Genomic DNA, 55,545 nt, shown 5'->3' with positions numbered 1-55,545 from the left:
CATTTCTCCCGCAGGGATGCCGGCACGGCAATCGCTGGGCGTGTGGCAGGCCGCGTGGAAGCGGCTGAAGGCCGACCGTGTCGGCATGGTGGCGATGGTGGTGGTGGCGGCGTTCGCGCTGCTGGTGCTGCTGGGCTCGGTCGGGCTGCTGGCGCGCGGCTGGCAGAAGGAAGTGGGCGTGCCCAATGCACCGCCGACCTTCCTCGGCCCGGCGCCGGCCGCCGAGCAGAGCGCGATCCCGGTGCCGAAGGGCCCGAACATCGACCTGTCGGCGGTGGACCCGCTGGCGCCGCGCTACAAGGAGTGGGACGAGCGCGCCGCGAAGTTCAAGACCGAGGACAGCATCAAGCGCGAGACGCTGCCGTTCGGCGGCGACCGCATCGGACGCGACGTGCTGACCAAGGCGCTGAAGGGCACGCAGACCTCGGTGTTCGTCGGCCTGCTGGCGGCCATCGCGGCCAGCGTGATCGGCACGCTGCTCGGCGCGCTGGCCGGCTTCTTCGGCGGCAAGGTCGGCGATTTCCTCGAGTGGTTGTACAGCGTGTTCACGTCGATCCCGGACATCCTGCTGATCCTGTCGTTCGCGGTGCTCTTCGGGCGCGGCATCAGCAGCGTCGCGATCATCCTCGCGCTGGTCGGCTGGACCGGCATGTACCGCCAGGTGCGCGCCGAGTTCCTGAAGCATTCGGTGCGGGAGTACGTGCGCTCGGCCGAGGCGATCGGCGCGTCGGCGGCGTCGCGCATGTTCCGCCACATCCTGCCGAACATCAGCCACGTGATCCTGGTGCGCATGTCGCTGCTGGTGGTCGGCTTCATCAAGTTCGAGGTGATCCTGTCGTACCTCGGGCTGGGCGTCGGTGTCGACGACGTGTCGTGGGGCACGATGCTGGCCGAGGCGCAGAGCGAGCTGATCCTCGGCTACTGGTGGCAGCTGGCGGCGGCGACCGCGTTCATGGCGGTGTTCGTGACGGCGTTCTCGCTGTTTGCCGATGCGTTGCGCGATGCGCTGGATCCGAAGCTGCGGGGATTGGAATGAGCTTGTTGAGCATCAAGGACCTGCGCGTGTCGTTCCGCGTGGGCAATGACGGCGGCGTGGTGCAGCGCACGCAGGCCGTGGGCCGCGACATCGGTGGGCAGCCGGTCGGCGTCAGCTTCGACGTGCCGGAGAACACCACGGTGGCGCTGGTCGGCGAATCGGGCTCGGGCAAGAGCGTGACCGCGATGTCGATCCTGAACCTGCTGCCGAGCAATGCCGAGCGGCAGGGCGCGATCGCATTCCAGGGCCGCGACCTGCTGGCCGCGACGCTGCCCGAGCTGCAGGCGCTGCGCGGCAAGGACATCGCCTGCGTGTTCCAGGACCCGATGAGCTCGCTGAACCCGGTGTTCACCGTCGGGCAGCAGCTGGTGGAACCGCTGATGCGCCACCTGGGCATGACGCGCAAGCAGGCGCTGTCACGCGCCGAGGCGCTACTGGCCGAGGTGGGGCTGCCGGAGCCGAAGCGGCGGCTGGCGGCCTATCCGCACGAGCTGTCGGGCGGACAGCAGCAGCGCGTGATGATCGCGATGGCGCTGTCGTGCGAGCCGAAACTGTTGATCGCCGACGAGCCGACGACCGCGCTCGACGTGACGATCCAGCGCCAGATCCTGGAGCTGCTCGCGAAGCTGAAGACGCAGCACCGCATGAGCATGCTGTTCATCACGCACGACCTGGGCGTGGTCGGCGAGATTGCCGACCAGGTGGTCGTGATGCGCCAGGGCACGGTGCGCGAGCATGGCCCGGTGGCGCAGATCTTCAGTGCGCCGCACGACGCGTACACGAAGGCGCTGCTGGCCTGCCGGCCGACGCTTGCGCAACGCGGCGCGCGGCTGATGGTGATCGACGACCACATCGCCGGGCGCGAGGCCGCCGCGGCACCGGCACCGAAAGACGCGCTGGCACCGATCGTGATCGATGCGAGCGACCTGACGAAGAGCTTCTGGCTGCGCAGCGGCGTGTTCGGCCGCAAGGAGTTCCGCGCGGTGAAGGGCGCGAGCTTCACGCTGCGGCGCGGTCACACGCTGGGCGTGGTCGGCGAGTCGGGCTCGGGCAAGACCACGATGGGGCTGACGCTGCTGCGCCTGCACGAGGTGAACGGCGGGCCGGTCGGCGGCAAGGTGATGTTCGACGGCCAGGACCTGCTGGCGCTGAGCCGGCGCGAGCTGCTGCCGATGCGCCGACGCATCCAGGTGGTGTTCCAGAACCCATATGCATCGCTGAACCCGCGCTTCACGATCGGGCAGACGCTGACCGAGCCGATGGCGATCCACGGCATCGGCGGCGACACCGCGGCGCGCGAGCAGCGGGCGCGCGCGCTGCTGACGAAGGTGGGGCTGGACGACAGCGCGATGCACAAGTACCCACACGAGTTCTCGGGCGGCCAGCGCCAGCGGGTCGCGATCGCGCGCTGCCTGACGCTGGACCCGGAGGTGCTGGTGCTCGACGAGGCGGTCAGCGCGCTCGACGTGTCGGTGCAGGCGCAGGTGCTGAACCTGCTGAAGGACCTGCAAGACGAACTGGGGCTGGCCTACATCTTCATCAGCCACGACCTGGCGGTGGTGCGCTTCATGGCGGACGAGGTGCTGGTGATGAAGGACGGCGAGGTCGTCGAGCAGGCGAGCGTCGCGCAGATATTGGAGCAGCCGCAGCAGGAGTACACGAAGCGGTTGCTGGGGGCGATTCCGCGGGGGTATCGCCACGAAGCGGCTGGACGCGAGAGGGCGTCATAGCGCGAGTGTCGTCACGCCGGCGGCCGACGTCCTGAAGAACCGATGGCCTAGAGGTCTTCCGGGTGCTCGAAGGCCGGCGCGAAGCTCGCGATGTCTGCGGCGCCCATTCCGAGCTCGCGCGCCAGGCCTCGCCAGCCGGCCACCGCCTCCTGCACCTGGGCAAGAATGGTCCGTGCAGATTGAGCGCTCAGGTTGAACTGCCCTGCCACACGCAGTGCCTCGGAGAGTGAAGACGCGTCTCCCGAGTCCTGCGAGATCCAGGTCTTGAGGGCGCGGGCCTTGTCCGGGAACGGGTTGACGTCGAACGCCGGCGCCAGGCGCCACTGCCCATGGGCAGCGTGCAGGAACCCGTGGTTGTTGAGGTGGTCATCGACGTTGTTGACGAGGATGTTGAAGATCATGCGCCGCCACAGCTCCTCGAGGTCCGAGGCGGCGTCCGCGCCGTGCTCCCGGATGGATTCGGCGATGTCGGTGTAGGCGTACTGCTGCGAGCTGCTGGCCTGCATCAGCGAACGCGCAGACAGGTACATGAGCCGCTTTCCGTCCACCCGGTCGAAACGGCGAACCACGGCAACCGCCATTCCATGAACGTCGACGACGCGGGCCGTGGCCGTGTTGATGCCGGCGGCGCGTGCCAAGGTCAGTGCAAGCACCTCGCCGTGGACCACCGAGCGCGTGTCGGTGACGCTGGCGAACTTGCCGATGGCCAGGGATCCGTCATCTTCCAGAATGGAGCACTTCGGACGCAGACCGCCGAGAGAGGTGCCATGGCCGCGCAGGAACGCGAGGTCTCGCGCAGTTTCCTGGTTCAGCTCGACAGCTCGGGTTGCACCGATGAGGTCCGGCAAGGCAATGAGGGCGGGCGTGTCGTGCGACGTACTCTTGCGCTGGAACTCGCCCGCCGGATCTCGCAGGCGCAGTGCGCCCATGCGGCCGAAGTCCGAGACCCAGTTCAGGTAGTCGAAATCGGTCATGACGGCGGGCACGGTCGGCTTGACGTGGGCGAGCTTTCGCTGGTTGGCATGGTCGCGCTTGATCACCATGCGGCCCCAGCCGTCGGGCTCGATGTCGCTGATGCAACCGAAGAAGACGGGCGCTCCGGCCTCTTTCGGGGAACGGAACTGCGGGCCGATGACCAGTGGCAAATCCGGCGACAGGGGGAAGGCGTCGGAACGACCGAGCCAGCTTGTTGCGTACTCGAACCGGGTGGAGCGGCGCGCGCCGCTTGTCTCGAAGCTGAGTTCGCCCACTTCGATGCCGGACTGGCCCAGGCACAGGGTCGCACTCTGTCGGGTCGTGAGCTTCGCTGCCGGCTTGTGGTTCGTTCTCGTTGTCATGATGGGCGGTGGTTGCGTGCTGCTCGGCCCGGGAGATGCTCATACGGCGCCGGGTTTGCGCGGTAGCCGGACGCGCTCAGGCAGGCGTTCCTGGTCCAGCAGCAAGCCGGTGTCATCCTTCGTGACGTCCAGCAGTTCGTCGAAAGGGGTCCCGCGGCCCAGTGCGAACAGCACCATTGCAATGGCGCTGGCGGAGGTGCCAGGCGCGCCGTGCACCATGCGGTTGTAAAGCGCCCGGGAGATTCCCGCGCGCGCGCACAGTGCCTCGACCGTGAGGCGGCGCTTCTTGCGGGCAATCTCGACGTCGCTGCCGAATTTCTGCAGCGAGCGAAGCACTCGCGAGGGTAGACCGGCGTCAGCGGCTATTGTCATAATGAAATGAATGCGTGCCGTAAACCAGGATAGTGTAACTTAAACGATTCGCTAAGTTCAGCCAACGCAAGCGCTGATTTTGCGCCCATCAGACCTCACCGTTCCTCCAGCACCGCCTGCCGCCGCTTCACCCGCGCCAGCGGCAAGCTCACCCGCACCCGCGTGCCGCGGCCGACTTCGCTCTCGAGGCTCATCGTCGCGCCCATGCGCTGCAGCAGCTGCCGCGTGATCACCAGGCCCAGCCCGCTGCCCGGCACCGGCGTGTTCTCCGCGCCCAATCGGTTGAACGGCTGGTAGAGCTGCGCGAGCTTGCCGGCATCGATGCCGATGCCGGTGTCGTGCACCGTCACCACTGCCAGCGCGCCGTCCTGCGCGCAATGCACCCAGGCCCGGCCGCCGGCGCGGTTGTACTTGACCGCGTTCGACAGCAGGTTCGAGAACACCTGCTCCAGCCGACGCGGATCGGCGTGCACCGACAGCGCCTGCACGCCGTCGACCGCCAACGTGACACCCATCGACAGCGCGAGCGGCTCCACCTGCCGCAGGCTCGCGCCCAGCACCGGCGCGAGCGGAATGTCGCGGCTCGACAGCGCCAGCGCGCCGTCCTCGATGCTCGTCAGGTCGAGCAGCTCGTTGATCAGCTCCAGCAGGTGCTGGCCGCTGTCGAGCACGTGTTGCAGCCGCGCGGCCTGCCCGCTCGTCAGCGGCTCGCGGCCATCGGTCTGCAGCAGCTGCGCGAAGCCCAGCACCGCGTTCAGCGGCGTGCGCAGCTCATGGCTCACGCGCGACAGGAACTGCGTCTTGGCCTGGTTCGCGCGCTCCGCGGCCTGCTTGTCCAGGCGCAGCTGCTCGGCCTCCACGTCATCGCTGACGTCCCACAGCAGGCCGACCACGCGCCGGCCGCTGCCTTGCTCGCGGCGCCGCGCATTCATCTCGAGGTGACGCACGCCGCCATCGGGCAACAGCACGCGGTAGCGCAACGCGACCAGCTCGTCGGCCTGCGCCGCCCGTGCCAGCACGGCGCGCAATGCGGGCACATCCTCGGGGTCGATCCGTTCGCCCGACAGCTGTGCACCGTCGCGCGGGCCCGACGCGTCATCGAGCCCGTGGTGCGCCGCCGCACGCGCATCGAGCTGCACCTGGTCGTGGTCGATATCCCAGTCGAAGACGCCGATGTGCGCGCCCTCGGCAGCCGTCGCGAGCCGCTCGTTGCTCTCGCGCAGCGCCTGCTCGGCGCGCCGCTGGGCCTGGTGCATGCGCATCGTCAGCCACACGCCGACACCGGCCAGCAAAGCGCCGAGCACCAGCGTCGCGGTGGTCACCAGCCGGCGCGTGATGCGCGACGCCTCGCCCAGCGAGTCCGAGAAGCGCATCCCCAGTTCGGTCAGCCGCTCGCTCAGCGGCGGGATCCGCCCGACCAGCAGGCGCAGCGCCGGCGAGCCGGTGTCGCCGGACTGGATGCGGGCATGCAGGTTGCGCCCCAGCGCGCTCAGCTCGTCGATCTGCGCATCGCCTTCGACCCAGGTGCGGATCGCGTCCGCCATGAAGCCGACGTGGCGGAAGCGGCGGTACAGGCGGGCCATCGCGTCGATGTCGTCCGGATGGTTGCCGCCCTGCAGGAAGCCCCGACGCACCACCGCCATGTCGGGCACCGGCTTGTCGAGTTCGAGCCGCGCGAGCCGGTCGCCCTGCGACACCGCGAGCGCCGCCAGGTGGCGCTGGTAGTCGGCCTCGGCATGCGATTCGGTGTAGCGGAACAGGTGGTAGATCGCGTCCTTCTGGCCCTTCGACCAGTGGCTCTCGCCGCCGACATAGGCGCGGGCGGCCGACAGCGTGTCGGCGCTGAAGGCGCTCAGTCCCGCCAGCACCGCGACCACGACCAGCCACAGGCCCACCACCAGCCAGCGAATGCGCGATCCGTCATCGGGCCGGGCCATCGATCGATTCCTCTCCCTCGGTCGGTGCCTCATCGCCTCCGCGTGCACCGCCACACGGTGTACCACGGCCTCGCAACACCTGTCGACGGGGACTTGACACTTCGCACGACCGTGCTAAATTTGCCGGATGGAAACCAAGACGGAGCGCAGCGGGCTGACCCTCGCCGCCATCCTCGACACCGCGCTCGGCATGGCCGCCTCCGACGGGCTCGACAGCCTGACGATCGGCGAGGTCGCGAAGCGCCTCGGGCTGTCGAAGAGCGGCGTGTTCTCGCGCGTCGGTTCGCGCGAGGCGCTGCAGATCGCGGTGATCGACGAATACGACCGCCGCTTCCTGCAGGACGTCTTCGTGCCGGCGATGCGCGAGCCGCGCGGCCTGCCGCGGCTCAACGCGATCATGCGGCTGTGGCTGCAGCGCGCCCGCGATGTCGAGATCCGCACCGGCTGCCTCTACTGCGCCGGCGCCTTCGAGTTCGACGACCGCCAGGGCCCGCTGCGCGACCTGCTGCTCGACCACGTGATGCGCTGGCGCAGTGCGCTCAAGCGCACCGTGATCCAGGCCATCGACGCCCACCACCTGCGCGCCGACACCGACGCTGACCAGCTCGTCTTCGAGATGGACGGGCTGTTCGTCGCGCTGATGCGCGAAGCCCGCTTCCTGCGCGATCCGCGCGCCGCCGACCGCTGCTGGTCGGCCTACGAACGAATCATCCGATCCCTCCAGCCCTGACATGACCACCACCGTTCCCGCTTCTCGTCGACACATTTCGCACGTGCGTGCGAAATCAAGGAGATTGCCATGCTGATGCTTGCCCTGTCCGCCCTGGTCGTCGCCGTGCTGCTGCGCGGCGCGCTGTCGTTGTGGCGCGTGGTCGCCGCGGTGCCGCGCAGCAACGCCGATTTCGGCTGCTTCTGATGAGCACGCCCAACCCAGCCATCGCCTTCTACGCTGCCAGCCGCAGCGCCCGCTGGCTCGGCGGCGCGCTGCGCGGCCTGCAGTCGCTGTCGCCCGGGCTCGGCACACGGCTCGCGCTGCGGCTGTTCTTCACGCCGCTGCCGTTGAAGCTCGTGGCGCGGCGGCGTGCCGTGCCGGCCGGCTGGCAGCTGTCGCACTGGCCGTTCGAGCACGGCACGATGGCGGTCTATCGCCGGGCCGACCTGCCCGACGGACGGCCCACCGTGCTGCTGGTGCACGGCTGGGCCGGCGACGCCTTGCAGATGCAGCCGCTCGGCGACGCGCTGGCGGCGGCCGGCTTCGCGCCGGTGCTGCTGGATTTCCCGGCGCACGGCCGCAGCGCCGCCTGGCGTTCGACGCTGCCGCAGTTCGCACGCGCGTTGTGGACGGCGTCGGCGCGGCTCGGCCCGCTGCACGCCGTGGTCGGGCATTCGCTCGGCGCGCTGGCGGCCAGCCACGCCGCCGCCAGCGGCCTGCCGGTGAAACGGCTGGCGCTGGTCGCGCCATCGCCGCCGCCGGGGCTCTTCCTGGACTGGTTCAGCGGCAGCTTCGGCCTGGGCGCCGGTCTGGCCGGGCGCATGCGCGCCGCGATCGAGCGCCGCGAGGGCGTGCCGTTGCAGCAGTTCGAGCCGGCCTGGCTGGGCGCGCGGCTGGCCCAGCCGACGCTGCTGTTGCACGACGAGGGCGACCGCGTCGCGCCACTGGCCGGCAGCCAGGCGCTGCAGCAAGCGCTGCCCGACGCCCGGCTGGCGACGACCCGCGGCCTGGGCCATCGACGGGTGCTGTCGGATGCCGAAAGCATTGCGGCCGTCGTCGAGCACGTGCGTGCCAAATAGATGAGTGGTGCGCCCGGCGCGCCGAGCGGTATCCGACCCCTTGCATCAAGTGCAGCGGATGGACGAATCCGGTCAAGTCTGTAACGGCGACCTTACCGTCTGGCCCAAATTCGGCCGGCGCCGTGCCGACCTCACGGCATTTTTCGTCCACGAAGGGCTGGCGCCCCGGCAAACCGGGCTGGCATGGAAGCTGCGCTTGAGTGCGCACAGACTGCCAGTCCGGTGACTCTCCCGCTACACGCCGGCAGCAGCTCCAACACAAGGACGTCGTTGCCATGTCGCTGTTCCATCGTCGTACCCCTTCATCCCGCCGGGCCCGCCCGGCGACCCCGAGCTGCCGCGGCGGCGCTTCCTCGCTGCTGCGCCTGGCGCAGCCCGCGGCCGGACAGGGCGGCGGCAGCGTGCGGCACTGGCTGGCGCGCGCCGCCAACGTGCTGTCGCCGGCTGCGGCCGAGATGGTCACCGTGCGCCCGAGCGAGTTCGCCCCCAGCCAGTGGCTGGTCGGTCACTGAAGGGGCTGGCCATGGCACCGCGCACCGAACACCTGATGGTCCGCCCGACGACGACGCCGAGCGTGACGCGCATCACACCGCAGGCCGGCAACAGCACCGACCGCTCGTTCAAGGTCCTGCAGTCCAGAAGCGCTCCGGCGCAGCTGTCGTTGTTTCCGCCGCCCGGCAGCGTCCGCGCCGCGCGTTGATTTCTCGACGTATGTGACGTCCAAGGGGGAACGGGCAAGCCGGGGTGGATGAGAGCGAGCCCCCGGCACCTGTCCCGTTTCCCCTCTTTTTTTCACATCCGTCCGTTCCCCACCGCCACCCGGGCGGCGCCGACCATCGGTGCCGGCCCGGGTGACTCGTTTCTGCCGCGCTCCTACACTGCGTCGCGCACCGCCCCGGGTGCGACCGATCAGAAGAACACAGGAGCCAAGCGATGTCCCTACCCACCTGGCGCGTTCGAAGCGCCCAACCCGGCGTGGTCGTCGCGCCCGACGAGCGGCTGCCGTGGCCGCAGACCTTCGCGATGGGCGTGCAGCACGTGATCGCGATGTTCGGCGCCACCGTGCTGGCGCCGCTGCTGATGGGGTTCGACCCGAACGTGGCGATCCTGATGAGCGGCATCGGCACGCTGATCTTCTTCGTGGTCGTCGGCGGCAAGGTGCCGAGCTACCTGGGCTCGAGCTTCGCGTTCATCGGCGTCGTGATCGCCGCCAGCGGCTACGGCGGCCACGGGCCGAATGCCAACCTGGGCGCGGCGCTCGGCGGCATCGTCGCCTGCGGCGCCGTGGTGCTGCTGATCGGGCTGGCGGTGACGGCCGCCGGCACCGCTTGGATCGAATCGCTGATGCCGCCGGTCGTCACCGGCGCGGTGGTCGCGGTGATCGGCCTGAACCTCGCCGGCGTGCCGATCAAGAACATGGCGCCGACGCCGTTCGACGCCTGGATGCAGGCCGTCACCTTCCTCAGCGTCGGCCTGGTCGCGGTGTACACGCGCGGCATGACGCAGCGCCTGCTGATCCTGGTCGGCCTGCTGGTCGCGAGCGTCGTCTACGCGCTGCTGGCCAACGGCCTCGGGCTGGGCAAGCCGCTCGACCTGTCGGGCGTCGCCGCGGCCGCCTGGTTCGGCCTGCCCGGCTTCGCGGCGCCGGTGTTCCGGGCCGACGCGATGCTGCTGATCGCGCCGGTCGCGGTGATCCTGGCGGCCGAGAACCTCGGCCACCTGAAGGCGGTCGGCGCGATGACCGGCAAGCCGCTCGACGCGCTGATGGGCCGCGCCTTCATCGGCGACGGCCTCGCGACGATGGTCAGCGGCGCGAGCGGCGGCACCGGCGTGACCACCTATGCCGAGAACATCGGCGTGATGGCGGCCACCAAGATCTATTCGACCGCGATGTTCGTGGTGGCCGCGCTGATCGCGATCGTGCTCGGCTTCAGCCCGAAGTTCGGCGCGCTGATCCAGGCGATCCCGCTGGCGGTGATGGGCGGCGTCAGCATCGTCGTGTTCGGGCTGATCGCGGTGGCCGGCGCCAAGATCTGGGTCGACAACCGGGTCGACTTCGGCGACAACACCAACCTGATCGTCGCCGCGGTCACGCTGATCCTCGGCACCGGCGACTACACGCTGAAGTTCGGCGGCCTCACGCTCGGCGGCATCGGCACCGCCACGTTCGGTGCGATCGCGCTGCACGCGTTGCTGCGGCGCCGGCCCGGCCGCTGAGCGGCAGCGCCCTCCGATGCACCCGGCAATGCTGCACGGCCGGCCGGCGTGAGATGCTGCCGCGTGCGGCCGGTGCCTCAGGTCCGCCACTTGCTGGTCGATATCCACCGATGCGTCCGACTTCGCGTGTTCCCGTGGCCTCCCCGCTGCGCCTCAGCTGCCTGCGCCTGAGCTGCGTGCTGCTGGCGGCGCTCGCGTGGGGCGGCGTGGGCGCCGCGCCGGCCGCGGGAGCGGCCTCCGCCGCATCGGCGGCCCCTGCATCGACGTCCGCCTCCGACATCGCGCTGGCCGCCGAACTGGCCGATGTCGAATCGACCGGCCGCGCCAACCCATCCGACAGCGCGGCCGCGCTGCGCACCCGCGTCGGCCAGCTCGCGATCGGCAGCGCCGGCTGGGTCGATGCACTGACGCTGCAGGGCCTGCTCCACACCGAGGCGTCGGAGTTCGAGGCCGCCACCGACTGCGCGCGCCGGCTGCAGGAGCAGTCGACGTCCGGCACCGACGCCGCCGCGCGCCTGATCCTGGCCAGCATGGCGCTGAAGAGCGGCAATGCGCACGAGGCCGACAAGCTGCTGAACGCGGCGGCGGCCGAGTTGCCGGCGGCGACGCCGGCCACCAGCCGGCTGCGCTTCCTGGCCGCGCATGCGAAGGCCCGGCAGCGCGCCGGCAAGCTCGACGACGCGGTGCGGCTGCACCTGCAGGAAATCGACCTCGCCGACCAGCTCGGCATCGCCTGGCGCCGGGCCGAGGCGCGCACGCGCGCCGCCTATTCGCTCTACAAGGCGCAGCAGCAGGAGCGCGCACGCAGCATCAACGCCGAAGCCCTGGCGATCGCGACGGCGGCCGGCGACAAGATCTCGCTGGCCCGGGTGCACAACATCCAGGGCATCCTGCTCGACGGGCCGGCCGAGGTCGCGGCCGAGCTGCATTCGATGCAGTCGGCGATCAACTACGCGCACGAGGCCGGTGCCAAGCTCGACGAGGCGCTGCTGCTGGCCAACATGTCGGACTTCTTCCTGCAGCGCGGCGACTACCGCACCGCGCTGCGCCGCGCGCAGGAGGCGCTGCCGCTGACGCGCGAGGTGCGCGACACCAGCAGCGAGATCATCGCGCTGTGGAACATGGGCCTGGCCCACATCGGGCTGGGCGAGGTGGCCGAAGGCAAGCGGCACGTCGGGCTCGCGCTGTCGATGGCCGAGCACCGCGGCGACGCGCCGCTGGTGTCCGACGTGCTGCTGGAGTTCGGCACCGCGCTCGAGAAGGCCGGCGACGCGGCCGGCGCGGTGCAGGCGCTGCACCGGCACCGCTCGATCGCCGACAAGCTGGTGCAGCGCGACCAGCAGAAGGCCATCCTCGAGCTGCAGGAGCAGTTCGACAGCGACCGCCGCACCCGCGCGCTCGCGCTGCTGAACAGCGACAACGCGATCAAGGGCTCGCAGCTGCAACGCCGCGACCTGCAGCAGCGGCTGTGGTGGCTGCTGGCGGCGACCTTCGTGCTGTCGTTCGCGGTGGTGCTGCTGATGATGCGCCGCGTGCGCCGCACCAACCAGGCCCTCGCGCACAGCAACGCGCAGCTGAAGGTGCAGAGCGAGCGCGATCCGCTCACCGGGCTGGCGAACCGGCGCTATTTCCAGGCGGCGATGAAGCAGATGTCGGTCGACGGCCAGCTGGCCGGCACGGTGTACCTGCTCGACATCGACCACTTCAAGCGCATCAACGACGAGCACGGCCATGCGGCCGGCGATGCGGTGCTGGTCGCGATGGCGCAGCGGCTGGCCGATGCGCTGCGCGAGCCCGACCTGGTGGTGCGCTGGGGGGGCGAGGAGTTCCTGGTGGTGGTGCAGTCGCTGTCGCGCGAGCAGGTCGACGCGCTGGCCCAGCGGCTGCTCGACGCGGTCGCCCAGGCGCCGGTCGCGTGGCAGGGCCGCGAGATCGCGGTGACCGGCTCGATCGGCTATGCGAGTTTCCCGATCGAGCCGACCGGGCTGGCGGTCGCGTGGGAACCGGCGATCAACCTGGTCGACACCGCCCTCTACCTGGCGAAGGCGCACGGCCGCAACCGGGCCTACGGCGTCGGGCTGATGCATGCGCAGACGGTGCAGGGGCTGCAGGCGATCGCCGCGTCGCTGGAGTCCGCCTGGCGCGACGGCCAGGTCACGCTGACGCTGCTGCGCGGGCCGGTGCGCGAGGGCCGCGCATGAGGGCGTTGCCGGAGCTTCGACGGGCCCGGGCCCTGCGCAGGGCGAGCGGATGGGTGCTGCTGCTCGCGGCAGCCTGCGCCGGCCCGGCCGCTGCCGGCGTCATCGAGCAATCGGACCACCTGGTGCGCCAGGGCTACGACCGCCCGGAGCCGGCGCTGCAGGCGCTGCTGCAGCTGCAGCGCGAACAGGAGGCGCTGACGCCGCGGCCGGCGCAGACGGTACGCCGGCTGCAGCTCGCGCGCGCGATCGTGCTGGCGCAGAACGGCCGCGTCGCCGAAGCCGGCATGCTGGCCGAAGAGTTGCGCACCGGCACGGCAGGCAGCGAACCCGACGAGGCCGACGGCACCGCGCGGGCGAACCTGGTGCGCGCGCTGGTCGCCGAGAACGACGGCCAGCTCGACGTGGCGGCCGCGCTGGCGCAGGCCGCGGTGCCGGTGCTGCAGCAAGGCTGCCCGGGGCCGGACGGCGCGCCGTCGACGACCTCGGCCGATTGCGACTACCGCGCCGCGTGGCGCGCGCTGCAGGTGATCGAGCGCCATGCGCAAAGCCGCGCGCTGTGGGCCGAGGGCGCCCGCCACCTGCGCGTCGCCGCGCAACTGGCCGAGGCGCAGCACGACGGCTACCGCCAGGCGCTGGTGCTGGGCCTGCTGGCGCTCGACACCGCGCGCCAGGGCGACATGCCCGGCGCGATGCGCACGCTGCAACAGGCACAGCGCGTCGCGGCCCCGCTCGACGAACCGGACGTCCAGGTGCGGTTGCGGCTGCATGAAGCCCGGCTGGCCGACATGCGCGGCGAGCACCAGCAGTCGCTGCGGCTGGCCGAAGACGCCTTGCCGATCGCCCGCAAGGCCGACTCGCCGCGCCTCGAATCGCTGGTGAACGCCAACCTCAGCGACCTGTACGCGCGGCAGAACCGCCCGGCCGACGCGCTGCGCGCCGCCGAGGCCGCGCTGCCGGTGGTGCGCCGCCACGGCGACCAGCGCGCCGAGCGGGTGCTGATCAACAACGCCGGTCTCGCGAAGATCGGCCTCGGCCGCATCGCCGAAGGCAAGCTCGACCTGGCCCGGCTGGCCGAGCTGTGGCAGCGCAGCGGGGCGCCGGGCAGCGAAGCGCAGTCGCTGCGCGAGTTCGGCGAGGCGCTGGCCGCGGCCGGCGATGCGCGCGGCGCGCTGGAGCTGTTCCACCGCGAACGCAAGCTCAGCGCCGAGGTGATGAAGGCCAACCGCGCCGCGGCGCTGAAGGACGTGCAGCAGCGCTACGACACCGAGAGCAAGCAGCGCGAGATCGAGCTGGTGAGCCGCGACAACGCGCTGAAGACCGCCGCGCTCGCGAACCGCGAGCTGCAGCAGCGGGTGTGGGCGCTGATGGCGGCGGTGATGGCGCTGTCGGTCGGCGTCGCGGCGCTGCTGTACCTGCGGGTGCGCGAGATCAACCGTCGGCTGCAGGCGAGCCACGCCAACCTGCGGCTGCAGAGCGAGCGCGATCCGCTGACCGGGCTGTCCAACCGCCGCCAGTTCCAGGCCGCGATGGCGCGCGGCGGCGAGCGGGGCGTCGAGGGCGCGCTGCTGCTGGTCGACATCGACCACTTCAAGCATGTGAACGACGGCCATGGGCATTCGGTGGGCGATGCGGTGCTGGTCGAGGTCGCGCGGCGGCTGGCCGGCTGCGTGCGCGAGAACGACCTGGTGGTGCGCTGGGGCGGCGAGGAATTCCTGATCCTCGCGCCCGCGGTGAGCGCCGAGCAGGCCGAGCAGCTGGCCGCGCGCGTGCTGGAGCAGATCGGCCGCGAGCCGATCGACAGCGGCACCGGCGGCGGCAGCGAAGACGTGTTGCGCGTCACCGCATCGATCGGCTATGCACGTTTCCCGCTGCCGCCCGACGACCTGCCGGTGCCATGGGAGCAGGCGGTCAACCTGGCCGACATGGCGCTCTACACCGCGAAGGGCCAGGGCCGCAACCGCGCGATCGGCGTGATCGGCGCGCAGCTGCGCTCGGCCGACGAACTGAAGGCGATCGAGAACGACTTCGACAGCGCCTGGCGCGACGGCCGCGTGCGCCTGCACGAGCAGCCGGGCCCGCAGCCCGACCTGTTCAGCTGACGCCGCCGCGCGCGGCGGCCGACTGCTGCTCGTCCAGGCAGCGCAGCAACTGCGCCACGTTGACCGGCTTCGTCAGGTAGCCGATGAAGCCGGCCGCGCGCGCCGCCTCGGCCTGTTCCGGCGTCGCATCGGCGGACAACGCGATGCGCGGGCAGGCGAGCGCCGCATCGAGCTGGCGCGACACCTCGACGCCGCTCATGTCGCCCAGGTGCATGTCGAGCAGCAGCAGGTCGGGCCGGTGCTGCAGCCCCATCTCGACCGCCTGGCGCCCGTTGGCGGCCACCAGCAGCCGGCACTCGGGCCGCATCTTCATCACCTGGCGCACCAGTTCGACGTTCATCGGGTTGTCTTCGGCATACAGCACCGTGTACGGCGCGGACGGGGTGGCGGCGTCGACCGGGTCGGCCGGCATGAAGCCGGGCCCGGCGCTGCCGTCCACCGTGGCCACCGGCACCCACGGCAGGCTCGCGGTGAAGACGCTGCCGACGCCGGGCTCGCTCTCGACCGACAGCCGGCCGTTCATCAGCTGCACCAGGCGCTGCGTGATCACCAGGCCGATGCCGGTGCCCTCGACCCCGCTGCGCTCGGCGCCGAGCCGGTTGAACGGCTCGAACAGGTGCGCCGCCTGCGCGGGGGTGAGTCCCACGCCGGTGTCGCGCACCTGCAGGTGCACCAGCCCGACGCCTTCGTCGGCCGGCCAGCGCAGCACCACCTGGCCACCGCGGCGGTTGTACTTGATCGCGTTGCTCAGCAGGTTGACCAGCACCTGGCGCAGCCGCAGGTGGTCGGCCAGCACGCAGGTGCGCGGGTCGGCCGAATGGGGCGCGGCGCGGTCGATCAGCAGCTGCACGCCGGCCTCGGCCGCGGCCGGCGCGACCATCGCGAGCGCCTCGTCGACGACCCGGCGCAGCACCACGCTGCCCGACAGCAGCGCGACGCCGCCGCTCTCGATGCGCGACAGGTCGAGCACGTCGTTGATCATCGCGAGCAGGTGCGTTCCGGCCTGCGTGATGTGCCGCACCCGCGCCTGCTGCGCGGCATTCAGCGGCTGCTGGGTGTCGAGCTCGAGCAGCTGCGCGAAGCCGAGCACCGCGTTCAGCGGCGTGCGCAGCTCGTGGCTCATGCGCGACAGGAACTCGGTCTTCGCCGCGTTCGCGCGCTGCGCCGATTCGGCCGCGAGCACCGCCTCCTCGACGCGCTTGCGCTCGGTGATGTCGATCATCAGCCCGCGCAGCAGCCGGTGGCCGCCCTCGGGGCGGAACACCGTGACCCAGCTGCTCATCCAGCGCACGCTGCGGTCGGCCGCGTAGAAGCGGTACTCGATCGCGCTGACCGAGCCGGTGAGCTGCGAGTCGGCCACCTCGCGCAGCGCGCGGTCGCGGTCATCGGGGTGCAGGTGCAGCGCCCAGAAGCGCGGCTGCATCCAGTCGGCCAGCGGGTAGCCCAGCAGCTGCTTGGCCTTGTCGCTGACGAAGGTGAAGCTCTCGGTGCGCGGGTCGCCCTCCCAGAAGATGCCGTCGACCGAGTTCAGCAGGTCGACGAAGCGCTGCCGGCTCGAGCGCAGCTCGGCCTCGGCCTGCTTGCGATCGGTGATGTCCTGCACCACGCCGATCAGGTAGTCGGGGTGGCCATCGGGCTTGCGCACCAGCGTGACGTTGATGGTGGCCCAGACCACGCGGCCATCGGCATGCAGGTAGCGCTTGTCGGCGCGGTAGCGCGGGATCTCGCCGGCCAGCAGCTGGCGGCGGCGGCGGCGCTCGCCGGCCAGGTCCTCGGGGTGCGTGACGTCTTCGGTGCTGAGCGCGAGCAGCTCGGCGCGGCTGCGCCCGAGCATGTCGCACAGCTGCTGGTTCAGGAACAGCGGGAAGCCGTCGAGCCCGATCTGCACGATGCCGGCGCCGGCCATCTCGAGCACCGCGCGCAGCTGGGTCTCGCTGGCGCGCAACGCGTTCTCGGCCTCGCGCCGCTCGCGGTCGTTGCAGACCGCGCCGAGGATCGCGCCGACGCTGGTGAACAGCGGCTGCAGCCGCTCGACCAGCGCCTGGTCGAAGCCGCCCGGCCGGTTCGCGAGGCCGACCATGCCGAGCATCTCGCCGCCGTGGAACAGCGGCACGCCGAGGAAGGAGCGCATCGCCGGGTGGCCGGGCGGCAGGCCGCCGCGCCGCGGGTCGGCGTCAGGGTCGTTGCTGATGACCGGCGCGCCGCTGAGGATCGCGGCCCCGAACAGCGTGCCCATGTTGTGGAACTCGATCGTGTGCTCCGGGCCGCCGTGCATGTGGCGCTGGTACAGCGCGCGCGTCGCGTCGTCCCACGAGATGTCGGTCAGCACGTAGAAGCGCAGGTAGGGCGCGCCGTCGCCGTCGTGCAGCACCTCGGCGATGAAGCCGTATTCGCAAGCGGTGCTCTCGAGCAGGTCGGTCAGCAGCGGCGACAGCATCTCGCGCGGCGGCGCGGCGCGGATGTAGCGGGACTGGACGCGGGCAATGATCGCGCCGAGGTCGTCGGCAGGCGGGAACGGAGGGGGCACGGTCGTCGGTTCCGGTGGGCACGAGAGCGTGCTGGCGCTGGTGGACGCAGCCGGATCGTGGCACAGCGCCCGGGTGGTGAGAAGTAGGGCGAGCGCGGGTACGGGGCGGCGCGGTGCTGCGACACACTCGGTGCAATGTTCGAGAACATCGGAGTTCCCATGACCTGTCTGACACGCCGCCAGGTGCTGACCGCGACGGCCGCCGCCGTCACCGCGAGCCTGGCGTCGCCGCTGCGCGCCCAGGGCGCCTGGCCGACCAAGCCGGTGCGCATCGTGGTGCCGTTCGCGCCGGGCGGCACCACCGACATCCTGGCGCGCGCGCTCGCGCCCGAGCTGAGCCGGGCGTTCGGCCAGCAGTTCATCGTCGACAACAAGCCGGGGGCCGGCGGCAACGTCGGGGCCGAGCAGGTGGCGAAGTCCGCGCCGGACGGCTACACGCTGCTGATGGGCACGGTCGGCACGCACGGCATCAACCAGTCGCTGTACCCGAAGCTGCCGTTCGACCCGATCAAGGATTTCGCGCCGGTCACGCTGGTGGCCGGCGTGCCGAACGTGCTGGTGATGAACCCGGCGAAGGCCGAGGCCGAGAAGATCAACAGCGTGGCCGACCTGATCCGCTATGCAAAGGCGCATCCGGGCAAGCTGAACATGGCCTCCAGCGGCAACGGCACGTCGATCCACCTGAGCGGCGAGCTGTTCAAGAGCATGACCGGCACCTTCATGCTGCACTTCCCGTACCGCGGCTCCGGGCCGGCGCTGCTCGACCTGATCGGCGGCACGATGGACCTGATGTTCGACAACCTGCCGTCGGCGATGCCGCAGATCAAGGCCGGCAAGCTGAAGGCGCTGGCCGTCACCAGCGCGCAGCGCAGCGCGGCCTTGCCTGACGTGCCGACGGTCGCCGAGGCCGGGCCGGTGAAGGGCTTCGACGCGAGCTCGTGGTTCGGGCTGCTGGCGCCGGCCGGCACGCCGGCGGAGATCGTCAACCGGCTGCAGCAGGAGAGCGCGAAGGCGCTGGGCACGCCGGTGCTGAAGGAGCGGCTGCTGGCGCAGGGCGCGATCCCGAGCGGCATGCCGCCGGCGGAGTTCGCGGCGTACATCGCGGCGGAGACGAAGAAGTGGGCGCAGGTCGTGAAGGTGTCGGGAGCCAAGGTGGACTGAGGTCGGTGCGGTCTAATGCGCGGCCATGGCCGCCTCGCTGACCGATCTGTTCGCCCGCTTCTTGCGCTACGGCCTCGTGGGCGTGCTCGCGACGGCGGCGCACTACGCGCTGCTGGCCGCGCTGGTGGAGTGGGCACAGGTGCCGGCGTGGATCGCGTCCGGCCTCGGTGCGGCGCTCGGCGCGCAGGTCGCGTTCTTCGGCAACCGGCGCTTCACGTTCGATCACCGCGGCGCGCTCGGGCCGGCCTGGCTCAAGTTCCAGGGCACCGCGCTGATCGGCGCGCTGGTCGGGATGGCGATCGTCGCGGGCGGCGTCGCGCTCGGGTGGCATTACCTGCTCGCGCAGATCGTCGCCACGCTGACGGGGCTGGTGCTGACCTTCCTGATCAACCGGCGCTGGACCTTCTCGTGACGCCACGCTGCCAGACCCGCCCCAGCTTGACGTTCGCCGCCGCCAGGTCGTCGGCGAACGCCCCGCTCTCCAGGTAGGCCAGCTCGCGCTGCCGCGCCGCGGCGATCGCATCGCCTGCCGATTGCGCGTCGATCTCGCCCGGGTGGCAGAACACCAGCCCGCCCGACTCGGGCAGCGCGCGCAGCCAGCGCTGCATCCACCCGCGGTAGTCGGGGTCGACGAAGTCGTAGACACCGAGCAGCGCCGGGTTGTGCAGCCAGCCGCGGCGCAGCAGCTCGCGGTGCAGCCAGCGCCCGCCGGTGCCGGCGATCAGCTGTCGCTTGATGCCGAAGCCCGGCCCGGGCAGCACGCCGGTGTCGCGCACGGCCGGTGCCGGCAGCAATTGCTCGATGCCCTGCACCACCACGTCGCGCACCTGCGGCAGGTGGTGCACATGCTGGTGGCCGTCGATGGTCTGCGGCACGCGGCCGGTCGCGTCGGTGAAGGCCGCCACCTGGGCCTGCCATTCGGCACGCAGCGCATCGACCGGCAACCGGCGCAGGTGCGCCTGCGCAATCAGCGTCGACAGCGCCGGCAGCACCGGCCACACGCGCGCCAGCTCGGTGCTCAGCGGCAGGCCTTCGGTCAGGTTGAAGTGCAGGCCGATCTCGACGCTGTCGGGCACATCGGCCAGCAGCGGCGCGCTGGCCCGCCAGGCATCGCCCGTCGTGATGCACGACACCACGGTCAGCCGCTGCGCATGCGCCAGCCGCGCGATGCCGCGCGAGACCGACGGCCACAGCCCGAAGTCGTCGGCACACAGGCCGAGCGTGCGCGGCACGCCGGTCATCGGGCGTCGGGCTCCGCCAGCCCCTGGCCGGCTTCGCTCGCCACCAGGTAGATCGGGCGGCGCTTGACCTCGTCGAAGATGCGGCCGACGTACTCGCCGAGGATGCCGATCGACAGCAGCTGCACGCCGCTGAAGAACATCAGGCTGCACACCAGCGTCGCCCAGCCCGGCACGTCGTGGCCGTAGATGAAGTGCTGCCCGATGACGAACAGCCCGAAGCCCATGCCACCGAACGCGATCAACGCGCCGAGCGCGCTCCACAGCCGCAGCGGCACGTTCGAGAATGCGGTGACGCCGGTCAGCGCGAGCCGCACCAGGCTGCGCATCGAGAAGCTGCTGGTGCCGGCATGCCGCTCGGCCGGCGTGTAGTCGATGATCTCGGTGCGAAAACCGACCCAGGCGTACAGCCCCTTCATGAAGCGGTTGCGCTCGGGCAGCGACTTCAGCGCATCGACCACCCGTCGGTCCATCAGCCGGAAATCGCCGGCATCCACCGGGATGTGCACCGAATGCTTCGTGTTGACGAGCCGGTAGAACGCCCAGGTGCCCAGGCGCTTGGCCCAGGTCTCGTCGGCCCGCGACGCGCGCGCCGCGCAGACCATGTCGGCCCCGCCCACCCAGGCCTGCACCATGCGGTCGATCAGGTCGACCGGGTGCTGCAGGTCGGAATCCATCAGCACCACCACCTCGCCGCGCGCGAGGTCGATGCCCGCGGTCAGCGCCTGTTCCTTGCCGAAGTTGCGCGACAGCCGCACGTAGCGCACGCCGGGCGTCGTCAGGAAGGGGGCGACCGCCAGCGCGGTGCCGTCGGTGCTGCCGTCGTCGACGACGATGACCTCCCAGCGGTCGGTCAGCCCGGCCAGGTGCGCGCTCAATTGCGGCAGCAGCACCGGCAGGTTGGCGGCCTCGTTGTAGGCCGGCATCACGCAGCTGATGGCGGGGCGGGGCGGTCGCGTGGAAACTGTGGAGCGCATGGACGGGCTGTTCACCGGAAACAGCCCGCGACTTTACGCCGGGAAACTCAGCGTTGGCTTGGGCCCGGAACAGCAGACGCGAGTTCGGGGTAGTGCGCGAGCAAGGCCTGCAGCTGCGAACGCGCCTCGTCGGCCGTCGGCGGCAGCGGCACCTGGCCTTGCTTGATGCGCTCGATCCGGCGGCTCATCTCCTGCAACTGCGCCAGCGCATGGCGGGCCTCGTCGTCGAGGACGTCGGACGGCAGCTGCCGGGCCAGCCCGAGCACCAGGTCGCTGAGCACGCCGATCTGCTTGCCGTACGACGCCACCTCGCGCAGCACACGCAGCTCGGTCTCGTCGTTGCCGGCGCGGGCGAGCAGCGACGGGTGGATGTCCTGCACCACCGAGCCGCTGAACGGCCAGTTGAACTGCGGGTTGAAGTTGAGCCACCACATGGTCGTCGCCTCCCTGGCCGCCTGCGGCAGCCTTGCGCGGCCAGTGTTGGGCCGGCAGCGGTCGAAGGCAATCCGCTGCCTTGGGGATGGCACTCGACGGACAATCGGCCGATGCAGTTCACTCCCTGGCGCCGCGACTGGCGTGCCGACCTCCGCGACCAGCTCCGCCGCTACCGCCGCGAGGCCCTGCGCGACGACCTGGTGGCCGCCTTCGTCATCAGCGTGCTGCTGATCCCCCAGAGCCTGGCCTATGCGCTGCTCGCCGGGCTGCCGGCGCAGGTCGGGCTGTATGCCAGCCTGCTGCCGCTGGTGGCCTATGCGGCGCTCGGTTCCAGCCCGGTGCTGGGCGTCGGCCCGGCCGCGGTGCTGGCGCTGATGATCGCGCAGGCCATCGGCCAGGCGCCGCCCGGCGTCGGGGCCCCGGCCGTCGCGCTGGTGCTGGCGGCCGAGGTCGGCCTGCTGCTGGTGCTGGCCGCCTGGCTGCGCCTCGACGCGCTGGCCGCGCTGCTCAGCGTGCCGGTGCTGCACGGCTTCGAGACCGGCGCGACGCTGTCGATCGCGCTCAGCCAGCTGCCGGTGCTGCTCGGCTCGTCGGCCCGCGGTGCCGACGCGGTGCAGGTGCTGCACAGCTGGTGGCAGGCGGTGCGGCCGTGGGCGCCGCTGACGGCGGCCTACGGCGTCGGCGCCGTCGCGCTGCTGTGGTTCACCCGACGCCATGCGCAGCCGTGGCTGGCGGCGCGGTTCGGCCGGCCGCGCGCGGTGCTGGTCGGCCGGCTGGTGCCGCTGGCGGTGCTGCTCGGCGCGATGGCGATCGCGATGCTGACGCAGGCCGACCGGCACGGCGTGACGCTGGTCGGCGCGCTGCCGACGCTGTCGCCGACGCTCGCGCTGCCGCTGCTCGACGCCGCGCTGTGGTGGGGGCTGCTGCCGCAGGCGCTGCTGATCGCGCTGGTCACCTATGTCAGCAGCCTGGTGGTCGCCGAATCGCTGGCGCGCCGGCTCGGCCAGCGCGTCGCGCCGCGGCGCGAGCTGGCGGGGCTCGGCGCGGCCAACCTGGCGGCGGCGCTTTCGGGCGGCATGCCGGTCAGCGCGAGCTTCTCGCGCAGCATCGTCAGCCTGGAAGCCGGCAGCCGCACGCGCATGGCGGGGGTGTTCACCGCGATCCTGATGGTGCTGGCGATGCTGCTGCTGGCACAGCCGCTCGCGTGGCTGCCGACGCCGGTGCTGGCCGCGACGATCCTGGTGGCGGTGCTGTCGGGCCTCGCACTCGGGCCGTTCCGCGAGGCCTGGCACTACGCGCGCAGCGAATGGGCGGTGATGGTCACGGTGGCGCTGCTGATGCTGCTGTTCGGGGCCGGGTGGTCGCTCGGCGTGGGGGTCGCGGCGTCGATCGCATTGCTGCTGCAGCGCACCGCGCGGCCGCACGTGGCGCTGATCGGCCGCGTGCCGGGCACCGAGCACTACCGCAACATCGACCGCTACCAGGTCGAGCTGACGCCCGGCGTGCTCGCGCTGCGCATCGACGAGAGCCTGCTGTTCACCAACGCCCGCCAGCTGGAGGACGTGGTCGCGCAGCACCTGGCGACGCACCCGGACACGCGGCGCGTGCTGCTGCAGATGGCGCCGGTGAACCGCATCGACCTGAGCGGGCTGGAGGCGCTGCGCGCGCTGCAGGACATGCTGGCCGCACGCGGCATGCGGCTGGACCTGTCGGAGGTGAAGGGGCCGGTGATGGACGGGCTGCGGGCGGGTGGGTGGCCGCAGTGGTTCAAGGGGGAGGTGTTCCTGAGCGTGCACCAGGGGGTGATGGCAGGAGCCGTCAACGCCGCGCCGGCATAAATTTTCTCGTTTCTGGAAATTAGAATTTCGTCGCGTTACCCAGCAGAGCTGATCGTGCAGAATACCGACAATTCCAAATTCCGGAAATGAGAAAGCAATCATGACTCGCCTGGCCGCAAAGCAGTTGGTGCTCAAGCCCCAGGATCTGGTCGTGGCGTTGAAGATCCGCGTCAACAGCGACCGGGAGTTCCTGCTCGCAAGCTTGGCACAGGAGCTGGAGATGGCGGTATCGGCCGTCCATGGCTCGATCAAGCGCTGCGAGCAGGCTTGGCTGCTGACCCGTGTCGGCGGCGGGATGCGCGCTATGCGTCCGGCCCTCGCCGAATTCACCATCCATGGGGCGAGATATGCCTTCCCTGCCGTGGTGGGCGGCCTGTCGCGCGGCATGGCGACGTCATTGGCCGGCCCATCGCTGCGTTCTCATTTCAATCAAGCGGGCGGCATGCCACCCGTGTGGCCGGATGCGCATGGCGACGCCTACGGCCCCAGCCTCGTTCCGTTGCACCACACGGTGCCGGCGGCATGCCGCACGGATGAGAAGCTGTTCGATGTCCTGAGTCTTCTCGATGCCATGCGCATCGGCGCCGCGCGCGAACGCGAACTGGGGTCGGCCTTGCTTGAGGAGCGCCTCGCATGAATCCCGACGACCCGAACATCGTTGCGTTGGAACAGGTCGCGATCCAGCTGGGCGACTTGCGTGATGAACTGGTGCTGGTCGGCGGATGCTCCATCGGCCTGCTGATCACCGACCCCGCAAGCCCTCCAGTGCGCCAGACAGTCGATGTGGATCTGGTGGCCGAGGTCACCACCGTCGGCGAGTACTACGTCCTGTGCGGCAGGCTCGAAGAGCGTGGGTTTCATCCAAGCGCTGCCGCCGAGCACATGTGCCGGTGGACACACGGCGTCCTGCAGCTGGACGTCATGCCCAGCGACGCTTCAGTGCTGGGGCACTCCACCAATCGCTGGTACGGGCATGCGGTGCGCAGTGCGTGGCGCAAGACACTGCGCAACGGTGTGAGCGTGCTGGTCGCCAGCCCCGCGCTGTTGTTGGCGACCAAGTTGGAGGCCTTCCGCGGACGCGGCAAAGGCGATTTCGGCCACCACGATATGGAAGACATCATCAACCTCGTCGACGGCAGGCCGGAACTTGCGGCTGAAGTCGATGCTGCAGCCGACGACGTGCGCGCCTACCTGCGCCAGGGGTTCGACGATTTGCTCGCCGATCGCCGGTTCGTTGACACGATTCCCATGCACCTGCGCGGAGATCCCGCCAGCCAAACCCGCGCCGGCATCATCCTCGACCGCCTGCGCCGCCTCGCCGGCCTCTGAACTCACTCCGGAAGCACCACCACCCGCTGCTCGCGCCGCAGCAGCGAGAACTGCACCAGGTCCTGCGCCTGCCCGCCCCACCAGCCGGCCTCGCGCAGCAGGCCTTCGCGCACGAAGCCGAGGCGCTGCACCAGCTTCAGCGACGCGAGGTTGTCGGGGTGCACCTGCGCCTCGACGCGGTTCAGCTGCATCTGCACGAAGCCGAAGCCCAGCACCGCGAGCAGCGCTTCGCGCATGAAGCCCTGGCCCCAGGCCTCGCGCGCGAGTTCGTAGCCGACCATGCAGGCGCGCCACTGGCGGTTCCAGCGGAACATGCCGCAGGTGCCGATCAGCCGGCCGTCGGCGCGCCGCTCGATCCCCCAGCGGATGCCCGGATTGGCCAGCGTGCGGGCCGTCGCCCAGCCCTCGATCACCTTCTGCGCGGCCTGTTCGTCCGGCAGCGGCTCGGTGCCGAACCAGCGCATCGCGTCGGCATCGGCATGGATCGCGAACAGCACCGGCGCGTCGGCAAGCGAGGTCTCGCGCAGCAGCAGGCGCTGCGTCTCGAGAACGGGGAAACGGCTCGACGGCTCGGACATGACGGACCTGGCAGGCCCCGGTGGGGGCGGTCCGTCGAGTCTACGTCTGCTGCCCCAGCATCTGACAGGTGGCGCGGCTTTCCATCCGCCAGTCGCGGCCCAGCGTGCGCACCGCGCCGGTGACCTGCACGCTGGTGCGCAAGCGGATGTCGGCGCTCGACGCGCCGACCTGCAGTTCGAACGCGCCCGGCTCGACGATGCGCGCACCGCTCGCGCCGGTGAAGTTCAGCATGTCGACCGGCAGCTGGAAGCGCACGCGCGCCGATTCGCCCGGCGCCAGCGCCAGCCGTGCGAAGCCCTTCAGCTCCTTCACCGGCCGCACCGCCGACGCCAGCACGTCGCGCACATACAGCTGCGGCACCTCGACGCCGGCGCGCGTGCCGGTGTTGGTGATGCGGCACGACAGCTCGACCTCGCCGCGCTCGATGTCGACCGTCGGCTGCGCCAGCTGCAGCTCGTCGTACGCGAACGCGGTGTACGACAGCCCATGGCCGAACGGGTAGCGGCTGCCGAAATGCAGCGCGATCGGCGTGCCGGCACTCTTCAGCTTGTGGTTGTAGAAGTACGGCATCGCACCGGCGCTCTTCGGCACCGACAGCGTCAGCCGGCCCGACGGCTCGACCGCGCCGGTCAGCACCTCGGCGATCGCGGTGCCGCCTTCCTGCCCGCTGGCAAAGGCCATCACCAGCGCCGCCAGGTCGTGCTCGCGCCCGCCCAGCGTGTACGGCCGCCCACCGGTCAGCACGACGATGGTCGGCGTGCCGCTGTCGAGCACCGCGTCGAGCAGCGCCTGCTGCGCACCGGGCAGCGCGAGCGAATCGGCATCCGAGCCTTCGCCGACGGTGCCGGTCTGGAACAGCCCGGCCAGGTCGCCGACGCAGACGATCGCGACATCGGCTTCCTTCGCGCAGGCGACCGCCGCGGCGATGCCGTCGCGGCGTTGCGAGACGCGCGAGACCCGCTCGCCGTTCACCGCCTCGGCCACGTCGCCGGGGAACACCGGCGCGCCGGCGCCGCGCCCCTCGAGGATCGGGCAGCCCTGGGCGTAGCGCACGTTCGCGTCGCCGAACGCCGCCTTCAGGGCCGCGAGCGGCGTGACGACCTGCGAGCTGCCTTCGGTCTGGTCGTTGAGGATCAGGTGCACCGGGAAGCTGTAGCCGCCGAGCAGCGCCAGCGGGTCGTCGGCGGTCGGGCCGATCACCGCGATGCGCCGGCCGGCGCGCGCGTCCAGCGGCAGCATGCCGTCGTTGTGCAGCACGACGACCGATTGCCGCGCCACCTCGCGCGCCAGCGCGACGGTGTCGGGGTGCTGCAGCGCGATGCCGGCCTCGTCGGCATACGGTCGCTCGAACAATCCGAGCCGGAACTTCTCGGTCAGCACGCGGGCGACCACCTCGTCGATCTTCTGCGCGGTGATCAGCCCGCGCTCGAGCGCCTGGCGCAGCTGCGGCGCGCAGTCGTCGCCCGGCAGCTCGATGTCGAGCCCGGCGTTGAAGGCCTGCGCCGCGGCCTCGGCCCGGTCGGCGGCGACACCGTGGTGCTGGTACAGCAGGCTGATGCCGACGTAGTCGGCGACGACCAGCCCGTCGAAGCCCCATTGGCCGCGCAGCACCTCGGTCAGCAGGTGGTGCGACGCATGCGCCGGCTCGCCGTCGATGTCGTGGTAGGCCGGCATCACCGAGCCGGCGTTCGCCTGCTTCACCGCCATCTCGAACGGCAACAGGAACACGTCGTTCAGCTCGCGCCAGCCGAGGCTCACCGGCGCGTGGTTGCGCGCACCTTCGCTGGCCGAATGGCCGGCATAGTGCTTCAGCGTGGCCAGCAGGTCGCGGCGCGGCCCCTGCAGCCCGCGCACATAGCGCGTGGCCAGCACGCCGACGAGGTAGGGGTCTTCGCCGAAGGTCTCTTCGGTGCGGCCCCAGCGCACGTCGCGCGAGACGTCGAGCACCGGCGCGAGGCCGTGGTGGCAGCCGACGCTGCGCACTTCGCGGCCGATGGCCTGCGCGGCGCGTTCGATCAATTCGGGGTTCCAGGTGGCGCCGTACGACAGGGCCGACGGGAACAGCGTGGCGCCGCGGCCCATCAGCCCGACCAGGCATTCCTCGTGCGACATCGCCGGAATGCCGAGCCGGGTCTCCTCGACGAGGAACTTCTGCAGCCGGTTCAGCGCGCGCACGCCGGCGACCGGATCGACGCTGTGGCTGCCGAGCGGGCGCGAGATCTGGCCGAGGCCATGGCGCAGGCCGTGCCGCACGGTCTCGGCGTCGCTGCCACCGGTGAAGCTGTCCATGCGCGGGCGGTGCCGGCCGTCTTCCGACAGCAGCAGCCAGAAGGCGTGCAGCTGCGCGATCTTCTCGTCGAGCGTCATGCGCGCGAGCAGGTCGGCCACGCGTTCGGGGATCGGGCGGGCCGCGTCTTGGTAGGGGTGGGTCATGGGGTTTGTCTCGGGTCTGTTCTGGGAAAGGACTCGGCCGCGAGCGCCTTCGCGAGGCACACCGATTGCGTGCGCCCGGCGTAGTGGCCGAAGTTGGGGATGCGCGCATAGCCGCGCGATTCGTAGAAGCCGATGGCCCGTTCGTTGACCACGCGGGTCGACAGCCACAGCGCGTGGTAGCCGAGGGCGGCCGCCTCGGCCTCGAGGAAGGCGAGCAGCGCCGAGCCGACGCCGCGAGTGCCAGGCAGGGCGTACATGCGCTTCAGTTCGGCAATGCCCGGCTGCAGCGGCCGCAGCGCACCGCAGCCGACCGGCCGCGACTGCGCATCGCGCGCCACGGCGAAGCAGGCCTGCGGATGGCGCACGTCGTCCGGGTCGAACGAGCTGCGGCCCGCGTCGCCGGTGATCGACGCCAGCGTGTCGGAGAGTTCGTCCATCAGCGCCCGCGCGTCGGGTGAGCCGGGGTCTTCAGCGGTGATCGTCAGCATGGCGGCTTCGAGGGAATCTGCGCAACGCTGCCGGCAGAGATCAGTCCAGCTGCACCAGCTTCATCCGGCCGGACGCCCCGCTCCTGATCTGCACCTGCGATCTGCGCAAACCGAAATGTTCGGCGATCAGCGCGATCAGTTCCTGATTGGCCTTGCCATCTATCGGGGGCGACTTCAGGTGGGCGAGCCAGCTGCCGTCCGGCTGGGCTTCGAGCTGGCGGGTGCGGGCGTTCGGCTTGACCTTGACCTGCAGCGTCGTCATCTGACTGGCGCCGCGGGAGCGGTGTTGGGCACTGCCGGCGCAGGCTTCGCGACCGCGACCAGCGTCACCTCGTAGGCCTTGCCGTCCGGCCGCTTCAGCGCCAGGCGCAACGATTGGCCGACCGTCTTGTGCATCACCGGTTCGAGCTCGCGGGCCTTGCGCCCGGCGATCGTCAGGCCGTCGGCGGCGATCACCTGGTCACCGACCGCGATGCCCTTCTGCGCCGCCGGCGAGGCCGGTGCGACGCGCGCGATCGTCACGCTCTGCAGCTTCGGGTTCCACGGCATGCCGCCGTCGGTTTTCACCGAGATGCCGATGCCGTAGTAGCCGGCCGGCGGCGCGTCGGCCGCGCGGGCGGTCGGCAGGCACAGCAGCGCGGCCGCGCCGACGGCGAGCAGCAGCTTGCGGTTCATGGGCCGACAGGCGGTTTCAGCAGCGGCCGCAATGCCAGGCGCACACCGTCCGCGGTTTCGGCATCGGATGCGAACAGGTCCGGGCGCTGCAGGTATCTGCCTTCGCGCACGTCCGCCACGTAGGGCAACGAGCTGCCGCCGTAGCTCTTGAGCAGCAGCCCGCCGTCGGCGGACAGCACCAGCAATTGCACCGAGAGCGCGGTCGTCGTGCCGTCGAAGCGGTACGTCGACCCATAGGCGCGGACCGTCGTCTGGGTGCGGCGCTGGCCATCCCATTCGACGTCGCCGCCGGAGGATTGCGCGCGCCGCGTCATCAGGCGGTGATCGATCACTGCCGCGGCGTGCGTGTCCTGCGCCACGCGCTGCGCCAATCGCGACAGCACCCTGCCGTAGGCGCCGGTGCGCAACGCGCCGGTGACCGGGTCGTACAGGCCGCCGACCGCCTGCACTTCGCGCGACCAGTCGGCGTCGAACTGCGCGGTGTCCGCCATCACGACGCGAAAGCCCGCGGCGCCGAGTTGCGCCTGCAATTGCGCCAGCACCAGCTGGTCGCCCGCGGCCAGGTCGGTCGGCGGCGACTTGACAGGCAGCAGCGCCACCACGCTCCCCGGCGGCAGCGCATGCAACGCGGCCGACGTGAACTCCTCGGAGCTGCGCGGCGGCGTCATGCCGCACGCGCCGAGGATCGCGACGCAGGCGAGCAACCCGGTCAACCCGGCGCGTCGACGCAACCCCATGTCAGCTGGCAGCGCGCGGCGCGACCGGGATCTCGCAGGACGCGGCAGCAGCCAGGCCCTTCAGGAACGCGCGGCGCACGGTGCCGGCGGCGATCGCGGCGGCGACGTCGCGCGAGTAGCGCTCGGCACCGCTGAGCTTGCGGATCCAGCCGCGGAACGGCACCACGCCTTCGGCGGCGCTGCGCAGGTTGCCGACCGCCATGCCGCTGGCAGTGCCGGCGCCGCGCTCGATCAGGCTCGGGTTGCTGGCCGATGGCGGCGTGTCGAGGTCCGGGCCGAGCACCGCGTCGAGGGCCTGCACGTCGGCCGTCAGCGCGGCGCAACCGGCCGGCGACGGCACCGCGTACGGCGCCTTTTGCGCGGCCTGCAACGGCGCCGGGATGTCGGTGCGGATCAGGTTCAGGTCGTTCAGCGGCGTGACCATCGCCTCGCCGGCCTGCGTGAGGGTCTGGCGCGGGGCGTCGGAAGCGCAGGCGGTGAGGGCGAGCGCAAGGCAGGTGAGGGCGAGTTTGGTCATGGGGGCAAGTCTAGTGGCGAAATCCGGTGGCACGGCATGCCGGCCTCAGGCCTGGTGCCACAGCACGGCACGCCCCGCCCGCGACCAGCCTTCGAACAGCGTCCCGTAGGCCTCTTCGATGCGATTGCGCTTGACCTTCAGCGTCGGCGTGATGAAGCCGTTGTCGACCGTCCACGGCTCGCTGACCGTCACCAGGCAGTCGAGCCGCTCGTGCGGGTCGAGCCGGTCGTTGACGTGACGCAGGTGCACCTCGAACGACGTCTCCAGGTCCTGCCGCGACAGCGGGTTGCCGGCCTGCCGCGCCGCGGCCGGCGACAGCATCAGGATGCCCATCGGCTGGCCCAGGTTCGCGCCGATCACGCAGCAGGCCTCGACCGCCGGGTGCATCACCAGCTGGTCCTCGATCGGCGCCGGCGACACGTACTTGCCCTTGCTCGTCTTGAACAGGTCCTTCACGCGGCCGGTGATGCGCAGGTTGCCCTGCCCGTCGATCTCGCCCTTGTCGCCGGTGCGCAGCCAGCCGTCGTCGGTCATCGCCTCGCGCGTCAGCCCCGGCGCCTTGTAGTAGCCCAGCATCAGCCCGGGGCTGCGCATCTGGATCTCGCCGTCGGCCGGGGCGATGCGGCATTCGACGCCGTCGTACGGCGGGCCGACCGTGCCCGGGCTGGCCCGGCCCGGCTGCGTCGCATGCGACACCCCGCAGTTCTCGGTCATGCCGTAGGCGTCGAGGATCGACAGGCCGAGCCCCTGGTACCACGCGCGCAGTTGCGGCGGCAGCGGGGCCGCACCGCAGGCGGCGACGCGGCACTGGTCGAGCCCGAGCGCGCGCAGGATCTTGCGCCGCACCAGGCCGCCGAGCAGCGGAATCCTCAGCAGCCGCTGCAGCTTCGCCGGCGGCATCTTCGCGTGCACGCCCTGCTGGAACTTGACCCACAGCCGCGGCACCGAGAAGAACACCGTCGGCCGCGCGCGCTGCAGGTCGCTGGCGAAGGTCTCCAGGCTCTCGGCGAAGAACAGGTGCATGCCGGTCGCGAGCTGCCCGTGTTCAACCAGCGCGCGCTCGGCCACGTGGGCCAGCGGCAGGTAGCTCAGCATGCGGGTGTCGGGGTCGATCGCCTCCAGCCGCTTCAGTCCCGCGCGGATAGACCATGCGAACGCCCCGAAGCTCTGCATCACGCCCTTCGGCACGCCGGTGGTGCCGGAGGTGTAGATGAGGGTCGCCAGCGCGCCGGCCTCGCGCACCGGCTCGCCGTCGAGCGGCGCGGTGGCCGCGACCAGGTCGTCCCATTGCGGCCAGGCGTTGGCGGGGGCGAGCGGCAGGCCGATGCACGGCAGCCCGTCGGGGATGCCGCTCTTCATCGCGTCCCACCCGTCGAGCTTGCCGACGAACAGCAGCTGCGCCTCGCTGTGCAGCAGGATCTGCCGGATCGTCGCGGCCGACAGCGTCGGGTACAGCGGCACCGAGACGCCGCCGGCCATCCAGATCGCCCAGTCGGCCATCAGCCAGTGCGCGCAGTTCTTCGACAGCAGCGCCACCTTCGCGCCGTCGCGCACACCGCGCTCGCGCAGGTGGGCGGCGATGCGCCGCACCTCGGCCATCACCTGCGACCAGGTGAACTCGCGCAACACGCCGCCGCCCTGCGGCTGCGTGAAGCAGACGCGCTCCGGCGCGCTGCGCTCCCAGTGGTACAGGCGCTGCAACGCCAGGTGTTCCGGCAGGACAGGATCTGGCATGAACGACTCCAGCATCGGTGCGGTGGCACCGGTGGCCGACGATAGGAGCGGCGCGGTGCCGGCGCCTAGAGGGTGACTACCGATCGCGGCTCGATCACCCCCCGGGCGCGGGGCCGGCACGGGCGCGCGGATTAAACTGCGGCGCCCTGTCGGCAGCCCGGCTCCTCCCCCACCATGGCCCTCTCGTCTCCCGCCTCCGATCGATCCCGGGCCGCGTCGCACCTGCCGCTGCCGCCGGCCTTGCTGTTCGCGCTGGTGTTCGGCATCGGCTGGGCGATGTTCGGCGCGCTGCTGAACCCCGGGCAGGCCGGCGACCACTTCGAGCAGTTCACCTGGTCGCACAGCTTCGAGGGCGGCTACCACAAGCACCCGCCGCTGCCGACCTGGATGCTCGCGGCAGCGATCCGCGTCTTCGGCTTCTGGCCGCTGTGGCCCTACGTGCTGGCCGCACTGTGCGTCGCCGGCACCGCCGTGTTCACCTTCCTCGTCGCGCGGCGCCTGCTCGGCGAGCAGCTGGCCGGCGTGGCCATCGTGCTGTGGGGGCTGCACTTCGCGTTCAGCTGGAAGGGCCAGCTGTTCAACCACAACACGGTGATGATGCTGTGCCTGGCCGCCGCGGCCTGGGTGGCGCTGCGTGCGGTCGAGCCGCGCAGCGGCTGGGGTGGGTGGATCGCGCTGGGCGTGCTGGCCGGGCTGGCGCTGCTGTCGAAGTACCAGTCGGCCGTCGGGCTGGCCGGGCTGATCCTCGCGCTCGGGCTGAGCGGCATGCTGGCCACGACGCGCGCGCGCATCGGCCTGGCGCTCGCGGTGCTGATCTCGCTCGCGCTGTTCGCACCGCACGTCGCGTGGGTGTTCCACCACCAGTTCTCGACGCTGCGCTATGCGTCGACCACCGCCTTGCAGCTCGACGCGGCCGGCCGCGTGCACAAGCTGCTGTCGTTCGCCGCGGTGCACCTGCGCATGCTGCTGCCGGTGCTGGTCGCGATGCTCGGGCTGCTGGGCTGGCAGCGCGTGGCGCCGGTCGCCGCCGAGCCTGTCGACGCGGTGCCGCCACGCGTGCGCCGCGCGTGGCTGTTCGGGCTGCTCGGCTTCCCGCTCGCGGTGCTGGTGGTGATGTGCCTGGTGTTCGGCGTGCGGCTGCAGGACCACTGGGGCTTCCAGAGCGTGCAGTTCATCAGCCTGTGGTTCGCGTGGCTGCTGCGGGCGCGCGTCGGCGCGGCCACGCTGCGGCGGCTGTGCGTTCTGGCGCTGGCGATCCACCTGGCGTTGATGGCGGCTTATGCGCGCTCGGTGGTCGACCCGAGCTCGCTGGCCGGCCGCGGCCGGCCTGACCAGTTCTACCCGGCGCAGCACCTGGCCGACACGGTGCTGGCGGCCTGGCGGCAGACGACGACCTGCCCGCTGCGCTTCGTGGTCGGGCCGACCTACGAGGGCGGCATGGTGTCGGTGTACTCCGGCAGCAATCCGGCGGTGCTGGAGTCGGGGGATCCGCTGAAATCGCCGTGGATCGACCTGGACGCGATGCGCGCGGCCGGCTCGGTGCAGCTGTTCCACAGCGCCGACGAAGCGCCGGCGGGCACACCGCCGCTGCGCACGCTGGCGTTCATGCCCGGCACGTCGAAGACCTCGAGCTACGACATCCTGTGGACCGTCGTGCCGCCGCGCGACCCGGCCTGCATCAAGTGAGCCCCTCGGTCGATGAGTACATCGACCGATCCCCCGAGGGGATGCGGGCCGGCTTGGGGCGGCCCGGCGCTCGGCCCGCCGTCAAGTGAAGCGCCGCCGGTAGTCGCGCAGGCCGACACCGACACGCCGCGCGAAGGCCCGCCGCAATGCGTCGGCATTCGCATAGCCGACGGCATCGGCCAGGCGCTTCAACGGCAGGTCCGAGGCCTCGAGGCGCCGGCGTGCCTCGTCGATGCGCGCGATCTCGACGAACTCGGCCGGCGTCAGGCCGACCTCGTCCTTGAACACCCGCGCGAAGTTGCGCTCGCTCATGCCGGCCCGCAGCGCCAGCGCGGGCACCGACAGGTCGCCGCGCAGGTTGGCCAGCACGTGGTCCTGCAGCGTGCGGATGGCGGACTTCTCGGCCGTCTGCGCGGCCAGGTGCGCACTGAACTGGCTTTGCCCGCCGGGCCGCTTCAGGAACATCACGAGCTCGCGCGCGACGCGCAGCGCCAGGTCGCGGCCATGGTCCTCTTCGACCAACGCGAGCGCGAGGTCCATGCCGGCCGTCACGCCGGCCGAGGTGTAGAGCGGGCCGTCCTTCACATAGATCGCATCGGGCTCGACCCGCGTGCCGGGGTTCTCGGCGGCGAGCCGATCGACCGAGTTCCAGTGCGTCGCGACGCGCCGGCCCTGCAGCAGCCCGGCGGCCGCGAGCACGAAGGCGCCGCTGCACACCGAGCCGATGCGCCGCACCGCCTTCGCCTGGCGCCGCAGCCAGCGCTGCAGGTCGTCGCGCGCGACGATGGTCGCCACCTCCGGCCCGCCGGCCACCAGCAAGGTGTCCAGGCGCGCGCGGTGGTTCGCGATCGTCGCGTCGACCTGCAGCCGCGGGCCGCTGCCGCAGCGCAGCGCGCCGGCCTCGGTGCCGATCACCTGCACCTGGTACGCCTTCAGGTCGCCGAGCTGGCGTGCCGCCTCGACGAAGACATCGGCCGGGCCGGCGACATCCAGCAGCTGGACGCCGGGAAAGACAAGGATCCCGATGCGCATGGCAGAGGCTCTCGCATGTTTGGCCGGATTCGGCGGACATCGCCGGTACGGCCGGTGCCAGTGTGGCCGAAACTCATGTGTCCGGCAATTCCAGCCATCGGAGCCTGCATGTCCTTTCCGTCCACGCCCCTTCATCCACCGGCCGCCGTGCCGACAACCACCCCCGGCCTGCCCCACCTGCCGGTCAACCTGTTCGCGTCGGTGATGGGCTTGTCGGGCCTCGCGCTCGCGTGGCGCCAGGCGGCCGGCCAGTTCGGTGCGCCGGCGGTCGTCGGCGAAGCGATCGGCGCGTTCGCGCTGGCCGTCTTCGGCGTGCTCGCCGCGGCCTACCTCGCGAAGCTCGCGCGGCATCCGGACGCGGTCGTCGCCGAGTTCCGCCACCCGGTGGCCGGCAACTTCTTCGGCACCATCGTGATCGCGGTGCTGCTGCTGTCGGCGGTGCTGCAGCCGTACGGCAGCACGCTCGCCAGCGTGGTGTGGACGCTGGGCGCCGCGGCCACGTTCCTGCTGAGCGGCGTGGTGGTGTCGCGCCTGCTGCGCGGCGGCATCGACGCGAAGCTCGCGGTGCCGGCGTGGGTGATCCCCGGCGTCGCGACGCTGGACATCGCGGTCACCGGCGCACGGATGCCGATGGCCTGGGCGGCAGAGGTCAACTGGGCGGCGATGGCGCTCGGCACGGTGCTCGCGCTGGTGCTGCTGGTGATGGTGCTGTCGCGGCTGGTCCACCACGACGCGCTGGCCGGTGCGATGGTGCCGTCGCTGATGGTGCTGATCGGGCCGTTCGCGGTCGGCTTCCTCGCGTACACCGCGATGACCGGCGCGGTCGATCGCTTCGCGTCGATGCTCTTCTACTTCGCGCTGTTCATCTTCATCGTGCTGGTGCCGAAGGTGTTCCGCCGCGACGTGCCGTTCGCGCCGTCGTGGTGGGCCATCGGCTTCCCGCTGGCGGCGCTGGGCAACGCGGCGCTGCACTACGCCGCGGCGCATGCCGGCTGGCCGCTGCAGGCGCTCGCGCTGGCGCTGCTGGCGTTCCTGACGGCCGTGCTGGCCGTGCTGACGGTGCGCACGCTGCGCATCGCCGTCGACGGTCGCCTGCTCGCCGGCTGAAACGCACCGATGAAGATCGGAGCCCGGGCCGAGCGCCGGGCCGTCCCAAGCCGGCCCGGATCCCCCCGGGGGATCGGACGATGTACCCATCGGCCGAGGGGTCGTCATCCACCACGCAAAAAGGCCCGGCACAGGGCCGGGCCAACGCTCTCGCTCGGATCCCCACCGCCGTGGAGACCCCGCGGATCACTGCGCCGAGGCGCCGAGCCCGCGTGTCGGGCCGCACACCGGGGGAGTCTGGCAAGCACGATCCCCCAACCGCGGCAAAACCTGTCCTACCGGCGGCGGCCCGGGCCGATCACCACCAGGTCTCGCCTTGGATCCCGACGGAGGTGCCGGCTTTCTTGTCGCCGAAGACGGCCTGCGTGGTGCCGCCGAGGTTCAGGCGTGCTGCTTCGTTCCACGCGGCATGCGTGACGAACAGGCGCACGGTCGGGCGCGACCACGGGTCCTTGCCGGCCGATGCGGCCAGCGTGCCGGTGATCTTGGTCATCGTCAGGTTGCCGGTGCTGCCGGCCGCTGCCGCGATGCTCGAGCCGGCGTCCGGCTTGACCTGGTCGTGACCGACCTCGAGCAGCGCGCGGAACGGGCCACCGAGGTAGGTGTCGGTGCGCGCACCGATCGAGAACCACTTGTTGCCGCCGTCGTTGATCTGCTTGTTGATGCGGTATTCGGCAATCGCATCCCAGCCGGTGGTCTCGCCGAACTTGCCGGTCTGCTGGATCACGACGCGGCTGTTCTTGGTCTCGCCCAGCTTGTCGAACTTGGCACCGAAGATCGTCGCGCCGCCGAGCGTACCGTTGATGGTCTGGTACGCACCCACCGCGAGGCCCTTGGGCTGCTTGTCGGCTTCGACGCCGTTGGCGCCGCCGGTCTTCGACTGCATCGAGCCGGTCACGTAGATCGACAGGTCGCCGTTCGGGATGTCCTTGATGCCGGTCAGGCGCACGGGAATGCTGAAGCGGTTGTTCTTCACCGACGTGTCGTTGGCCGCACCGGGCACGCCGTAGTTCGGGTCCATCATGAACGCGACGCTCAGCTTGCCGATGCCCACTTCCATGTCCTCGACGCCGGCACCGTTGCCGTCGTTGTTCTCGAGGAACTGGTCGTTGATGCCGAGCTGCAGGCGGTTGTAGAAGCGGCGGCCGGCCCAGACCTTGCCGTTGGCCAGCTGGCTGATGTGGTCGCCGTAGGTGTAGATCTGGCCGAAGCGCGTGGTCAGCGCATCCGGCTGCGACTGGCCGGCGTCCCAGGCCTTGTAGACGCTCGGCATCACGTGCACGTGCCAGTCGGAACCCTCGAACTCGGCCAGCTTCGCATTGATGTTGGGCTCGACCACGTAGTCGCACTCGTTGCCCAGGCGCCATTTCGTGTCGGCGCCGGCCAGCTGGTAGCAGACCTGGTTGCCGCCACGCGTGTTGAGGCCGACGCCTGCACGCATGTAGCCCGAGAAGTCGATGGCGGGTCCGGCGGCGGCCGAACCGACGGCGCCTGCAAGCGCCATCGCGAGGAACAGAGGTTTCTTGTTCATGGTGTCTCCTGGTCTCCTGTTGGGGTGGAAAAGAGGTCGTTCGCCGAAGTGGCGGCTTTTGGCCTATGGAGTGGCAGGCCAAAACGGGGGCGCGACGCTGCCGCCGGGCACCGGGCGGTCCATGCGGAAAACGTCGCGGACCCGGTCCGAGAAATCGTTTTCATCACGGCGGTGGCCAGCAGGGGCAGCGAGGCGGGCATGGGGGGCCTCAGTGGAGGGCGAGGGCGGCGCCGCTGTCGCTGAACAGCAGCGCGCGCGAGGCTTGCGGCACGAGGCCGATGTCCTGGCCGGCGCCGAGCCCTTCGTGGTCGGCGGGCACGCGCAGCGAGACGGTGTTGGCGGTGCCGCGCAGCGTGGCGTGCACGATGATCGAATCGCCGAGGTGTTCGAGCAGGTCGACGCGGGCGGCGAGGCCGTTCTCGACGCGGCCGATGCCGAGGTGTTCCGGGCGGATGCCGAGCACCAGCTGGGCCGAGGCGCCCGACGGCAGCCCGCCGGGCAGGCTGAGCGTGCCGGCCTGTTCGACGCGCAGCTGCACCGCACCGGCGCCGGCGGCCGCGGCGACGCAGGGGATGAAGTTCATGCGCGGCGAGCCGAGGAAGCCGGCGACGAACTGGTTGGCCGGTTGCTCGTACAGCGACATCGGCGTGCCGACCTGCTCGATGCGGCCGGCATTGAACACCGCGATGCGGTCGCCGAGCGTCATCGCCTCGACCTGGTCGTGGGTCACGTAGATCATCGTGTTGCCGATTTCCTTGTGCAGCTTCGACAGCTCGATGCGCATCTGCACGCGCAGCGATGCGTCGAGGTTCGACAGCGGCTCGTCGAACAGGAAGACGCGCGGCTTGCGCACGATGGCGCGCCCGATCGCGACGCGCTGGCGCTGCCCGCCGGACAAGGCCTTGGGCTTGCGTTCGAGCAGGTGCGTGATCTGCAGGATCTCGGCGGCGCGGCCGACGGCCTTCTTCACGTCGTCCTTCGACTGTCCGGCGAGCTTGAGCGCGAAGCCCATGTTCTCGGCGACGGTCATGTGCGGGTACAGCGCATAGCTCTGGAACACCATCGCGACGCCGCGGTCGGCCGGCGGTACCTCGTTGATCAGGTCGCCGCCGATGCGGATCTCGCCCTGGTCGATGTCTTCGAGGCCGGCGATCATCCGCAGCAGCGTCGACTTGCCGCAGCCGGACGGACCGACGAAGACCGCGAATTCGCCGTCGGCGATGTCGAGGTCGATCCCGCGGATCACCTCGACCTTGTTCTCGTAGCTCTTGCGCACGCCGCGCAGGGTCAGGGCAGCCATCTCAACTCTCCGTCTTGTCTTGGGTGCGAGCGATGAACTCGCGGTACCAGTGCGCGCTGTCCTTCAGCGTGCGCTGCTGTGTCGCGTAGTCGACGTGCACCAGCCCGAAGCGCTTCGCGTAACCGGAGTTCCACTCGTAGTTGTCCAGCAGGCTCCAGTAGAAGAAGCCCCGCACGTCCACGCCTTGCGCGATGGCATCGCTCACCGCACCGAGGTGGCTGCTCAGGTAGTCGATGCGCTGCGGGTCGGCCACCTTGCCGCCGTCGATCTGGTCGGCGCAGGCCGTGCCGTTCTCGGTGATCCACACCGGCGGCAGCGGGTAGTCCTTGTGGATCTTCACCAGCAGCTCGGTCAGCCCCTGCGGGTAGTTCTCCCAGCCCATGTCGCTCTCGCCGCGCAGCTTCGGCGCCGGGCGCGGCGGCTCCTCGCTCGAGGCCCAGATGCGCGTGTAGTAGTTGACGCCGAGGAAATCGAGCTTCTGCGCGATCACTTCGAAATCGTTTTCATGCGTGACCGGGTAAAGGTGCACCCCGGGGGCCGTCGGGTAGCGCTTCAGGAAGATCGGGTCCATGTACCAGCGCACGAAGGTCGCGTACTCGCGCTCGGCCAGCGCGATGTCGGTCGCGCTGCCGGTGGCGGGCGTCGCCGGCGACTGGTTCAGCACGATGCCCAGCGGCGCCTTCACGCCGGCCGCGCGCATCGACTGCAGCGCGAGGCCGTGCGACAGCAGCAGGTGGTGCGCGACCTGCACCGTGAGCTGCGGGTCCTTGAAGCCGGGCGCGAACTGGCCGTTGCCGTTGCCGAGGTAGGCGGTGCACCACGGCTCGTTGTGCGTCGCGATGCTGGCGACGCGGTCGCCCAGCCTGCGGCCGATCACCGCGGCGTACTCGGCGAAGCGGTGCGCGGTGTCGCGCGAGCCCCAGCCGCCGAGGTCCTGCAGCCCTTGCGGCAGGTCCCAGTGGTACAGCGTCAGGTGCGGCGCGATGCCGCGTTCGAGCAGGCGGTCGACCAGCCGGTCGTAGAACGCCAGGCCCTTGTCGTTCCACGCGCCATGGCCGAGCGGCTGCACGCGCGGCCAGGCGATCGAGAAGCGGTAGCTGTCGACGTTCAGGCCGGCGATTAGCTCGACGTCGTCGGCCCAGCGGTGGTAGTGGTCGCAGGCAACGTCGCCGGTGTGGCCGTCGAAGGTCTTTCCCGGGGTGTGCGAGAAGGTGTCCCAGATCGACGGGCCGCGGCCGTCTTCACGGGCCGCGCCTTCGATCTGGTAGGCGCTGGTGGCGACACCCCACGCGAAGCCGCGGGGAAATTTCGGGTCGGTCACGGGTCGGGATCCTTGAAGAGAACGTCGGTAGGAACGATCAGGCCTTGACCGCGCCGGCGGTCAGCCCTTCGATCAGCCGGCGCGAGGCCAGCACGAACATCACCAGCAACGGCAGCACCGCGATCGACGAGCCGGCGCAGATGGCGCCCCACGGCGTCTGGCCGGTGCCCTGCAGCGAACGCAGCGCGAGCGGCACGGTGAACATCTCCATGTCGCGCATCACGATCAGCGGGCCGAGGAAGTTGTTCCACGCGCCGATGAAGGTGACCAGCCCGAGCGTGCCCAGCGCCGGGCCGATCAGCGGCACGACGATGCGCAGGTAGATGCCGAACTCGCCGCAGCCGTCGATGCGCGCGGCATCGACCAGGTCGCGCGGGATCGCCGAGCCGATGTACTGCCGCATCATGAAGATGCCGAGCGCGCCGCAAGCGGCCGGCACGATCAGCGCCTTCGGCTGGTTCAGCCAGCCGAGCCAGCTCATCGTCAGCGCGGTCGGGATCATCCCGACGAAGCTCGGCAGCAGCAGCGTGGCCATCACGAAGCCGAACAGCCGGTCCTTGTGCTTGAAGTCGTACATCGCGAACGCGAAGCCGGCCAGCGAGCAGAACAGCAGGTTCAACGCGGTGATCGCCACCGCGATGTAGACGCTCCAGCTCAGGTTGCGCCAGAAGAACGGCAGCCGGTCGAGCAGCAGCTTCACGTTGTCGATGAAGGCGTCGCCGAACCACAGCGGCGGCGGCACCGACAGGATCTCGTGGTTCGAATGCGTCGCGAACACGAACATGAAATAGAACGGCGCCAGCATCAGCAGCGCGCCGCCGAGCACGATGGCGTAGGCGCTCGCGGCGGTGGCCGGGTTGGCGAAGCGGATCGAGGTCGAGCTCATCGCGTCAGGCCTTCTTTTCGCCGAGCAGGCGGTTGTTGCCCCAGGTGACCAGTGCGATCACCATGAACAGCAGCCAGGCGATGCTCGACGCGGTGCCGAAGTCGTTGTCGATGAAGGCCGTCGCGTACATGTGCATTGCCGCCGTCTTGCCGGCCTGGTCGAGGCCGCCGGTGCCGCCGGTCAGGATGAACGGCTCCTCGAACAGCTGCAGGTTGCCGATGATGGTCAGCGTGACCGCGAAGAAGATCATCGGCTTGAGCATCGGCAGCGTCACGTAGCGGAACTGCTGCCAGGCCTTCGCGCCGTCCATCGTCGCGGCCTCGAACAGGTCCTTCGGGATCGTCTGGATGGCCGACAGGTACAGCACGGTGTTGAAGCCCACATAGCGCCACCACACGACGAACGAGATCATCCACTTCGTGTAGTAGGGCTGGCCCCAGTCGATGTTCTGCGACGGGAACAGCCAGCCGATCACCGGCACCTGCGACATCGCGCCGAGCGCCGCGTTGACCACGCCGTAATCGCGCGAGAACAGCGACGAGAACACCAGCGAGATCGCCACCGTCGACGTGATGAACGGCAGGAAGTACGCGCCGACCACCGCGTTGCGCCAGCGGCCGAACGCGGTGTGCAGGAAGAACGCCAGCGGCAATGCGACCGCATGCTGCGGCACGCCCGACACCACGGCCATCCACACCGTGTTGTAGAGCGACTTGCGGAACCAGTCGTCGTTGGTGATGACGTAGACGTAGTTCTCCAGCCCGACCCACTGCATCGCCTCGAGGCCGGCCGCCGGCTCCCAGCGGTGGAACGACATGTAGATCGAGAACAGCAGCGGAAACAACCCGAACACCAGGAACAGGATGAAGAACGGGCTGATGAACACGTACGGCGCGATGTCGCGGAAGCTGCGGCGGCGCTTGCGCACGCCGGGCTGGGCGGCACCGAGTGGCGTCGTGGTCGTCGGGACCGTGGATTTGGGCATGGCCTGCATGGTGTCGAGTGCAATCCGGACGCGGCGGGTCGCGCAGCGTCCGGTTGCTCAGTCAGCGTGAGTCGATCAGCGGGGAATCAGGCGGGCGGGAGAGGTCAGCGGCGCACGCGCTTCTTGACCTGTTCCTGCGCATCCGCCAGGGCCGTCTTGATGTCCTTGTTCTGCTCGAGCACCTTGTCGAGTTCGGCATTGACGACGTCGTTGGCCACCGGGTCGTACTTGTCGACCGCGATCGCCTTGATCTTGTCGGCCGACACCTTCCACATCTGGCGCGCCTTCTGGCCGCCCAGGTACTCGATCGGCTGGTCGAGGAAGGGATCGCTCTGCGCTTCGATCAGCGACGGGAAGGCGTCCAGGCTGCGGAAGGCCTCGATCTGCATGCCCTTGTCCAGCGTCATGAACTTGATGAAGTCCCAGGCCGCGGCCTTGTTCGCCGCCTTCTTCGGGATCGCGTAGAACGAGCCGCCCCACGAGGCGTAGGCGCCGTTCGGCAGTTGCGCCGAACGCCACTTGCCCTTGGACTCCGGTGCCAGCCAGTTCGACAGGTGGCCGGCCAGCCAGGCGCCCATCATCTGCGAGGCGACCTTGTCGCGCTTGAAGCCTTCGCTCCATTCGTTGGACCAGGCGGTGATCTTGGCGTCGATGCCGGCGGTGCGCGCGGCCTTGGCGAGCTCGAAGCCCTTCTCGAAGCGCGGCGTGTTGATCAGCGGCGTGCCCTTCTTGTCGAAGAAGATGCCCTCGCCGTCCTTCAGGCCGGAACGGATGTAGATGTCCTTGATGTCGACCGCGCTCGCGAGCAGGTAGGCGCCGGTCGCGGCCTTCACCTTCTTGCCCGATTCGATGTACGACTCCCAGCTCTTGGTCAGGTCGGCTTCGCTGACGCCGGCCTTGTCGAGCAGGTCCTTGCGGTAGAACAGCGCGCCCGGGCCGATGTCGGCCGGCATCGCGGCCAGCACGCCGCTGCCGCTCATGCCCTGCGGCACGGTGAACTTGGCGATCTTCGACGTGGACTGCATGCCGTTGTACGGCGCCTTGCCCAGGTCTTCCAGGCCACCCGATTCGGCGAACTTGCCGATGAAGCCCACTTCCACCGCCATCACGTCCGGCAGGTTGGCACCGGTGGCCAGCGCCGTCGTCATCGCGGTGTGGTGGTCGCCGAACGCCAGGCTGGTCAGCTTGATCTCGACCTCGGGGTGCAGCTTCTTGTAGAGCGGAATCGCCGCCTTGACGGCCAGGTCGAAGCTCGGGAAGGACGCCACCGTCAGCGTCGTCGTGGTCTGGGCCGAAGCAGCCGAGGCCATTGCCAGCGCCGCGCTCAGCAGCAGGGGGTTCATCAGTCGTGTCACGTCGTGTCTCCTGAGGTCTTTGTGGAACGCCGGGCGGGCTGCCTTTCGCTCCGTCGGCTGTTGTACAGGCTCGTGCCTGACGCGGGGTCGAACTTCGGCCAGCTCGGTCTGACTGAAATCGATTTCACATCTGCAAACGATTTCAACCGTGCAGCAACGGGGTGTCAATCGACAAAACCCGGGGTGCTGCACCAGTGAGGGAAAGTCCTCTCCGGAGTCACCCTGAGGGGATTCCGGACAGTCCTCCTGACCGATTCATGGCGTCATTTATGAAATCGATTTCAAGACAAGCAGGATTAGAAACGGGGTACCAGCGGTGGTCAAGGTGGTTCGGATTGGGGAAATCCCCGAGATGGCGCAACTTGTTCCGGGCGCGTAACCGGCTGCCAGATAGCGCTGCAACGCAGCATTGGCGCCATTTCTGACATTCCTCGTGTCGACGGCTGACGGAGCCTGCCCGCATTTCGTGCCGGCCGAGGTCGGCCATCTGTCCCGATCATGGTGCCATCTGGTTTTGGCACGGTCATGAAAACGTTGCCATACTTGAAACCCCATGCAAAATCGCGAATCGCCCTCTCGCCACCGCACACCGTGACCCGTCCGAATGCCCGTTCGCCCCTGACCGTCCCGGCTGCCGTGACCCTGCTCGACGTGGCACGTGAGGCCGGCGTCTCGCCGAGCACGGTGTCGCGCATCCTGAACGGCACGGCCCGCGTCACCTCCGACAAGCGTCAGGCGGTTGAAACCGCCATCAGCAAGCTCGACTTCAAGCCCAACCTGTTCGCGCGCAGCCTGAAGACCGGCACCACGATGACCATCGGCATCCTGGCGCAGGACATCGAAAGCCCGTTCTACACGCGGGCGATGAAGGGCATCGAGACCGGGCTGCTCGGCAGCGGCTACGCGCCGATCATCGTCAGCGGCCACTGGGATGCGCGCGAAGAGGCCGAGCGGGTGCGGCTGCTGATGACGCGCCGCATCGACGGCGTCGTGATCCTCACCGGCCACATGGACGACGCGCAGATCGTCGAGTTCGCGCGCCACCAGCCGATCGTCGTGACCGGCCGCCACCTCGACAGCCACAACATCATCGCGATCAAGCTCGACCAGGTGCGCGGCGGCTACCTCGCCACGCGCCACCTGATCTCGCTCGGGCACCGGCGCATCGCCCACATCGCCGGCGTGCGCGACCACGACGACGCGAAAGACCGCTACCAGGGCTACCTGCAGGCGCATGAAGAAGCGGGGCTGACGCCCGACCCCGAGCTGGTGGTGCAGGGCGATTTCACCGAGCCGGGCGGCCTGCTCGCGATGACGCGGCTGCTCGACGGCGGGCGCTCGTTCACCGCGGTGTTCTGCGCCAACGACCAGTCGGCCTTCGGTGCGCGGGTGGTGCTGTACCGGCGCGGCATCCGGGTGCCGGACGACGTGTCGCTGGTCGGCGTCGACGACCTGCCGGCCGCCGCCTACCTGACGCCGCCGATCACGACGGTGCGCCAACCGATCTACGAGATGGGCTTGTACGCAGCGCACGCGCTGCTCGGCATGCTCGGCCACACCGCCGAAGAGGTGCAGGTGCCGCCGCTGGAACTGATCGTGCGCGAGACGACCCGCAGGGTGTGACCCATGCGGGCAGCGGGCCGAGCGCCGGGCCGCCCCAAGCCGGCCCGCATCCCCTCGGGGGATCGGTCGACGTACTCGTCGACCGAGGGGCCGTCATCTAGCGGGCTTCCGCGTCCTCGATCTGCTGCTTGACCTTGCGCGCACCGCGCAGCACCAGCGTCTCGTCGAGCAAGGCCTGCGGCGCCACCGCGCGCGCCACTTCCTCGAGCGAATCCGGATCGGTCATCAGCGCATTCGCCAGCGCCGACAGCGCGCAGATCGAGCGCCGCGGCACCTGCGGCGGCAGTTCGCGCGTCGCGTTCACCGTCACATGGTGGCGCACGCTGGCCACGGCCGCCTGCGCCAGTCCCCAGCTTTCGCACAGCGCCGCGCCGAGCAGGTCGTGGCTGACGCCGAAGGCCTGGCTCTCGAGGTACATCAATTCGGTGTCGTCAGCGGCCGACGCGAGCATCGGCTGGTAGACCGCCTGCGCGTGCTTGAACAGCACCGCCTTGCCGCATTCCTCGAACAGCCCGGCCGAATGCGCGCCCCACGGGTCGACGCTCAGCACCTGGCCGATGCGCCCCATCAGCAGGCCGCGCACGCTGGCGCGCTGCCACATCGGTTCCAGCTCGGGCGCCGGCGGGAACACCGCGCGCAGGCCCATCTCGAAGGTGACGGCCGCGACTTCGCGCGTGCCGAGGTAGGTGACGGCCTGCTGCACGCTCTGCACGCGCCCCTTCAGGCCGTAGAGCGACGAATTGACCGCCTTCAGCACGGCCGAGGCCAGGGCCATGTCGCTTTCGATCAGCCGGGCCAGCGCCTGCAGGTTCACCTCGTCCTCGGCCAGCAGCAGGGACAGCTTGACCAGCGCCTCGGGCTGGGCGGGCACGTCGATGTTCAGCGAACGCAGCTTGGGGTCGATGACAGGCATGGCGGAATCCGGGTCGTAGAGCAGATCTTCACGCTCGATGCTACGCAGCCGGCCCGCCGGCGATCCATCGAACAATGCGGGAAATCCCCCTTTTTCGGCCGCCTCGGCCCTATTTCAGAAACGCGTCCCAGCCCGTCTTGAGGATCAGCGCCGACACCACCGCAATGAATACCCCGCGCACGAAGCCCGCGCCGTGCTTCAGCGCGAGGCGCGTGCCGAGCAGGCTCCCGATCACGTTGGCCACCGCCATCGTCAGCGCGATGTGCCACCAGACATGGCCCTTGATCGCGAACAGCGCGAGCGCGGCGAGGTTGGTCGCGGTGTTCAGCAGCTTCGCGCTGGCGCTCGCGTTCAGGAAGTCGTAGCCGAGCAGGCGCACGAACAGGAACACGAAGAAGCTGCCGGTGCCGGGGCCGAAGAAGCCGTCGTAGAAGCCGATCACCAGCCCGATGCCGCTGGCCAGCAGCGCCTGCGTGCGGCCGGTGTGCAGCGGCGCATGCGTGCGCCCCATGTCCTTGCGCGCCAGCGTGTACGCGAGCACGCCGATCAGGATCAGCGGCAAGGCCTTGCGCAGGCCATCGGCACTGACCAGCGTGACGGTCCACGCGCCGCTCAGCCCGCCGACCAGTGCGGCCACGGCCGCCGGCATCAGCGCACTCCACTGCAATTGCACCCGCTTGGCGAATTGCGCGGTGGCCCAGCCGGTGCCCCAGACACCCGCGCCCTTGTTGGTGCCCAGCAGCGTCGCCGGCGCCGCACCCGGGTAGACGCTGAACAGCGCAGGCACCAGGATCAGCCCGCCGCCGCCGACGATGGCATCGATGAAACCCGCGAACAACGAAGCGATGGTGACTGTGATGAGATCAAACATGGGAGGTCGTTGAACGCGGCGGGCCGAGCGCCGGGCCGCCCCAAGCCGGCCCGAGCCCCCTCGGGGGGCGTTCCCCGTACCCGGGGCGGGGGCAGACATGAAGTGGAAAGGGCGCCAGGATCACCTGGCGCCCTTCGCATTTTGTCATCGGTCCGGTCGCTCGTTGGAGTGCCGGCCTGTCGGTGTGTCGCAGCCTTGAACGCGTGAATGACGCGACCCTGGATGCGTTGTGTCTGTCTCCTCAGTCCCCCGCCCAGCCGGTCATCCGGGGATGCTGGCCGCGAGTGGGCGGATTTTGGGAGCACGGCACCACGCACGCACTAGGTGTTTTCCTGCACCGTTACAGGGCAGCGCTGTCCCGCAGCAAGGGGATGCGCAGGATCACGCGCGTGCCGCCGGCGGGCGGGCTTTCCACCGCCACCGCGCCGCCATGCAGCTCCGCAATGCGCTTGACGATCGCGAGCCCGAGCCCCTTGCCGCCTTCGCCGGTGGCGGGCGCCACCGTGGTGCGCGCCTGGTAGAAGCGATCGAACAGATGCGGCAGGTCGGCCGCCGGGATGCCAGGCCCGGTGTCGCCGACGCTGACCTCGGCCTGTGTGCCGGCGCTGGCCGCCGCGAGCGTGACGCGGCAGCCGGGGCCGCAGAACTTCAATGCGTTGTCGACCAGGTTCGCGATCGCGCGCTCGAAGAGTTCCACGTCGACCTCGGCCGGCACCGGCGCGTCGCCGGGCCCGGCCCGCAGCTCGACGCCCGACTGCACCGCGCGCTCGGCGAAGCGCAGCTGGATGTCGTCGAGCAGCTCGCGCAGGTCGACCTGCTCGGCGCGCAGCTGGAAGCTCGGCTCGTCGAGTGTCGCGAGGTCGCCCAGCGCCTTCACCAGGCGCGACGCATTGCGCGTGTTGCGCAGCGCCACCTCGACCAGCCGGCGGTCGTCGGTGCGGGCCGCGTCGCCGGCCCAGCGGGCTTCCAGCGTCTCGAGGCAGGCATCGGTGGCGGTCAGCGGCGAGCGCAGGTCGTGCGACAGGTTGCTGACCGCCTCGCGCCGGAAGTGGTCGAGCCGGCTCAGCGCGTTCCACTGCCGCTGCAGCGTCGCGAGCATCGCGCCGAACGCCCGCGTCAGCTGCCCGAACTCGTCGGCGGTGGGCGGCGGCAGCAGCGGCTGCGCATCGGCCGCGCCGTCCTGCAGGCCTTTCTCGGACAGCATCGCGACCGCTTCGGTGAGCCGGCGCAGCGGGCGCGTCACCGACGCGATGACCATCGCCGCCAGCAGCGTGGTCAGCATCACGATGCCGGCGATCACGCCGAGCGCCGGCCGCGCGACGCTGGCGCTCAGCACCTGCCAGCGGTCGGCCGGCAGGTCGGCCTTGTGCGCCACCAGGTAGAGGTAGCCGGCCAGGTTGTCGCCGCCGCGGATCTGCGGGCGGCCGATCGGCCGCGCGGCGATCACCGCATCGGCATCCATGCGCTCCGGGTCGTCGCCCATCACGTACGACGACGCCTGCGACGACACCGCCTGCCGCACCGGATCGATCGCGACGCGGAAGCCGGGCGCGAGCCGCGCCGAGCCGGTGCTCGCCAGCACGGTGCCCTGCGGGTCGAGCAGGTAGAGCTGGGTGTCGGGCTCGAACAGCACCAGGTTCTTCAGGAACGCGTCGAAATCCTCCGGATGCCGCTCGCGCATCTCGAACAGGTTGTCGTACATCGCGACGACCCGGCCGAGGAAGACCGTCGAACGCTGGTACGTGGTCTCGTGCTCGAAGCGCTGGAACGCGAACGCGACGGTGGCGATGACCGCGAGCGCGGTGACGAGGCCGGTCGCGACGATCGTCAGCGCGATCTTGAGGCGCACGCTCATGGAGCGTCGCGCATCTTGTAGCCGGCGCCGCGCACGGTCAGGATCAGTTGGGGCCTCATCGGGTCGGCTTCCAGCTTCGCGCGCAGCCGGTTGATGTGCGTCGTCACCGTGTGCTCGTAGCCGTCGTGCGTGTAGCCCCACACCGCATTCAGCAGCTGCCCGCGCGAGAACACATGCCCCGGGTGGTTCGCGAAGTGCAGCAGCAGGTCGAACTCCAGCGCGGTGAAGTCGATCTCCTCGCCGCGGTAGCGCACCTGGCGCTTGGTCGGCAGGATCTCCAGGTCGCCGTTGCGCAGCGTGCCGGCCTGCGCCTGCGCACCGGCCTGGGCGGCGCGCAGCAGGTCGGCGCGGCGCAGCAGCGCCTTCACGCGCGCCAGCAGCTCGGCCAGCGAGAACGGCTTGGTCAGGTAGTCGTCGGCACCCAGCTCCAGGCCGAGCACGCGGTCGAGCTCGGTGGCCTTGGCGGTCAGCATCAGGATCGGCGTGCTGCGGCCGCGCGCGCGCAGCGCCTTGCAGACCTCCAGCCCGTCCAGCCCCGGCATCATCAGGTCGAGGATCAGCAGGTCGCTCGCCTGTTCGTTCTGGCTGGCCAGCGCCGCGATGCCGTCGGCCACGGCCGTCACGGCATACCCCGAGTTGCTGAGGTTCAGCACGATCAGATCGCGGATGTCGGTCTGGTCTTCGGCGACGAGGATGGTGGCGGGCATGGGGGCATTGTCGTGCGGGCCGGGGCGCTTCTTACGCACCCGGCCGCCGGCGACAAAGCGCGTCCTGAGGCAAATGTGATCTTCCTGTGAGGTTCGGCGACGGCGGCGCGAGGTGCGCTGGCCACAGTCATGTCCATCGACAACGACCGTTCCCTGGAGCCCACCATGCACGTCGCCGCCACCGCCCAGCTTGCCGCCGCCACCGCCTTCCCGCCTGCCGCGGTGTCGTGGTCGGAGATGGTGTCGCACCGCGGCTACCTGGTGCGCTTCGCGCAGCGCAAGCTGCACGACCCGATGCTGGCCGAGGACGTGGTGCACGACGTGTTCGAGGCGGTGCTCTCCGGCCGCGCGAGCTTCGGCGGGCGGGCCGCGCTGCGCTCGTGGCTGACGGCGGTGCTGAAGAACAAGATCGTCGACCTGGTGCGCCAGCGCGCCGGCCACGACAGCCTGGACGCGCAGTGGCTGGACGACGACGGCGAGGCGATCGGCGCCGCCGCGCTCGAATGCCCGCAGGCCCGGCCGGACGAGGTCGCCGAGCAGCGCCAGCAGCTCCACCGGCTGCTGGCGCGCATCGAGGCGCTGCCGACCGGGCTGCGCGACTTGATGCGGCTGCGCGTGCTGCACGACCAGCCGACCGAGCAGGTGTGTCAGGCGCTGGCGATCACCGAGGACAACCTGTTCGTGCGCCTGCACCGGGCGCGCAAGCAGCTGCTGTCGTGATCCCCGCGCGAATATGGTCATAAGGAATCATTCGTTGTAGGAGAGAGGGGCGCTCAGCAGAATCACGCACCTACTCATGCGCATGCCGCGCCACCCCCGCGGCCGCGCCCACGCGAATGAATTTCCAGCAACTGCGGTCTGTCCGCGAGACCGTGCGCTGCGGCTTCAACCTGACCGAGGTGGCCGCGGTGCTCCACACGTCCCAACCGGGCATCAGCCGGCAGATCCGCGAGCTCGAGGACGAGCTCGGCATCGAGATCTTCGTGCGCGCCGGCAAGCGGCTCACCGGCCTCACGCCACCCGGCGAGGCGGTGCTGCCGATCGTCGAGCGGCTGCTGCTCGATGCCGAGAACCTGCGCCGTGCCGGCGACGAGTTCAGCGCGCAGACCAGCGGCCGGCTGTCGATCGCCGCGACCCACTCGCAGGCCCGCTACGCGCTGCCGGCGGTCGTGCGCGACTTCCGCCAGCTGTACCCGCAGGTCACGCTGAACCTGCACCAGGGCTCGCCGAAGCAGGTGGCCGAGATGCTGCTGTCCGGCGAAGCCGACATCGGCATCGCGACCGAGGCGCTGGCCGGCTACGAGCAGCTGGTGGCGCTGCCGTGCTACCGCTGGACACACAGCGTGGTGGTGCCGATCGGGCACGACCTGCTGAAGCAGGACGGCCCGTTGACGCTGCAGCGCCTCGCGCGCTACCCGATCATCACCTACGACGTCGGCTACACCGGCCGCACCCACATCGACGAGGCCTTCGCCGCCGAAGGGCTGAAGCCGAGCGTCGTGCTGACCGCGATGGACGCGGACGTGATCAAGACCTACGCCGAGCTCGGCATGGGCGTGGGCATCGTCGCGTCGATCGCGTTCGATGCGGAGCGGGATCGGCAGCTGCGGGCCATCGATGCGCGCGATCTGTTCGCGGTGAACCTGACGCGGCTCGCGGTGCGGCGTGGGACGTGGCTGCGCGGGTACGTCTACTCGTTCATCGAGGCGTTCGCGCCGACGCTGACGCGGGAGACGGTGGAGCGCTCGCTGAACGGCGAGGCGGTCGAGGAGTAGTCAGGCTCGTTGACTGCGCCGGCCTTCGACGGGCTCAGTCCGCCCCTTCGACAAGCTCAGGGCGAACGGGTGTGTATTCCGTCTCAGGGCGAACGGGTGCGTACTCCGTTCAGGGCGAGCGGGTGTGCACTCCGTACAGGGCGAACCGGCGCGTATTCCGTTCGCCCTGAGCTTGTCGAAGGGTCTGCGGGAACACTCTCCGTTCGGGCTGAGCCTGTCGAAGCCCGGCGCAACCCTCAGATCATCGCCGCCGGATCCGGCAGCTCGTCGCTCGCGAAGCGCTGCACGCGCCGCGGCCTCAGGTGCACCTTCGAGCCGGTCGTCAGCTGCAGCCGCTCGCGCAGCCCCTGGTACTCCGAACGCGGCAGTTCCACATCCACATAGCTGCCATCGTCGTCCCGCTTGAACTCCAGCCGCGTGTTCGGCCCGACCGTCAGCGCCTGCGACAGCGTCACCGCCAGCGTGCCGTCCTCGGCCGTGCCGAGGATCTGCAGCTCGTGCGGGCGCACATAGCTCACCTCCTCCGACGCCGTGCCCGCACCGCTGCGCCCGAAGCGCCCATGGAACAGGTTCACGTCGCCGAGGAACTGCAGCACGAACGGGCTCGCCGGGTGGTCGTACACCTCGTCGGGCGGGCCGTCCTGCTCGATGCGGCCCTGGTTCATCACGACGATGCGGTCGGCGACTTCCATCGCCTCTTCCTGGTCGTGCGTGACGAACACGCTGGTCACGTGCATCTCGTCATGCAGCCGGCGCAGCCAGCGGCGCAGTTCCTTGCGCACCTTGGCGTCGAGCGCGCCGAACGGTTCGTCCAGCAGCAGCACCTTCGGCTCCACCGCGAGCGCACGCGCCAACGCGATGCGCTGGCGCTGGCCGCCGGAGAGCTGGTGCGGGTAGCGGTCGGCGATCCAGTCGAGCTGCACCAGCTTCAAGAGGTCGGTCACCTTGGCCTTGATCGCCGCATCGCTCGGCCGCGTGGCCTTGGGCCGCACGCGCAGCCCGAACGCGACGTTCTCGAAGATCGTCATGTGGCCGAACAGCGCGTAGTGCTGGAACACGAAGCCGACCTGGCGCTCGCGCACGTCGGTGTTCGTCGCGTCCTCGCCGTGGAACAGCACGGTGCCGCTGTCGGGCACTTCCAGCCCGGCGATGATGCGCAGCAGCGAGGTCTTGCCCGAGCCCGACGGCCCGAGCAGCGCGACCAGCTCGCCGGCCGGGATGTCCAGGTTCAGGTTGTCGCAGACGACGGTCTTGCCGAAGCTCTTCTTCAGGTTGCGGACTTCGATGCTCATTCTGGAAACCTCATTCCGACCGGCCTTCGGCCGACTTCTTCTGCGCGCGCACGCGGCGCTCGACCAGGTACTTCAACACCAGCGTGACGAGCGCGAGCCCGGCCAGCAGCGAGGCCACCGCGAACGCCGCCGCGAACTGGTATTCGTTGTAGAGGATCTCGATGTGCAGCGGCATCGTGTTGGTCTGTCCGCGGATGTGGCCCGACACGACGCTGACCGCGCCGAACTCGCCCATCGCCCGCGCATTGCACAGGATCACGCCGTACAGCAGCGCCCACTTGACGTTCGGCAGCGTGATGCGCCGGAAGATCTGCCAGCCGTTGGCGCCCAGCACGCGGGCCGCTTCTTCCTGCTCGGTGCCCTGCGCCTGCATCAGCGGGATCAGCTCGCGCGCGACGAACGGGAAGGTGACGAACACCGTCGCGAGCACGATGCCCGGCACGGCGAAGATCACCTTCAGGTCGTGGTCGCGCAGCCACTCGCCCCACCAGCCCTGCAGCCCGAAGAGCAGCACGTAGATCAGGCCCGAGATCACCGGGCTGACCGAGAACGGCAGGTCGATCAGCGTCAGCAGCACGTTCTTGCCGCGGAACTCGAACTTCGCGATGCACCAGGCGGCGGCGATGCCGAAGACCAGGTTCATCGGCACCGAGATGCCGGCGGCGATCAGCGTCAGCTTGATCGCCGACAGCGCATCGGGGTCGGTGATGGCCGCGAAGTAGACGCCGACGCCCTTCTTGAACGCCTCGGCGAACACGATGGCCAGCGGCACGAACAGGAACAGCGTCAGGAACGCGAGCGCGACGCCGATCAGCGTCCACTTGACCCACGCGGGTTCGGTGGTGGCCGACTGCAGCGCCTTCGGAGCGAGCGCGGGCCGAGCGCCGGGCCGCCCCAAGCCGGCCCGCATCCCCTCGGGGGATCGGTCGGCGTACTCGGCGACCGAGGGGTTGTCATTTCTCATCGTCCCTGCCTTGCGCGCGTCCAGGCCTGCAGCCCGTTGATCGCCAGCAGCATCGCGAACGCGCTGACCAGCATCACGACCGCGATCGCGGTGGCGCCGGTGTAGTCGTACTGCTCCAGCTTCGTGATGATCAGCAGCGGCGTGATCTCGCTGATCAGCGGCATGTTGCCGGCGATGAAGATCACCGAGCCGTATTCACCGAGCGCCCGTGCGAACGCCAGCGCGAAACCGGTCAGCAGCGCCGGCGAGATGATCGGGAAGATCACCTTCGTGAAGGTCTGCAGCCGCGACGCGCCGAGCGTGGCCGCGGCCTCCTCGATCTCCTTGTGCAGGTCTTCCAGCACCGGCTGCAGCGTGCGCACGACGAAGGGCAGGCCGATGAAGGTGAGGGCCACGAACACGCCGACCGGCGTGAAGCTCACCTTGAACGGCAGGAAGCGGCCGATCCAGCCGTTCTGCGCGTACAGCGCCGTCAGCGCAATGCCGGCCACCGCGGTCGGCAGCGCGAACGGCAGGTCGACCAGCGCATCGACCAGCCGCTTGGCCGGGAATTCGTAGCGCACCAGCACCCACGCGACGACGAGCCCGAACACCGAGTTCATCAGCGCGGCGGCGAACGACGCGCCGAAGGTGAGCCGGTACGACGCGAGCACGCGCGGCGCGGTGACGGCGTCCCAGAACGCTGGCCAGGTCATCGTGGCCGTCTTCAGGAACGCGGCCGACAGCGGCAGCAGCACGATGAAGCTCAGGTACAGCAGCGTGAAGCCGAGCGCCAGGTCGAAGCCCGGCAGCACGCTGTGCCGCTTCAGCAGGGTGCGGGTGAAGAGCACGGGCGCTGCTTACTTCTTCGCGGCGGCGAGGATCTGGTCGTAGATCGCGCCGTCGTCGAAATGCTCCTTCTGCGCCTTGGTCCAGCCGCCGAAGACCTCGTCGATCGTGAAGGTGTTGACCTTCGGGAAGTCCTTCGCGTACTTCGCGAGGATGGCTGCGCTGCGCGGGCGCAGCTGGTGCTTCGCGGCGATCTCCTGCGCCTCATCGGTCCACAGGAACTTCAGGTAGGCCTCGGCCTGCTTGCGGGTGCCCTTCTTGTCGGCCACCTTCTCGACCACCGCGACCGGGTTCTCGGCCAGGATCGTCGACTTCGGGTAGACCACCTCGAAGTTGTCGCCGAACTCTTCCTTGATCAGGTTCACTTCGGATTCGAAGGTCGCGAGCGCGTCGCCGATGTTGCGCTGCGCGAAGGTGGTGGTCGCCGCGCGGCCGCCGCCGTCGAACACCGGCACGTTCGCGAAGATCTTCTGCACCAGCTCGCGGGCCTGCGCAGGCGTGCCGCCGGCCTTGATCACCGAGCCCCACGCGGCCACGTAGCTGTAGCGGCCGTTGCCGGTGATCTTCGGGTTCGGGATCACGACGCTGACGCCGGGCCGGGCCAGGTCGCCCCAGTCCTTGATGCCCTTCGGGTTGCCCTTGCGCACCAGGATCACGGTGAGCGAAGTGGTCGGTGCCGCGTTGTTCGGCAGGCGCTTCGCCCAGTCTTCCGGCAGCAGCTTGCCGCGGGTGGCCAGCACGTCGATGTCGCTCGACTGGTTCATCGTCACGACGTCGGCCTCGAGCCCGTCGAGCACCGCGCGGGCCTGCTTGCTGGAGCCGCCGTGCGACTGGTTGATCGCGACGTCTTCGCCGGTCGTTGCCTTCCACGACTTCTGGAACGCCGGGTTGATGTCCTTGAAGAACTCGCGCGCGACGTCGTAGCTGACGTTCAGCAGCGTCGGCCCGGCCGCACGGGCGGGCGAGAACGCGAGCAGCGCGGCAGCGCCGACGCAGGACAACAGGAGGGCGCGGCGCGCAGCCAGGAGGCGGGTGGACATGGTGGTTCAGCCGCCAACGACGCGGCCCGGGCAAAGGGGAGCGCCGATGTTACGGACGGACATCGCGACGGCGAACGACTCAATCGGCGAATCCTTATGAGTTTTTCGCACAAGCGATGCAGCGGCAGGGCACCGAGGCGCCTGCCGCTGGACAATGAAGCCTGCGCTTACTTGCGCATATTCCTGCCAATTTACTTCGAGTAAATCTGGTCGAACACCCCGCCGTCGGCGAAGTGGGTCTTCTGCGCCTTGGTCCAGCCGCCGAACACCTCGTCGATCGTGAACAGGTTCAGCTTCGGGAACTGCTTCTCGTACTTGGCGGCGACCTTGGGATCGATCGGGCGGTAGAAGTTGCGCGCCGCGATCTCCTGGCCCTCGGGCGTGTAGAGGTATTCGAGGTAGCCCTGGGCAGCCTCGCGGGTGCCGCGCTTGTCGACCACCTTGTCGACCACCGACACCGGCGGCTCGGCCAGGATGCTGGTCGGCGGGTAGACGACGTCGAACTTGTCGGCGCCGAACTCCTTCAGCGACAGGTAGGCCTCGTTCTCCCAGGCCAGCAGCACGTCGCCGATGCCGCGCTCGGCGAAGGTCACGGTGGCGCCGCGCGCGCCCGAATCGAGCACCGGCACGTTCTTGTAGACCTTGGCGATGAACTCGCGGGCCTTCGCGTCGTTGCCGCCGTTGCGCTTCAGCTCGAAGCCGTACGCGGCCAGGTAGCCCCAGCGCGCACCGCCCGAGGTCTTCGGGTTCGCGGTGATCACCGACACGCCGGGCTTGATGAGGTCGTCCCAGTTCCTGATGCCCTTCGGGTTGCCCTTGCGCACCAGGAAGATGTAGGTGGAGCTGTACGGCGTGCTGTTGTGCTGCAGGCGCTTCTGCCAGTCGGTGGGCAGCAGCTTGGCGCGTTGGGCGATCTCGTCGATGTCATACGCCAGGGCCAGCGTGACGACGTCGGCGTCGATGCCGTCGATCACCGAGCGGGCCTGCTTGCCCGAGCCGCCGTGCGAGGCCTTGATCGTCACGTTGTCACCGGTCTTGGCCTTCCAGTACTTGCTGAAGGCGACGTTGTATTCCTGGTAGAGCTCG

Annotated in this window: 50 protein-coding genes (2 of these 50 running past the window's edge); 19 read left to right on the top strand and 31 right to left on the bottom strand. The window is 70.1% G+C overall.

The features are described 5' to 3' along the window. Together ASC98_RS00755 and ASC98_RS00750 are read left to right on the top strand one after the other, a co-directional pair. Positions 1–1,036, top strand: the 3' portion of a protein-coding gene (locus ASC98_RS00755; protein WP_056803060.1) for an ABC transporter permease. The gene continues 11 nt to the left of window position 1, outside the view; only the last 1,036 of its 1,047 coding nucleotides appear in the window; the start codon falls outside the window, past its left edge; it ends in the stop codon at positions 1,034–1,036. Continuing rightward, positions 1,033–2,766: an ABC transporter ATP-binding protein gene (locus ASC98_RS00750; protein ID WP_056803057.1), complete on the top strand. Its 1,734-nt coding sequence runs from the start codon at positions 1,033–1,035 to the stop codon at positions 2,764–2,766. Before ASC98_RS00755 ends, ASC98_RS00750 begins: the two co-directional genes overlap by 4 nt. 47 nt (positions 2,767–2,813) lie before the next feature. On the opposite strand, the gene ASC98_RS00745 is transcribed toward ASC98_RS00750, so the two are convergent. The 3 genes from ASC98_RS00745 to ASC98_RS00735 all read right to left on the bottom strand — a co-directional run bounded on the left by ASC98_RS00745 (position 2,814) and on the right by ASC98_RS00735 (position 6,412). Further along, the gene (locus tag ASC98_RS00745) at positions 2,814–4,103 is read right to left on the bottom strand and encodes a type II toxin-antitoxin system HipA family toxin (RefSeq protein WP_056803054.1); all 1,290 of its coding nucleotides are present in this window, start codon (positions 4,101–4,103) and stop codon (positions 2,814–2,816) included. Between the two features lie 39 nt (positions 4,104–4,142). Next, positions 4,143–4,439, bottom strand: coding sequence for a helix-turn-helix domain-containing protein (locus tag ASC98_RS00740; protein WP_056803050.1), 297 nt, complete (start codon positions 4,437–4,439; stop codon positions 4,143–4,145). Positions 4,440–4,570: 131 nt separating this feature from the next. After that, on the bottom strand, positions 4,571–6,412 hold the full coding sequence (locus tag ASC98_RS00735) for a HAMP domain-containing sensor histidine kinase (RefSeq protein ID WP_056803046.1): 1,842 nt from the start codon (positions 6,410–6,412) through the stop codon (positions 4,571–4,573). 127 nt (positions 6,413–6,539) lie between these two features. Between ASC98_RS00735 and ASC98_RS00730 the strand changes: the two genes are divergently transcribed. From ASC98_RS00730 to ASC98_RS00705, 7 genes are all read left to right on the top strand, one after another. Next, positions 6,540–7,142: a TetR/AcrR family transcriptional regulator gene (locus ASC98_RS00730; RefSeq protein WP_056803044.1), complete on the top strand. Its 603-nt coding sequence runs from the start codon at positions 6,540–6,542 to the stop codon at positions 7,140–7,142. A 185-nt stretch (positions 7,143–7,327) separates the two neighbouring features. Then, a complete protein-coding gene (locus tag ASC98_RS00725) occupies positions 7,328–8,203 on the top strand; it encodes an alpha/beta fold hydrolase (protein ID WP_056803041.1) in 876 nt (291 codons plus the stop codon). Positions 8,204–8,478: 275 nt separating this feature from the next. Continuing rightward, entirely contained in the window at positions 8,479–8,715 is a 237-nt protein-coding gene (locus ASC98_RS00720) for a hypothetical protein (protein ID WP_056803038.1), read from the top strand. Between the two features lie 11 nt (positions 8,716–8,726). After that, positions 8,727–8,903 (top strand): hypothetical protein, encoded by a 177-nt coding sequence (locus tag ASC98_RS29970; protein WP_157597827.1) that lies wholly within the window; start codon positions 8,727–8,729, stop codon positions 8,901–8,903. A 233-nt stretch (positions 8,904–9,136) separates the two neighbouring features. Continuing rightward, positions 9,137–10,420: a solute carrier family 23 protein gene (locus ASC98_RS00715; protein WP_056803035.1), complete on the top strand. Its 1,284-nt coding sequence runs from the start codon at positions 9,137–9,139 to the stop codon at positions 10,418–10,420. Between the two features lie 134 nt (positions 10,421–10,554). After that, a complete protein-coding gene (locus tag ASC98_RS00710; RefSeq protein WP_056803032.1) occupies positions 10,555–12,621 on the top strand; it encodes a GGDEF domain-containing protein in 2,067 nt (688 codons plus the stop codon). Then, a complete protein-coding gene (locus tag ASC98_RS00705) occupies positions 12,618–14,720 on the top strand; it encodes a diguanylate cyclase (RefSeq protein WP_157597826.1) in 2,103 nt (700 codons plus the stop codon). The genes ASC98_RS00710 and ASC98_RS00705 overlap by 4 nt, the downstream gene beginning before the upstream one ends. Here the strand turns inward: ASC98_RS00705 and ASC98_RS00700 are convergent. Then, positions 14,713–17,247 carry a PAS domain S-box protein gene (locus ASC98_RS00700; protein ID WP_056803025.1) on the bottom strand — a complete coding sequence of 845 codons (2,535 nt, stop codon included), beginning with the start codon at positions 17,245–17,247 and terminating at the stop codon, positions 14,713–14,715. The two genes, ASC98_RS00705 and ASC98_RS00700, sit on opposite strands and share 8 nt — an antisense overlap. A 159-nt stretch (positions 17,248–17,406) precedes the next feature. Between ASC98_RS00700 and ASC98_RS00695 the strand changes: the two genes are divergently transcribed. Both ASC98_RS00695 and ASC98_RS00690 read left to right on the top strand, forming a co-directional pair. Then, positions 17,407–18,408, top strand: coding sequence for a tripartite tricarboxylate transporter substrate binding protein (locus ASC98_RS00695; RefSeq protein ID WP_056803022.1), 1,002 nt, complete (start codon positions 17,407–17,409; stop codon positions 18,406–18,408). Between the two features lie 25 nt (positions 18,409–18,433). Further along, positions 18,434–18,820, top strand: a complete 387-nt coding sequence (locus ASC98_RS00690; RefSeq protein WP_056803018.1) for a GtrA family protein — start codon at positions 18,434–18,436, stop codon at positions 18,818–18,820. On the opposite strand, the gene ASC98_RS00685 is transcribed toward ASC98_RS00690, so the two are convergent. From ASC98_RS00685 to ASC98_RS30965, 3 genes are read right to left on the bottom strand one after another with little or no spacing between them, the layout of a single operon-like run. Then, a complete protein-coding gene (locus ASC98_RS00685; RefSeq protein WP_056803017.1) occupies positions 18,795–19,649 on the bottom strand; it encodes a ChbG/HpnK family deacetylase in 855 nt (284 codons plus the stop codon). The two genes, ASC98_RS00690 and ASC98_RS00685, sit on opposite strands and share 26 nt — an antisense overlap. Then, positions 19,646–20,623 carry a glycosyltransferase family 2 protein gene (locus ASC98_RS00680; RefSeq protein ID WP_056804688.1) on the bottom strand — a complete coding sequence of 326 codons (978 nt, stop codon included), beginning with the start codon at positions 20,621–20,623 and terminating at the stop codon, positions 19,646–19,648. Before ASC98_RS00680 ends, ASC98_RS00685 begins: the two co-directional genes overlap by 4 nt. Before the next feature lie 47 nt (positions 20,624–20,670). Then, complete coding sequence (locus tag ASC98_RS30965) at positions 20,671–21,057, bottom strand: hypothetical protein (RefSeq protein WP_056803014.1); 387 nt, start codon at positions 21,055–21,057, stop codon at positions 20,671–20,673. A gap of 111 nt (positions 21,058–21,168) precedes the next feature. Between ASC98_RS30965 and ASC98_RS00670 the strand changes: the two genes are divergently transcribed. The 3 genes from ASC98_RS00670 to ASC98_RS00660 all read left to right on the top strand — a co-directional run bounded on the left by ASC98_RS00670 (position 21,169) and on the right by ASC98_RS00660 (position 24,225). Beyond that, complete coding sequence (locus ASC98_RS00670) at positions 21,169–22,896, top strand: SulP family inorganic anion transporter (protein WP_056803011.1); 1,728 nt, start codon at positions 21,169–21,171, stop codon at positions 22,894–22,896. A 100-nt stretch (positions 22,897–22,996) separates the two neighbouring features. Beyond that, the gene (locus tag ASC98_RS00665) at positions 22,997–23,533 is read left to right on the top strand and encodes a hypothetical protein (protein WP_056803008.1); all 537 of its coding nucleotides are present in this window, start codon (positions 22,997–22,999) and stop codon (positions 23,531–23,533) included. Further along, positions 23,530–24,225, top strand: a complete 696-nt coding sequence (locus ASC98_RS00660) for a hypothetical protein (protein ID WP_056803005.1) — start codon at positions 23,530–23,532, stop codon at positions 24,223–24,225. The genes ASC98_RS00665 and ASC98_RS00660 overlap by 4 nt, the downstream gene beginning before the upstream one ends. Positions 24,226–24,227: 2 nt before the next feature. Here the strand turns inward: ASC98_RS00660 and ASC98_RS00655 are convergent, their stop codons facing one another. The 8 genes from ASC98_RS00655 to ASC98_RS00620 are packed head-to-tail and all read right to left on the bottom strand — an operon-like array spanning position 24,228 to position 31,388. Beyond that, positions 24,228–24,803: a GNAT family N-acetyltransferase gene (locus ASC98_RS00655; RefSeq protein ID WP_056803002.1), complete on the bottom strand. Its 576-nt coding sequence runs from the start codon at positions 24,801–24,803 to the stop codon at positions 24,228–24,230. 40 nt (positions 24,804–24,843) lie between these two features. Continuing rightward, positions 24,844–27,237 (bottom strand): glycoside hydrolase family 3 N-terminal domain-containing protein, encoded by a 2,394-nt coding sequence (locus ASC98_RS00650; RefSeq protein ID WP_056802997.1) that lies wholly within the window; start codon positions 27,235–27,237, stop codon positions 24,844–24,846. Next, positions 27,234–27,725 carry a GNAT family N-acetyltransferase gene (locus ASC98_RS00645; RefSeq protein ID WP_056802994.1) on the bottom strand — a complete coding sequence of 164 codons (492 nt, stop codon included), beginning with the start codon at positions 27,723–27,725 and terminating at the stop codon, positions 27,234–27,236. Before ASC98_RS00645 ends, ASC98_RS00650 begins: the two co-directional genes overlap by 4 nt. Before the next feature lie 40 nt (positions 27,726–27,765). Beyond that, positions 27,766–27,987 (bottom strand): DUF167 domain-containing protein, encoded by a 222-nt coding sequence (locus tag ASC98_RS00640; protein ID WP_056802992.1) that lies wholly within the window; start codon positions 27,985–27,987, stop codon positions 27,766–27,768. Then, positions 27,984–28,400: a PDZ domain-containing protein gene (locus ASC98_RS30960; RefSeq protein WP_056802989.1), complete on the bottom strand. Its 417-nt coding sequence runs from the start codon at positions 28,398–28,400 to the stop codon at positions 27,984–27,986. The genes ASC98_RS00640 and ASC98_RS30960 overlap by 4 nt, the downstream gene beginning before the upstream one ends. Beyond that, positions 28,397–29,137: a hypothetical protein gene (locus ASC98_RS30955; protein ID WP_162249255.1), complete on the bottom strand. Its 741-nt coding sequence runs from the start codon at positions 29,135–29,137 to the stop codon at positions 28,397–28,399. Before ASC98_RS30955 ends, ASC98_RS30960 begins: the two co-directional genes overlap by 4 nt. A gap of 1 nt (position 29,138) precedes the next feature. Next, entirely contained in the window at positions 29,139–29,654 is a 516-nt protein-coding gene (locus tag ASC98_RS00625; RefSeq protein WP_056802983.1) for a hypothetical protein, read from the bottom strand. A 45-nt stretch (positions 29,655–29,699) separates the two neighbouring features. After that, positions 29,700–31,388 (bottom strand): AMP-binding protein, encoded by a 1,689-nt coding sequence (locus ASC98_RS00620; RefSeq protein WP_056804685.1) that lies wholly within the window; start codon positions 31,386–31,388, stop codon positions 29,700–29,702. A gap of 174 nt (positions 31,389–31,562) precedes the next feature. On the opposite strand from ASC98_RS00620, the gene ASC98_RS00615 reads away from it, so the two are divergent. Further along, entirely contained in the window at positions 31,563–33,074 is a 1,512-nt protein-coding gene (locus ASC98_RS00615) for a glycosyltransferase family 39 protein (protein WP_082541775.1), read from the top strand. Positions 33,075–33,155: 81 nt separating this feature from the next. On the opposite strand, the gene ASC98_RS00610 is transcribed toward ASC98_RS00615, so the two are convergent. Next, positions 33,156–34,106 (bottom strand): GlxA family transcriptional regulator, encoded by a 951-nt coding sequence (locus ASC98_RS00610; RefSeq protein ID WP_056802977.1) that lies wholly within the window; start codon positions 34,104–34,106, stop codon positions 33,156–33,158. Between the two features lie 108 nt (positions 34,107–34,214). On the opposite strand from ASC98_RS00610, the gene ASC98_RS00605 reads away from it, so the two are divergent. Continuing rightward, positions 34,215–35,213, top strand: a complete 999-nt coding sequence (locus ASC98_RS00605; RefSeq protein WP_056802974.1) for an SLAC1 anion channel family protein — start codon at positions 34,215–34,217, stop codon at positions 35,211–35,213. Between the two features lie 298 nt (positions 35,214–35,511). Here ASC98_RS00605 and ASC98_RS00600 read toward each other — a convergent pair whose 3' ends face one another. The 6 genes from ASC98_RS00600 to ASC98_RS00575 all read right to left on the bottom strand — a co-directional run bounded on the left by ASC98_RS00600 (position 35,512) and on the right by ASC98_RS00575 (position 42,591). Next, positions 35,512–36,744 carry a carbohydrate porin gene (locus ASC98_RS00600; protein WP_056802971.1) on the bottom strand — a complete coding sequence of 411 codons (1,233 nt, stop codon included), beginning with the start codon at positions 36,742–36,744 and terminating at the stop codon, positions 35,512–35,514. A 208-nt stretch (positions 36,745–36,952) separates the two neighbouring features. Continuing rightward, a complete protein-coding gene (locus ASC98_RS00595) occupies positions 36,953–38,044 on the bottom strand; it encodes an ABC transporter ATP-binding protein (RefSeq protein WP_056802969.1) in 1,092 nt (363 codons plus the stop codon). Between the two features lies 1 nt (position 38,045). Beyond that, the gene (locus ASC98_RS00590; RefSeq protein WP_056802967.1) at positions 38,046–39,365 is read right to left on the bottom strand and encodes a GH1 family beta-glucosidase; all 1,320 of its coding nucleotides are present in this window, start codon (positions 39,363–39,365) and stop codon (positions 38,046–38,048) included. Positions 39,366–39,402: 37 nt separating this feature from the next. Further along, positions 39,403–40,251: a carbohydrate ABC transporter permease gene (locus tag ASC98_RS00585; RefSeq protein WP_056802965.1), complete on the bottom strand. Its 849-nt coding sequence runs from the start codon at positions 40,249–40,251 to the stop codon at positions 39,403–39,405. Positions 40,252–40,255: 4 nt separating this feature from the next. Further along, positions 40,256–41,236 (bottom strand): carbohydrate ABC transporter permease, encoded by a 981-nt coding sequence (locus ASC98_RS00580; protein WP_056804682.1) that lies wholly within the window; start codon positions 41,234–41,236, stop codon positions 40,256–40,258. A gap of 104 nt (positions 41,237–41,340) precedes the next feature. After that, positions 41,341–42,591: an ABC transporter substrate-binding protein gene (locus ASC98_RS00575; protein ID WP_235581122.1), complete on the bottom strand. Its 1,251-nt coding sequence runs from the start codon at positions 42,589–42,591 to the stop codon at positions 41,341–41,343. A 636-nt stretch (positions 42,592–43,227) separates the two neighbouring features. Here ASC98_RS00575 and ASC98_RS00570 point away from each other — a divergent pair. Next, positions 43,228–44,214: a LacI family DNA-binding transcriptional regulator gene (locus tag ASC98_RS00570; protein WP_056802960.1), complete on the top strand. Its 987-nt coding sequence runs from the start codon at positions 43,228–43,230 to the stop codon at positions 44,212–44,214. A 97-nt stretch (positions 44,215–44,311) separates the two neighbouring features. Here the strand turns inward: ASC98_RS00570 and ASC98_RS00565 are convergent, their stop codons facing one another. The 4 genes from ASC98_RS00565 to ASC98_RS00550 all read right to left on the bottom strand — a co-directional run bounded on the left by ASC98_RS00565 (position 44,312) and on the right by ASC98_RS00550 (position 48,560). Then, the gene (locus ASC98_RS00565; protein ID WP_056804679.1) at positions 44,312–45,127 is read right to left on the bottom strand and encodes an HDOD domain-containing protein; all 816 of its coding nucleotides are present in this window, start codon (positions 45,125–45,127) and stop codon (positions 44,312–44,314) included. A gap of 109 nt (positions 45,128–45,236) precedes the next feature. Next, a complete protein-coding gene (locus ASC98_RS00560) occupies positions 45,237–45,998 on the bottom strand; it encodes a TSUP family transporter (RefSeq protein WP_056802956.1) in 762 nt (253 codons plus the stop codon). Between the two features lie 340 nt (positions 45,999–46,338). Next, complete coding sequence (locus tag ASC98_RS00555) at positions 46,339–47,853, bottom strand: HAMP domain-containing sensor histidine kinase (protein WP_056802953.1); 1,515 nt, start codon at positions 47,851–47,853, stop codon at positions 46,339–46,341. Then, complete coding sequence (locus ASC98_RS00550; RefSeq protein WP_056802951.1) at positions 47,850–48,560, bottom strand: response regulator transcription factor; 711 nt, start codon at positions 48,558–48,560, stop codon at positions 47,850–47,852. The genes ASC98_RS00555 and ASC98_RS00550 overlap by 4 nt, the downstream gene beginning before the upstream one ends. Positions 48,561–48,725: 165 nt before the next feature. Here ASC98_RS00550 and ASC98_RS00545 point away from each other — a divergent pair, with 165 nt between their 5' ends. Further along, positions 48,726–49,280, top strand: a complete 555-nt coding sequence (locus ASC98_RS00545; protein WP_162249254.1) for a sigma-70 family RNA polymerase sigma factor — start codon at positions 48,726–48,728, stop codon at positions 49,278–49,280. A 116-nt stretch (positions 49,281–49,396) separates the two neighbouring features. Next, positions 49,397–50,335: a CysB family HTH-type transcriptional regulator gene (locus ASC98_RS00540; protein ID WP_056802945.1), complete on the top strand. Its 939-nt coding sequence runs from the start codon at positions 49,397–49,399 to the stop codon at positions 50,333–50,335. A 236-nt stretch (positions 50,336–50,571) separates the two neighbouring features. Here ASC98_RS00540 and ASC98_RS00535 read toward each other — a convergent pair whose 3' ends face one another. The 5 genes from ASC98_RS00535 to ASC98_RS00515 form a co-directional block, all read right to left on the bottom strand. Beyond that, positions 50,572–51,627: a sulfate/molybdate ABC transporter ATP-binding protein gene (locus ASC98_RS00535; protein ID WP_056802942.1), complete on the bottom strand. Its 1,056-nt coding sequence runs from the start codon at positions 51,625–51,627 to the stop codon at positions 50,572–50,574. Positions 51,628–51,637: 10 nt separating this feature from the next. Beyond that, positions 51,638–52,591 carry a sulfate ABC transporter permease subunit CysW gene (cysW, locus tag ASC98_RS00530; RefSeq protein ID WP_082541773.1) on the bottom strand — a complete coding sequence of 318 codons (954 nt, stop codon included), beginning with the start codon at positions 52,589–52,591 and terminating at the stop codon, positions 51,638–51,640. Next, positions 52,588–53,421, bottom strand: coding sequence for a sulfate ABC transporter permease subunit CysT (gene cysT, locus ASC98_RS00525; protein ID WP_056802938.1), 834 nt, complete (start codon positions 53,419–53,421; stop codon positions 52,588–52,590). The genes cysW and cysT overlap by 4 nt, the downstream gene beginning before the upstream one ends. Before the next feature lie 9 nt (positions 53,422–53,430). Continuing rightward, a complete protein-coding gene (locus ASC98_RS00520; RefSeq protein ID WP_056802934.1) occupies positions 53,431–54,459 on the bottom strand; it encodes a sulfate ABC transporter substrate-binding protein in 1,029 nt (342 codons plus the stop codon). Between the two features lie 191 nt (positions 54,460–54,650). Then, positions 54,651–55,545: the 3' portion of a sulfate ABC transporter substrate-binding protein gene (locus ASC98_RS00515; RefSeq protein ID WP_056802932.1), read on the bottom strand. The gene runs 128 nt beyond the window's last position; only the last 895 of its 1,023 coding nucleotides appear in the window; the start codon falls outside the window, past its right edge; its stop codon occupies positions 54,651–54,653.

Origin of the sequence: Rhizobacter sp. Root1238 (genome assembly GCF_001425825.1) — a bacterium.
GTDB lineage: Bacteria > Pseudomonadota > Gammaproteobacteria > Burkholderiales > Burkholderiaceae_C > Rhizobacter.
This window is presented reverse-complemented; position numbering and strand designations above follow the sequence as displayed.

What these genes read in the sequence shown, in the direction of transcription:
- ASC98_RS00750 (WP_056803057.1), top strand. Translation starts at nt 1,033, where the DNA reads ATGAGCTTGTTGAGCATCAAGGACCTGCGCGTGTCGTTCCGCGTGGGC.
- ASC98_RS00745 (WP_056803054.1), bottom strand. Translation starts at nt 4,103, where the DNA reads ATGACAACGAGAACGAACCACAAGCCGGCAGCGAAGCTCACGACCCGA.
- ASC98_RS00735 (WP_056803046.1), bottom strand. Translation starts at nt 6,412, where the DNA reads ATGGCCCGGCCCGATGACGGATCGCGCATTCGCTGGCTGGTGGTGGGC.
- ASC98_RS00730 (WP_056803044.1), top strand. Translation starts at nt 6,540, where the DNA reads ATGGAAACCAAGACGGAGCGCAGCGGGCTGACCCTCGCCGCCATCCTC.
- ASC98_RS00725 (WP_056803041.1), top strand. Translation starts at nt 7,328, where the DNA reads ATGAGCACGCCCAACCCAGCCATCGCCTTCTACGCTGCCAGCCGCAGC.
- ASC98_RS00720 (WP_056803038.1), top strand. Translation starts at nt 8,479, where the DNA reads ATGTCGCTGTTCCATCGTCGTACCCCTTCATCCCGCCGGGCCCGCCCG.
- ASC98_RS29970 (WP_157597827.1), top strand. Translation starts at nt 8,727, where the DNA reads ATGGCACCGCGCACCGAACACCTGATGGTCCGCCCGACGACGACGCCG.
- ASC98_RS00715 (WP_056803035.1), top strand. Translation starts at nt 9,137, where the DNA reads ATGTCCCTACCCACCTGGCGCGTTCGAAGCGCCCAACCCGGCGTGGTC.
- ASC98_RS00705 (WP_157597826.1), top strand. Translation starts at nt 12,618, where the DNA reads ATGAGGGCGTTGCCGGAGCTTCGACGGGCCCGGGCCCTGCGCAGGGCG.
- ASC98_RS00695 (WP_056803022.1), top strand. Translation starts at nt 17,407, where the DNA reads ATGACCTGTCTGACACGCCGCCAGGTGCTGACCGCGACGGCCGCCGCC.
- ASC98_RS00690 (WP_056803018.1), top strand. Translation starts at nt 18,434, where the DNA reads ATGGCCGCCTCGCTGACCGATCTGTTCGCCCGCTTCTTGCGCTACGGC.
- ASC98_RS00685 (WP_056803017.1), bottom strand. Translation starts at nt 19,649, where the DNA reads ATGACCGGCGTGCCGCGCACGCTCGGCCTGTGTGCCGACGACTTCGGG.
- ASC98_RS00680 (WP_056804688.1), bottom strand. Translation starts at nt 20,623, where the DNA reads ATGCGCTCCACAGTTTCCACGCGACCGCCCCGCCCCGCCATCAGCTGC.
- ASC98_RS30965 (WP_056803014.1), bottom strand. Translation starts at nt 21,057, where the DNA reads ATGTGGTGGCTCAACTTCAACCCGCAGTTCAACTGGCCGTTCAGCGGC.
- ASC98_RS00670 (WP_056803011.1), top strand. Translation starts at nt 21,169, where the DNA reads ATGCAGTTCACTCCCTGGCGCCGCGACTGGCGTGCCGACCTCCGCGAC.
- ASC98_RS00665 (WP_056803008.1), top strand. Translation starts at nt 22,997, where the DNA reads ATGACTCGCCTGGCCGCAAAGCAGTTGGTGCTCAAGCCCCAGGATCTG.
- ASC98_RS00660 (WP_056803005.1), top strand. Translation starts at nt 23,530, where the DNA reads ATGAATCCCGACGACCCGAACATCGTTGCGTTGGAACAGGTCGCGATC.
- ASC98_RS00655 (WP_056803002.1), bottom strand. Translation starts at nt 24,803, where the DNA reads ATGTCCGAGCCGTCGAGCCGTTTCCCCGTTCTCGAGACGCAGCGCCTG.
- ASC98_RS00650 (WP_056802997.1), bottom strand. Translation starts at nt 27,237, where the DNA reads ATGACCCACCCCTACCAAGACGCGGCCCGCCCGATCCCCGAACGCGTG.
- ASC98_RS00645 (WP_056802994.1), bottom strand. Translation starts at nt 27,725, where the DNA reads ATGCTGACGATCACCGCTGAAGACCCCGGCTCACCCGACGCGCGGGCG.
- ASC98_RS00640 (WP_056802992.1), bottom strand. Translation starts at nt 27,987, where the DNA reads ATGACGACGCTGCAGGTCAAGGTCAAGCCGAACGCCCGCACCCGCCAG.
- ASC98_RS30960 (WP_056802989.1), bottom strand. Translation starts at nt 28,400, where the DNA reads ATGAACCGCAAGCTGCTGCTCGCCGTCGGCGCGGCCGCGCTGCTGTGC.
- ASC98_RS30955 (WP_162249255.1), bottom strand. Translation starts at nt 29,137, where the DNA reads ATGGGGTTGCGTCGACGCGCCGGGTTGACCGGGTTGCTCGCCTGCGTC.
- ASC98_RS00625 (WP_056802983.1), bottom strand. Translation starts at nt 29,654, where the DNA reads ATGACCAAACTCGCCCTCACCTGCCTTGCGCTCGCCCTCACCGCCTGC.
- ASC98_RS00620 (WP_056804685.1), bottom strand. Translation starts at nt 31,388, where the DNA reads ATGCCAGATCCTGTCCTGCCGGAACACCTGGCGTTGCAGCGCCTGTAC.
- ASC98_RS00615 (WP_082541775.1), top strand. Translation starts at nt 31,563, where the DNA reads ATGGCCCTCTCGTCTCCCGCCTCCGATCGATCCCGGGCCGCGTCGCAC.
- ASC98_RS00610 (WP_056802977.1), bottom strand. Translation starts at nt 34,106, where the DNA reads ATGCGCATCGGGATCCTTGTCTTTCCCGGCGTCCAGCTGCTGGATGTC.
- ASC98_RS00605 (WP_056802974.1), top strand. Translation starts at nt 34,215, where the DNA reads ATGTCCTTTCCGTCCACGCCCCTTCATCCACCGGCCGCCGTGCCGACA.
- ASC98_RS00600 (WP_056802971.1), bottom strand. Translation starts at nt 36,744, where the DNA reads ATGAACAAGAAACCTCTGTTCCTCGCGATGGCGCTTGCAGGCGCCGTC.
- ASC98_RS00595 (WP_056802969.1), bottom strand. Translation starts at nt 38,044, where the DNA reads ATGGCTGCCCTGACCCTGCGCGGCGTGCGCAAGAGCTACGAGAACAAG.
- ASC98_RS00585 (WP_056802965.1), bottom strand. Translation starts at nt 40,251, where the DNA reads ATGAGCTCGACCTCGATCCGCTTCGCCAACCCGGCCACCGCCGCGAGC.
- ASC98_RS00580 (WP_056804682.1), bottom strand. Translation starts at nt 41,236, where the DNA reads ATGCCCAAATCCACGGTCCCGACGACCACGACGCCACTCGGTGCCGCC.
- ASC98_RS00565 (WP_056804679.1), bottom strand. Translation starts at nt 45,127, where the DNA reads ATGCCTGTCATCGACCCCAAGCTGCGTTCGCTGAACATCGACGTGCCC.
- ASC98_RS00560 (WP_056802956.1), bottom strand. Translation starts at nt 45,998, where the DNA reads ATGTTTGATCTCATCACAGTCACCATCGCTTCGTTGTTCGCGGGTTTC.
- ASC98_RS00555 (WP_056802953.1), bottom strand. Translation starts at nt 47,853, where the DNA reads ATGAGCGTGCGCCTCAAGATCGCGCTGACGATCGTCGCGACCGGCCTC.
- ASC98_RS00550 (WP_056802951.1), bottom strand. Translation starts at nt 48,560, where the DNA reads ATGCCCGCCACCATCCTCGTCGCCGAAGACCAGACCGACATCCGCGAT.
- ASC98_RS00545 (WP_162249254.1), top strand. Translation starts at nt 48,726, where the DNA reads ATGCACGTCGCCGCCACCGCCCAGCTTGCCGCCGCCACCGCCTTCCCG.
- ASC98_RS00540 (WP_056802945.1), top strand. Translation starts at nt 49,397, where the DNA reads ATGAATTTCCAGCAACTGCGGTCTGTCCGCGAGACCGTGCGCTGCGGC.
- ASC98_RS00535 (WP_056802942.1), bottom strand. Translation starts at nt 51,627, where the DNA reads ATGAGCATCGAAGTCCGCAACCTGAAGAAGAGCTTCGGCAAGACCGTC.
- cysW (WP_082541773.1), bottom strand. Translation starts at nt 52,591, where the DNA reads ATGAGAAATGACAACCCCTCGGTCGCCGAGTACGCCGACCGATCCCCC.
- ASC98_RS00520 (WP_056802934.1), bottom strand. Translation starts at nt 54,459, where the DNA reads ATGTCCACCCGCCTCCTGGCTGCGCGCCGCGCCCTCCTGTTGTCCTGC.